Annotated in this window: 42 protein-coding genes and 5 pseudogenes (1 of these 47 only partly in view); 34 read left to right on the forward strand and 13 right to left on the reverse strand. The window is 59.8% G+C overall.

Translation table 11 applies throughout. From position 1 onward, the window contains the following. Window positions 1–119 precede the first annotated feature (119 nt). Window positions 120–3,059 carry a bifunctional [glutamate--ammonia ligase]-adenylyl-L-tyrosine phosphorylase/[glutamate--ammonia-ligase] adenylyltransferase gene (gene glnE / locus AACY18_RS16060; protein WP_339465367.1) on the reverse strand — a complete coding sequence of 980 codons (2,940 nt, stop codon included), beginning with the start codon at window positions 3,057–3,059 and terminating at the stop codon, window positions 120–122. A 384-nt stretch (window positions 3,060–3,443) separates the two neighbouring features. Between glnE and aceE the strand changes: the two genes are divergently transcribed. The 5 genes from aceE (at window position 3,444) to msrA (ending at window position 13,514) form a co-directional block, all read left to right on the forward strand. After that, window positions 3,444–6,089, forward strand: coding sequence for a pyruvate dehydrogenase (acetyl-transferring), homodimeric type (gene aceE / locus AACY18_RS16065; RefSeq protein ID WP_339432267.1), 2,646 nt, complete (start codon window positions 3,444–3,446; stop codon window positions 6,087–6,089). A gap of 11 nt (window positions 6,090–6,100) precedes the next feature. Beyond that, a complete protein-coding gene (aceF, locus tag AACY18_RS16070) occupies window positions 6,101–8,074 on the forward strand; it encodes a dihydrolipoyllysine-residue acetyltransferase (RefSeq protein WP_339465368.1) in 1,974 nt (657 codons plus the stop codon). A gap of 281 nt (window positions 8,075–8,355) precedes the next feature. After that, a complete protein-coding gene (locus tag AACY18_RS16075; protein ID WP_339432265.1) occupies window positions 8,356–9,753 on the forward strand; it encodes an alkaline phosphatase D family protein in 1,398 nt (465 codons plus the stop codon). Window positions 9,754–10,006: 253 nt separating this feature from the next. Continuing rightward, window positions 10,007–12,703, forward strand: coding sequence for a putative bifunctional diguanylate cyclase/phosphodiesterase (locus AACY18_RS16080; protein ID WP_339432264.1), 2,697 nt, complete (start codon window positions 10,007–10,009; stop codon window positions 12,701–12,703). A gap of 145 nt (window positions 12,704–12,848) precedes the next feature. Next, window positions 12,849–13,514 (forward strand): peptide-methionine (S)-S-oxide reductase MsrA, encoded by a 666-nt coding sequence (gene msrA / locus AACY18_RS16085; RefSeq protein ID WP_339432263.1) that lies wholly within the window; start codon window positions 12,849–12,851, stop codon window positions 13,512–13,514. 130 nt (window positions 13,515–13,644) lie between these two features. Here the strand turns inward: msrA and AACY18_RS16090 are convergent, their stop codons facing one another. After that, window positions 13,645–14,484 carry a 23S rRNA (adenine(2030)-N(6))-methyltransferase RlmJ gene (locus AACY18_RS16090; RefSeq protein ID WP_339465369.1) on the reverse strand — a complete coding sequence of 280 codons (840 nt, stop codon included), beginning with the start codon at window positions 14,482–14,484 and terminating at the stop codon, window positions 13,645–13,647. Window positions 14,485–14,783: 299 nt separating this feature from the next. On the opposite strand from AACY18_RS16090, the gene AACY18_RS16095 reads away from it, so the two are divergent. Beyond that, window positions 14,784–15,017, forward strand: a complete 234-nt coding sequence (locus tag AACY18_RS16095) for a hypothetical protein (RefSeq protein WP_339432261.1) — start codon at window positions 14,784–14,786, stop codon at window positions 15,015–15,017. Between the two features lie 60 nt (window positions 15,018–15,077). Here AACY18_RS16095 and AACY18_RS16100 read toward each other — a convergent pair. After that, window positions 15,078–15,257 (reverse strand): annotated as a pseudogene (locus AACY18_RS16100) (hypothetical protein); the annotation flags it as partial. 128 nt (window positions 15,258–15,385) lie between these two features. Here AACY18_RS16100 and AACY18_RS16105 point away from each other — a divergent pair. Genes AACY18_RS16105 through AACY18_RS16115 form a run of 3 tightly spaced genes read left to right on the forward strand, consistent with a single transcriptional unit; the run spans window position 15,386 to window position 16,955 of the window. After that, window positions 15,386–15,970 carry a PAAR domain-containing protein gene (locus AACY18_RS16105; RefSeq protein ID WP_339432260.1) on the forward strand — a complete coding sequence of 195 codons (585 nt, stop codon included), beginning with the start codon at window positions 15,386–15,388 and terminating at the stop codon, window positions 15,968–15,970. Continuing rightward, complete coding sequence (locus AACY18_RS16110) at window positions 15,970–16,542, forward strand: type VI secretion system amidase effector protein Tae4 (RefSeq protein WP_339432259.1); 573 nt, start codon at window positions 15,970–15,972, stop codon at window positions 16,540–16,542. The genes AACY18_RS16105 and AACY18_RS16110 overlap by 1 nt, the downstream gene beginning before the upstream one ends. Next, window positions 16,539–16,955 carry a hypothetical protein gene (locus tag AACY18_RS16115; protein WP_267798225.1) on the forward strand — a complete coding sequence of 139 codons (417 nt, stop codon included), beginning with the start codon at window positions 16,539–16,541 and terminating at the stop codon, window positions 16,953–16,955. Before AACY18_RS16110 ends, AACY18_RS16115 begins: the two co-directional genes overlap by 4 nt. An 8-nt stretch (window positions 16,956–16,963) precedes the next feature. Here AACY18_RS16115 and AACY18_RS16120 read toward each other — a convergent pair whose 3' ends face one another. The 5 genes and pseudogenes from AACY18_RS16120 to putP form a co-directional block, all read right to left on the reverse strand. Then, window positions 16,964–17,263 carry a hypothetical protein gene (locus tag AACY18_RS16120; RefSeq protein ID WP_339465370.1) on the reverse strand — a complete coding sequence of 100 codons (300 nt, stop codon included), beginning with the start codon at window positions 17,261–17,263 and terminating at the stop codon, window positions 16,964–16,966. Window positions 17,264–17,595: 332 nt separating this feature from the next. Next, a complete protein-coding gene (locus AACY18_RS16125; protein ID WP_339432257.1) occupies window positions 17,596–18,318 on the reverse strand; it encodes a DUF4123 domain-containing protein in 723 nt (240 codons plus the stop codon). A 126-nt stretch (window positions 18,319–18,444) separates the two neighbouring features. Continuing rightward, a complete protein-coding gene (locus AACY18_RS16130) occupies window positions 18,445–18,834 on the reverse strand; it encodes a hypothetical protein (protein WP_339432256.1) in 390 nt (129 codons plus the stop codon). A gap of 1,037 nt (window positions 18,835–19,871) precedes the next feature. Next, a pseudogene (locus AACY18_RS16135) lies at window positions 19,872–21,875 on the reverse strand (type VI secretion system Vgr family protein); the annotation flags it as partial. A 250-nt stretch (window positions 21,876–22,125) separates the two neighbouring features. After that, on the reverse strand, window positions 22,126–23,610 hold the full coding sequence (gene putP / locus AACY18_RS16140; protein WP_339432255.1) for a sodium/proline symporter PutP: 1,485 nt from the start codon (window positions 23,608–23,610) through the stop codon (window positions 22,126–22,128). Between the two features lie 455 nt (window positions 23,611–24,065). Between putP and putA the strand changes: the two genes are divergently transcribed. The 3 genes from putA (at window position 24,066) to AACY18_RS16155 (ending at window position 30,958) form a co-directional block, all read left to right on the forward strand. Continuing rightward, window positions 24,066–28,019 (forward strand): trifunctional transcriptional regulator/proline dehydrogenase/L-glutamate gamma-semialdehyde dehydrogenase, encoded by a 3,954-nt coding sequence (putA, locus tag AACY18_RS16145; RefSeq protein ID WP_339465371.1) that lies wholly within the window; start codon window positions 24,066–24,068, stop codon window positions 28,017–28,019. Window positions 28,020–28,265: 246 nt separating this feature from the next. Beyond that, window positions 28,266–30,068 carry an acyl-CoA dehydrogenase gene (locus AACY18_RS16150; protein ID WP_339432253.1) on the forward strand — a complete coding sequence of 601 codons (1,803 nt, stop codon included), beginning with the start codon at window positions 28,266–28,268 and terminating at the stop codon, window positions 30,066–30,068. A 176-nt stretch (window positions 30,069–30,244) separates the two neighbouring features. Beyond that, window positions 30,245–30,958: a hypothetical protein gene (locus AACY18_RS16155; RefSeq protein WP_339432252.1), complete on the forward strand. Its 714-nt coding sequence runs from the start codon at window positions 30,245–30,247 to the stop codon at window positions 30,956–30,958. A 69-nt stretch (window positions 30,959–31,027) separates the two neighbouring features. On the opposite strand, the gene AACY18_RS28095 is transcribed toward AACY18_RS16155, so the two are convergent. The 4 genes and pseudogenes from AACY18_RS28095 to AACY18_RS16170 all read right to left on the reverse strand — a co-directional run bounded on the left by AACY18_RS28095 (window position 31,028) and on the right by AACY18_RS16170 (window position 33,594). Beyond that, window positions 31,028–31,873 (reverse strand): methyl-accepting chemotaxis protein, encoded by an 846-nt coding sequence (locus AACY18_RS28095; RefSeq protein WP_445261958.1) that lies wholly within the window; start codon window positions 31,871–31,873, stop codon window positions 31,028–31,030. A gap of 21 nt (window positions 31,874–31,894) precedes the next feature. Continuing rightward, a pseudogene (locus AACY18_RS28100) lies at window positions 31,895–33,010 on the reverse strand (cache domain-containing protein); the annotation flags it as partial. A gap of 54 nt (window positions 33,011–33,064) precedes the next feature. Continuing rightward, window positions 33,065–33,367, reverse strand: a complete 303-nt coding sequence (locus AACY18_RS16165; protein WP_339432250.1) for a cell division protein ZapA — start codon at window positions 33,365–33,367, stop codon at window positions 33,065–33,067. Beyond that, window positions 33,364–33,594, reverse strand: a complete 231-nt coding sequence (locus AACY18_RS16170; RefSeq protein ID WP_339432249.1) for a hypothetical protein — start codon at window positions 33,592–33,594, stop codon at window positions 33,364–33,366. The genes AACY18_RS16165 and AACY18_RS16170 overlap by 4 nt, the downstream gene beginning before the upstream one ends. A 343-nt stretch (window positions 33,595–33,937) precedes the next feature. On the opposite strand from AACY18_RS16170, the pseudogene AACY18_RS28105 reads away from it, so the two are divergent. From AACY18_RS28105 to trxC, 6 genes and pseudogenes are all read left to right on the forward strand, one after another. Continuing rightward, window positions 33,938–34,594: pseudogene (locus AACY18_RS28105) on the forward strand (MCP four helix bundle domain-containing protein); the annotation flags it as partial. A 303-nt stretch (window positions 34,595–34,897) separates the two neighbouring features. Beyond that, a pseudogene (locus AACY18_RS28110) lies at window positions 34,898–35,497 on the forward strand (methyl-accepting chemotaxis protein); the annotation flags it as partial. A 257-nt stretch (window positions 35,498–35,754) separates the two neighbouring features. Continuing rightward, complete coding sequence (locus tag AACY18_RS16180; protein WP_339432247.1) at window positions 35,755–37,497, forward strand: potassium/proton antiporter; 1,743 nt, start codon at window positions 35,755–35,757, stop codon at window positions 37,495–37,497. Window positions 37,498–37,531: 34 nt separating this feature from the next. After that, window positions 37,532–40,885: a mechanosensitive channel MscK gene (gene mscK, locus AACY18_RS16185; RefSeq protein WP_339432246.1), complete on the forward strand. Its 3,354-nt coding sequence runs from the start codon at window positions 37,532–37,534 to the stop codon at window positions 40,883–40,885. 48 nt (window positions 40,886–40,933) lie between these two features. Then, the gene (gene selO, locus AACY18_RS16190; protein WP_339465376.1) at window positions 40,934–42,397 is read left to right on the forward strand and encodes a protein adenylyltransferase SelO; all 1,464 of its coding nucleotides are present in this window, start codon (window positions 40,934–40,936) and stop codon (window positions 42,395–42,397) included. Window positions 42,398–42,477: 80 nt separating this feature from the next. Then, the gene (trxC, locus tag AACY18_RS16195; protein WP_339465377.1) at window positions 42,478–42,912 is read left to right on the forward strand and encodes a thioredoxin TrxC; all 435 of its coding nucleotides are present in this window, start codon (window positions 42,478–42,480) and stop codon (window positions 42,910–42,912) included. 131 nt (window positions 42,913–43,043) lie between these two features. Here trxC and AACY18_RS16200 read toward each other — a convergent pair whose 3' ends face one another. Continuing rightward, window positions 43,044–43,814, reverse strand: coding sequence for a ParA family protein (locus AACY18_RS16200; RefSeq protein ID WP_339465378.1), 771 nt, complete (start codon window positions 43,812–43,814; stop codon window positions 43,044–43,046). A 384-nt stretch (window positions 43,815–44,198) separates the two neighbouring features. Between AACY18_RS16200 and AACY18_RS16205 the strand changes: the two genes are divergently transcribed. The 16 genes in view from AACY18_RS16205 to AACY18_RS16280 are tightly spaced (at most 9 nt apart) and all read left to right on the forward strand, a layout consistent with a single transcriptional unit that may run on beyond the window. Beyond that, complete coding sequence (locus AACY18_RS16205) at window positions 44,199–44,918, forward strand: beta-ketoacyl synthase chain length factor (protein ID WP_339465379.1); 720 nt, start codon at window positions 44,199–44,201, stop codon at window positions 44,916–44,918. Next, window positions 44,894–45,709, forward strand: a complete 816-nt coding sequence (locus AACY18_RS16210; RefSeq protein ID WP_339432241.1) for a lysophospholipid acyltransferase family protein — start codon at window positions 44,894–44,896, stop codon at window positions 45,707–45,709. The genes AACY18_RS16205 and AACY18_RS16210 overlap by 25 nt, the downstream gene beginning before the upstream one ends. Continuing rightward, window positions 45,684–45,944 (forward strand): phosphopantetheine-binding protein, encoded by a 261-nt coding sequence (locus AACY18_RS16215; RefSeq protein WP_339432240.1) that lies wholly within the window; start codon window positions 45,684–45,686, stop codon window positions 45,942–45,944. The genes AACY18_RS16210 and AACY18_RS16215 overlap by 26 nt, the downstream gene beginning before the upstream one ends. A 9-nt stretch (window positions 45,945–45,953) precedes the next feature. Beyond that, window positions 45,954–46,208, forward strand: coding sequence for an acyl carrier protein (locus tag AACY18_RS16220; protein WP_064388843.1), 255 nt, complete (start codon window positions 45,954–45,956; stop codon window positions 46,206–46,208). After that, entirely contained in the window at window positions 46,205–46,750 is a 546-nt protein-coding gene (locus AACY18_RS16225) for a hypothetical protein (protein WP_339432239.1), read from the forward strand. The genes AACY18_RS16220 and AACY18_RS16225 overlap by 4 nt, the downstream gene beginning before the upstream one ends. Continuing rightward, the gene (locus tag AACY18_RS16230) at window positions 46,747–48,426 is read left to right on the forward strand and encodes an AMP-binding protein (protein ID WP_339432238.1); all 1,680 of its coding nucleotides are present in this window, start codon (window positions 46,747–46,749) and stop codon (window positions 48,424–48,426) included. The genes AACY18_RS16225 and AACY18_RS16230 overlap by 4 nt, the downstream gene beginning before the upstream one ends. After that, window positions 48,419–49,153, forward strand: a complete 735-nt coding sequence (locus AACY18_RS16235; RefSeq protein ID WP_339432237.1) for a glycosyltransferase family 2 protein — start codon at window positions 48,419–48,421, stop codon at window positions 49,151–49,153. Before AACY18_RS16230 ends, AACY18_RS16235 begins: the two co-directional genes overlap by 8 nt. After that, window positions 49,150–50,097 (forward strand): LpxL/LpxP family acyltransferase, encoded by a 948-nt coding sequence (locus AACY18_RS16240; protein WP_339465381.1) that lies wholly within the window; start codon window positions 49,150–49,152, stop codon window positions 50,095–50,097. The genes AACY18_RS16235 and AACY18_RS16240 overlap by 4 nt, the downstream gene beginning before the upstream one ends. After that, entirely contained in the window at window positions 50,078–51,622 is a 1,545-nt protein-coding gene (locus AACY18_RS16245) for an HAL/PAL/TAL family ammonia-lyase (RefSeq protein WP_221731283.1), read from the forward strand. Before AACY18_RS16240 ends, AACY18_RS16245 begins: the two co-directional genes overlap by 20 nt. Continuing rightward, window positions 51,615–52,040: an acyl-CoA thioesterase gene (locus tag AACY18_RS16250; protein WP_339432234.1), complete on the forward strand. Its 426-nt coding sequence runs from the start codon at window positions 51,615–51,617 to the stop codon at window positions 52,038–52,040. Before AACY18_RS16245 ends, AACY18_RS16250 begins: the two co-directional genes overlap by 8 nt. Further along, window positions 52,037–52,639 carry an outer membrane lipoprotein carrier protein LolA gene (locus tag AACY18_RS16255; RefSeq protein WP_339465383.1) on the forward strand — a complete coding sequence of 201 codons (603 nt, stop codon included), beginning with the start codon at window positions 52,037–52,039 and terminating at the stop codon, window positions 52,637–52,639. The genes AACY18_RS16250 and AACY18_RS16255 overlap by 4 nt, the downstream gene beginning before the upstream one ends. Continuing rightward, window positions 52,623–54,986 carry an MMPL family transporter gene (locus AACY18_RS16260; protein ID WP_339465384.1) on the forward strand — a complete coding sequence of 788 codons (2,364 nt, stop codon included), beginning with the start codon at window positions 52,623–52,625 and terminating at the stop codon, window positions 54,984–54,986. Before AACY18_RS16255 ends, AACY18_RS16260 begins: the two co-directional genes overlap by 17 nt. Beyond that, complete coding sequence (locus AACY18_RS16265; protein ID WP_339432231.1) at window positions 54,973–56,220, forward strand: NAD(P)/FAD-dependent oxidoreductase; 1,248 nt, start codon at window positions 54,973–54,975, stop codon at window positions 56,218–56,220. Before AACY18_RS16260 ends, AACY18_RS16265 begins: the two co-directional genes overlap by 14 nt. Continuing rightward, window positions 56,217–56,942: a class I SAM-dependent methyltransferase gene (locus tag AACY18_RS16270; protein ID WP_339432230.1), complete on the forward strand. Its 726-nt coding sequence runs from the start codon at window positions 56,217–56,219 to the stop codon at window positions 56,940–56,942. Before AACY18_RS16265 ends, AACY18_RS16270 begins: the two co-directional genes overlap by 4 nt. Next, window positions 56,942–57,532: a hypothetical protein gene (locus AACY18_RS16275; protein ID WP_339465385.1), complete on the forward strand. Its 591-nt coding sequence runs from the start codon at window positions 56,942–56,944 to the stop codon at window positions 57,530–57,532. The genes AACY18_RS16270 and AACY18_RS16275 overlap by 1 nt, the downstream gene beginning before the upstream one ends. Beyond that, on the forward strand, window positions 57,529–57,671 hold the 5' end (the start) of the coding sequence (locus AACY18_RS16280) for a beta-ketoacyl-[acyl-carrier-protein] synthase family protein (RefSeq protein WP_339432228.1). 1,054 nt of this gene lie beyond the right edge of the window; 143 of the gene's 1,197 nt are visible here — the first part of the coding sequence; it begins with the start codon at window positions 57,529–57,531; its stop codon lies beyond the right edge, outside the window. Before AACY18_RS16275 ends, AACY18_RS16280 begins: the two co-directional genes overlap by 4 nt.

The raw sequence follows: 57,671 nt of genomic DNA on the forward strand, positions 1-57,671 counted from the left end.
GCGAGCAGGCTCGCTCCTACAGGGTTTTGCATCTGTTCACATATCTGCGACTCACCGCAGATCACTGTGGGAGCGGGCTCGCTCCCACTTCTGAATCTCATTACCTTCATTGGCGCACTTCAGCTTAGCCCCAACTCGCGCCAGATCCGCACTACCTGCCGACGCTCATCGGCAAACTGGTCACCCGGGATCACCCCGGCATCCTTCTGCAACGCCAGCCGGTGGGCGGCGGAGCGGTAGGCTTTATACGCCTCACGCAACAGGCTGGCCTCTTCGGCAGGCATCAGCCCTTCGTGCTCCAGCTCTTCCAGAATGCGGATGTTATCGGTCCAGCGCAGCAATGGCGGATGGCTTTGCGACCACGCCAGGGCCGCGTATTGCACCATAAATTCAATATCGACGATACCTCCGGCGTCCTGCTTGAGGTCGAACGGCGCCGTGGCCTCGAAGGCATTTGCCGCTGTACCGGCCGCAGTGCTCTTGCTGCCGAGGTTGTCGCGCATCTTCGCACGCATTTCGCTGACTTCCTGTTGCAGCTTCGCCAGATCCCGCGCTTTGCCCAACACTTGAGCGCGGACTTTCTCGAAGGCCTGACCGACATCCTGGCTGCCGACCAACACCCGAGCGCGCACCAAAGCCTGATGCTCCCACGTCCATGCTTCATTTTCCTGATAGCGGGCAAACGCGCCGAGCGAACTGACCAACAGCCCGGACGCACCGGACGGACGCAGACGCATATCCACTTCATAGAGCTGGCCGGAGTTGGTCTGCGCCGTCAGCAAGTGAATGATCCGCTGGCCGAGCCGGGTGAAGAACTGCGCCCCATCGATCGGTTTCGGGCCATCGGTTTCCGCCTGCGGATCGCCGTCATGGATGAACACCAGATCCAGATCGGAACCATGCCCCAACTCCAGACCGCCGACTTTGCCATAACCGACAATGATGAAGCCGGGATCACACAAGGTGCCGTCGGTGCGCAGCGGCGTGCCGTATTTGGCGATCGTTTGACGCCAGGCCAGGGCCAGCACTTGTTCGAGAATGGCCTCGGCCAACCAGGTCAGGTAATCGCTGACTTTCATCAGCGGCAAACTGCCGGCGATTTCCGAAGCCGCGACGCGCAAGCGGTGCGCCAGTTTGAAGTGGCGCAGGGCTTCCATTTGTTGCTCTAGGTCGTCTTCGGGAATGCGCGTCAGACGCTCGCGCAACTCAGCGGCCAATTCCGGTGCCAGCGGCGGCTTGAACAGTCGACCTTCGTTGAGCAACTCGTCGAGCAGCAGCGGGAAGCGGGTGATCTGCTCGGCAATCCACGGGCTCGCCGCACACAGCGTCAGCAAACGGCGCAGCGCACCAGGGTTTTCGGTCAGCAACACTAAATAAGCCGAACGCCGGGCAACCGCTTCCACCAGTGGCAGCACACGTTCAAGCACCAGATCCGGGTTGTCATGCTCGACCGCTTGGGCGAGCAAACGCGGGATAAACGCATCGAGACGCTCACGCCCCAATCGCTGCATCGCGCGCAATTGCGGACTGCCGCGCAGACTCGCCAGTGCCTTCAGCGCTTTGCTCGCATCGCCAAACCCACCCTCTTGCAACTGACGGCACGCCGCCTCTTCGTCCTGCGCCTCTTCCCACAGCGGCAGCCATTCACCGCCCACCACCACTTCGCTTTCGGCGCCCTCTTCCTCATCGGGATCGGCGATCACCTGCGCAAAGTGCCAGGCCACGCGGCCGCGCCAGAACATCAGTTTTTCGTGGAAAGACGCCCAGTCAGCAAACCCGAGCATGAAAGCAATTCGCGCCTGATCCTGAGCGCCGTCCGGCAGCATCTGGGTCTGGCGGTCGGCAATCGCCTGAATCGCGTGCTCGGTGTAACGCAAGAATTCGTAACCTTCGCGCAACTCGCTGATCACCGCTGGCGGCAAGTACCCCTGCCCTTCCAGCGTGCTCAGCACCTTTAATAGAGGACGCTGTTGCAGACTCAGATCGCGGCCACCGTGAATCAGTTGAAAGGCCTGGGCGATGAACTCGACCTCGCGGATGCCACCCGAGCCCAGTTTGATGTTGTCGGCCATGCCTTTGCGCCGCACTTCCTGCTGAATCAACTGCTTCATGGTGCGCAGTGCTTCGATCGCCGAGAAGTCCAGATAACGCCGGTAAACGAACGGCCGCAGCATGTCGAGCAACTGCTCACCGGCCACTTGATCACCGGCCACCACCCGCGCCTTGATCATCGCGTAGCGTTCCCAGTCGCGGCCCTGATCCTGGTAATACTGCTCCAGTGCATTGAAGCTCAGCACCAGCGCGCCGGACGAACCGTAAGGGCGCAGGCGCATGTCGACACGGAACACGAAGCCATCGACGGTCATCGGATCGAGGGCCTTGATCAGACGCTGACCGAGGCGGATGAAAAATTCCTGGTTATCCAGCGCGCGCTTCACGCCGACGGTTTCGCCGCCCTCGGGGTAGGCGAAGATCAGGTCGATGTCCGAGGACAGGTTAAGCTCGACCGCGCCGAGCTTGCCCATGCCGAGGATGACCATTTGCTGCGGCTCGCCGCTGCGACGCCCGGTCGGCGTGCCAAATTGCTGGCAATGGCGGCTGTACAGCCATTGATAAGCTTGGTCGATGCTGGCGTCGGCCATGTCCGAGAGGTCGCGACAGGTCTGCACCAGGCTGGCCTGCCGGGTCAGGTCACGCCAGATGATCCGCACCTGATGGCGCGCACGCTGACGGCGCAATACGCGCCCGAGTTCATCTTCGGTCTGCGCAGCATTTACGGCAGTGGCAATCTGCGCACACAGTTCACCGGGGGCATAGGAGCGCTCGAGTTCGCCGGATTGCACCAGCGACAGCAACATCAAAGGGTCACGAACGCTCTGTTCAATGACGAACTCGCTGGCCGCGGTGACGCGGGCGAATTGCGCCCAGCGCTCCGGCGTCCAGGTCGAGAAGCCGTGATCGTCTTCCAGCGAAGCGACGGCCGTACGGAACGACTGCTCGGATCGGCTGACCAACGGCAGGAGAATGGCGGGCAGTTCGGCAAGCACGGGCAGGGTCATGGTCTATCCTTGATCGGCGTGGAAATGGCCGCTTGTAGTGAATGATGAAAACCCGCTACGCGAAGGACTGTCGAACAAAAGTTAGAAATAGCTGATATTTCTTTTTCTTTGGCAGCCAACATCAAACTTTCACCTTTTCTGGATGGTAATCGACCAACCTTAACGATTATTCTCACAACGCAGTCAGAGGCCACAAGCCTTTCATCTGTAGTTTTACTACTCGTCTATACATCCGAAAGGCTGAAATGCCGGAAGATTTGTAGTAAAACTACACGCCGCCGGAACAACCTGTCGGCAATCCAAGAATTTTAAATCGTCTGCCCACAAGGCCAGTCGCAAACTCAGGCAACCGATTCTGGAAGCCTTTCCGCCCTGGAGCAAGCCATGCAAGACCTCGATCCCGTCGAAACCCAGGAATGGCTGGACGCCCTGGAATCGGTTCTCGACAAAGAAGGCGAAGACCGTGCTCACTATCTGATGACCCGTATGGGTGAACTCGCGACCCGCAGCGGCTCGCAGCTCCCTTACGCCATCACCACGCCTTACCGCAACACCATCCCGGTAACCCACGAAGCACGCATGCCTGGCGACCTGTTCATGGAACGCCGCATTCGCTCGTTGGTACGCTGGAACGCGATGGCCATGGTAATGCGTACGAACCTGAAAGATTCTGACCTGGGTGGTCACATCTCCAGCTTCGCTTCCAGCGCGACCCTGTATGACATCGGCTTCAACTATTTCTTCCAGGCCCCGACCGACGAACACGGCGGCGACCTGATCTACTTCCAGGGCCACACCTCGCCAGGCGTATATGCCCGTGCGTTCATGGAAGGCCGCATCACCGAAGACCAGATGAACAACTTCCGCCAGGAAGTCGACGGTCAGGGCCTGTCGTCCTACCCGCACCCTTGGCTGATGCCTGACTTCTGGCAGTTCCCGACCGTATCGATGGGTCTGGGCCCGATCCAGGCGATCTACCAGGCACGCTTCATGAAGTACCTGGAACATCGCGGTTTCATCCAGCCGGGCAAACAGAAAGTCTGGTGCTTCCTGGGCGACGGCGAGTGCGACGAGCCCGAATCCCTGGGCGCGATCTCCCTGGCCGGCCGCGAGAAACTGGACAACCTGATCTTCGTCATCAACTGCAACCTGCAGCGCCTGGACGGCCCGGTTCGCGGCAACGGCAAGATCATCCAGGAACTCGAAGGCGTGTTCCGCGGTGCTCAGTGGAACGTGACCAAAGTCATCTGGGGCCGTTTCTGGGACCCACTGCTGGCCAAAGACGTCGACGGCATCCTGCAACGTCGCATGGACGAAGTCATTGACGGCGAGTACCAGAACTACAAAGCCAAAGACGGCGCGTTCGTCCGTGAACACTTCTTCAACACGCCAGAACTCAAGGCGATGGTTGCAGACCTGTCCGACGACGAGATCTGGAAACTCAACCGTGGCGGCCACGACCCGTACAAGGTCTACGCGGCGTACCACGAAGCGGTCAACCACAAAGAACAACCGACCGTCATCCTGGCCAAGACCATCAAGGGTTATGGCACCGGTGCCGGCGAAGCGAAAAACACCGCGCACAACACCAAGAAAGTCGATGTCGAAAGCCTGAAGCTGTTCCGCGACCGCTTCGACATTCCGGTCAAGGACGAAGAGCTGGAGAACCTGCCGTTCTTCAAGCCAGAGCCAAACAGCGCCGAAGCCCGTTACCTGAGCGAGCGTCGCACTGCACTGGGCGGTTTCGTGCCTCAGCGCCGCGCAAAGAGCTTCAGCGTACCGACGCCGGACCTGGACACCCTCAAGGCCATCCTCGACGGTTCCGGCGACCGCGAAATTTCCACCACCATGGCGTTCGTGCGGATCCTCGCGCAACTGGTCAAGGACAAGGAAATCGGCCCGCGCATCGTACCGATCATCCCGGACGAAGCCCGTACCTTCGGTATGGAAGGCATGTTCCGTCAACTGGGCATCTACTCGTCCGTTGGCCAGCTCTACGAGCCAGTCGATAAAGACCAGGTGATGTTCTACAAGGAAGACCAGAAAGGTCAGATCCTTGAGGAAGGCATCAACGAAGCGGGCGCCATGAGTTCCTTCATCGCCGCCGGTACTTCGTACTCCAGCCACAACCAGCCGATGCTGCCGTTCTACATCTTCTACTCGATGTTCGGCTTCCAGCGTATTGGCGATCTGGCCTGGGCCGCTGGCGACAGCCGTACCCGTGGCTTCCTGATCGGCGGCACCGCCGGCCGTACTACCCTGAACGGTGAAGGTCTGCAGCACGAAGACGGTCACAGCCACCTGCTGGCTGCCACCATCCCGAACTGCCGCACCTACGATCCGACCTACGGCTACGAGCTGGCGGTGATCATTCAGGACGGCATGAAGAAGATGACCGAAGAGCAACAGGACATCTTCTACTACATCACCGTGATGAACGAGTCGTACCAGCAGCCAGCCATGCCGGCCGGTGCCGAAGAAGGCATCAAGAAAGGCATGTACCTGCTTGAAGAAGACACCCGCGAAGCAGCCCACCACGTACAGCTGATGGGCTCCGGCACCATCCTGCGTGAAGTGCGTGAAGCGGCGAAGATCCTGCGTGAAGAGTTCAACATCGGCGCTGACGTATGGAGCGTCACCAGCTTCAACGAACTGCGTCGCGACGGCCTGGCCGTAGAGCGCAGCAACCGTCTGAAACCTGGCCAGAAGCCTAAGCAGAGCTACGTCGAAGAATGCCTGAGCGGCCGTAAAGGTCCGGTCATTGCATCCACCGACTACATGAAGCTGTTCGCCGAGCAGATCCGTCAGTGGGTACCGTCCAAGGAATTCAAAGTCCTGGGCACCGACGGTTTCGGCCGCAGCGACAGCCGCAAGAAACTGCGTCATTTCTTCGAAGTCGACCGTCATTTCGTGGTGCTGGCAGCCCTGGAAGCACTGGCTGACCGTGGCGATATCGAACCTAAGGTCGTGGCTGAAGCCATCACCAAGTTCGGCATCGACCCGGAAAAACGCAACCCACTGGACTGCTGAGGAGAAACCCTGTGAGCGAACTCATTCGCGTACCTGACATCGGCAGCGGTGAAGGTGAAGTAATTGAACTGTTTGTGAAGGTCGGCGACCGCATCGAAGCCGACCAGAGCATCCTGACTCTGGAATCGGACAAGGCCAGCATGGAAGTGCCGGCCCCGAAGGCCGGCGTCATCAAAAGCCTGAAAGTGAAGCTGGGCGACCGCCTGAAAGAAGGCGACGAACTGCTTGAGCTGGAAGTCGAGGGCGCTGCGCAAGCGGCCCCTGCGCCTGCCGCCGCGCCTGCCGCCAAAGCCGAAGAAAAACCGGCCGCCGCACCTGCTGCTGCCGCACCAGCCGCGGCCCCGGCTGCCGCTTCGGTTCAGCAAGTGCACGTGCCGGACATCGGCTCGTCGGGCAAGGCCCAGATCATCGAGATTCAGGTCAAGGTCGGCGACACCGTCGAGGCTGATCAATCGCTGATCACTCTGGAGTCCGACAAGGCGAGCATGGAAATCCCGTCGCCTGCTGCGGGCGTGGTCAAGGCCATCAGCGTCAAGCTCAACGACGAAGTCGGCACGGGCGACCTGATTCTGGACCTGGAAGTGGCAGGTGCTGCGGCACCGGCTGCAGCCGCTCCGGCTCAGGCTGCTGCGCCAGCCGCTGCTGCTGCACCTGCTCCTGCGGCAGCCCCGGCAGCCCCAGTGGCCGACAGCGTTCAGGACATCCATGTCCCGGACATCGGTTCGGCCGGCAAGGCCAAGATCATCGAAGTGTTGGTCAAGGCTGGTGACACCGTCGAGGCTGATCAATCGCTGATCACCCTGGAATCCGACAAGGCGAGCATGGAAATTCCATCGCCTGCCGCTGGCGTGGTGGAAAGCGTTTCCATCAAGCTGGACGACGAAGTCGGCACCGGCGACCTGATCCTCAAGCTGAAAGTCAAAGGCGCGGCCCCTGCGGCTGCCCCGGCTCCAGCCGCTGCTGCGCCAAATGCTCCAGCGCCTGCCGCTGCTGCTCCGGCAGTCGCTGCACCTGCTGCCGCCGCGCCGGTTGCGGCGCCGGTTGCGGCGCCGGCCAAACCGGGCGCCAAAGTGCACGCCGGCCCTGCCGTGCGTCAACTGGCCCGTGAGTTCGGTGTTGAACTTAATGCGGTCGGCGCCAGCGGCCCACACGGTCGCATCCTCAAGGAAGACGTTCAGGTTTACGTCAAAGCGATGATGCAGAAGGCCAAGGAAGCACCGGCCGCTGCTGCTGGCGCAACCGGTGGCGCGGGCATCCCGCCGATTCCGGTCGTCGACTTCAGCCGTTTCGGCGAAATCGAAGAAGTGCCGATGACTCGCCTGATGCAGATCGGCGCGTCGAGCCTGCACCGCAGCTGGCTGAACATCCCGCACGTGACCCAGTTCGATTCGGCTGATATCACCGAGCTGGAAGCGTTCCGCGTTGCCCAGAAAGCCGTTGCAGAGAAGGCTGGCGTCAAGCTGACCATCCTGCCGCTGCTGCTCAAGTCGTGCGCGCACATGCTCAAGGAACTGCCGGATTTCAACAGTTCGCTGGCGCCAAGCGGCAAAGCGATCATCCGCAAGAAATACGTGAACATCGGCTTCGCCGTCGACACCCCGGATGGCCTGCTGGTACCGGTCATCAAGAACGTCGACCAGAAGAGCCTGTTGCAACTGGCAGCCGAAGCCGCTGCGCTGGCCGCCAAAGCCCGCGACAAGAAGCTCACCGCTGACGACATGCAAGGCGCCTGCTTCACCATTTCCAGCCTCGGCCACATTGGCGGCACCGGCTTCACGCCGATCGTCAACGCGCCGGAAGTGGCGATTCTCGGTGTTTCCAAGGCAACCATCCAGCCAGTCTGGGACGGCAAAGCCTTCCAGCCGAAACTGATGCTGCCACTGTCGCTGTCCTACGATCACCGAGTGATCAACGGCGCCGCCGCTGCACGCTTCACCCAGCGTCTGGGCAGCCTGCTGGCGGACATCCGCACCATCCTGCTGTAATCCCAAGCGGCCCTCCGGCAATGGAGGGCCGCTTGCGTTTCACGTTTTCGAGCGCCACACGCTCGTACCTCAACCCCGTCAGTTTGACGGGGCTTTTTTTTGTCTCGCGAAAACCAAGCTGCGGTTTTTTCCCACAGGTTGTACTGACATCAGCTACGACCACCGTCCACTTCGCGACGATATTTTTATTCCCTACATAACTAGTCTTGACACAGCAAAGTTAACTAAAAATTCTTGCCTTAGTTATTCCCAATCAAACGTTAATTCGAATGGATTCGAACATGTTCAAACCGACTATTGGCCCACTCATAGGTCACATCACAACTAACCATGCGCGAATTCTTATTCGCGGCGATTATCAAAGCAATGCAGCAGTATTTGCTGCAATCCGTTACCGCAGTTCCGGATCACAACACTGGTCAAAAGGTACGTTCGCCAAGTTAAGCGCGCTACGCGACATGACGGAAGTACTGACACTCAACAACTTGAGCACTGATACCGAGTATGAGTACCAGGCAGTATGGTTCAGCCCGATGAATCCCGTGCATACCGTTCACAGTGTGGCGGAGTTGCCGCTGCAGTGGCCGAGGGAGATTTACCGGTTTCGCACCCGCTCCAGCAAAGCCTTGCAACCTCGTGCATACATCGTCGGCTCATGCCGCTACCTGCGCATGACGGCAGGTATCGCGTCGCTGCCCCATTTAGGCGACCGGATCTTTGCATCTATCAACCAGTTGATCGAAGGCGCACAGCCGCCGATCAGTGCAACACTCATGACCGGAGATCAAATCTATGTCGATGACCTGAACCTGATTGCACCGGATCGGGAATATAAAGATATTCTTGCAAAGTACCGCGCAGCGTTTTCACAACCCAACATACAACGACTGATGTCAACGACGTCGACCTACATGATTCTTGATGATCATGAAATCGAAGACAACTGGCCGGCAAACGCCGGTAAATCCGATCATGAGTTGTATCGCAATGCCATGGCCGCGTATGAGTTGTATCAAGTCAGTCACAGCCCGGCACACGCACTGACAACGAGTGGTCAAGTTGATCGTTCAACGCTTAAGCACTATTGGTACCAATTCAGTGACGGCGATATCGAGTGGTTTGTGACCGACAGTCGCACTCGCCGCAACTTGTCAGCCAGTGACCGACGCATTCTCGATGAGGCGCAAGAGCAAGCATTGCTTAAATGGCTGATCAACAGCCCGGCACGGGTCAAGTTCGTGGTCACCAGCGTCATGTTTTACCCGGATCGCAAGTTTCACGGCGATGACGCCTGGAAAGCCTTTCCGGAACAGCGTCTGCGCCTGCTCGAAACCATCCGCACCCGACAGATCAAAAATGTCGTGTTCGTTTCTGGCGACGTACACGGCTCGCTGACGTCGCGCCTGACACACAGCCAGGATCCGGACTTTGAAGTCCACACCATCGTTTCCTCGCCGCTGTGCAACAGCAAACTCTTGCCGTACGCCAAGGCGTCCACCTTCATCCTTGATCAGCCGTTGGTGCGCACGGCGGCGGGCGACTATGTGCATGAATTGACCAGCGAGGTGGTCGGCGAGGACAACTTCGCCCACCTGGTGGTCGAGACTGATCAAATCTTGGTCAATTACCACGATCAGAACGGGAAAAAGCTGCAAACCATCAGCCTGAAATTGCGCTGAAACGCAAAAAATCGCAGTCTTCGGCGGCGCCTGCATAGGTTGCACCCCCCCGCTGGCACTGCCGCAAGCTGCGATCTTTGGCTCTTTTATCGCCCCCACTGCAGAAATGCTCCGAGCAGCCGACACATTCTTATAGCACTTGGCCTTCATCACTCTTGTCAGTCAGTGCCGCAATGATGCAACCTTGCCGCAGGCAACAGTAAAGAGGGCGAGAGCCCGGCGCGTTCAGCATATTTCCAAGCGAGTTTCCTTCATGAAGAGCCAACCCGATGCCGCCAGCCGTACGGCGGCCGAGGTAGTGACGCAGTTGCCTGTGCCCTCGCGGCTCGGCATGCTGCGTTTCGAGCGCTTGAATGAAGCCAGCTGGGCGATGCTGTTTCTTGATCCCAACTGCGAACGCCAGTTCGGTCAACCGGCCGTCGAGCTCTGCGCGCTGGTCGGCTCGCCTTACGCCAGCCTGATGGAACCCGAAGCGCGTTATCAACTGCACGACGCGATCCAGCAGCAGCTCAGCGTGGGCCCGTACTATCTGGTGCGCTATACGTTGCACACCATGGCAGGCATGTTGAGTATCCTCGAACTCGGCGAGGCGTATAAACAGCACAACCGCCATCTGCTGCGCGGCTATCTGCTGGCGGTTGACAAGGTCTTTGACGATGCGCAAGCACTGCCCTCCGTTGACCTCGAAACCCAGAATTCCCGACTGCAAATCGCCCTTGAACTGAACCAGCGCGCCCAGCAGGAACAACTGCAACACCTCGAACGCGTGCGTGCCCAGCAAGATTTGATTCTGCTGCTCGCCCGTCAGCGCTACAGCACGCACAACTCGCTGCAAGAAGCCGCCGAACTGATCACTCGCAGTGCCTGCGACATCTACGAAATCGACTGCGCCAGCCTGTGGAACCTCGACGGCCAGCAACTGGTGCCGATCTCGGCTTACCACCGCGCAACGCAGGAGTACATCCTGCCCGACGTGATCGACGTGAGCAGCTTCCCCGACTATATGGAGGCGCTGCACAGTAGCCGCGCCATTGACGCCCACAACGCGATGCGTGACCCGCGTACCCGCGAAATGGCCGAGGCCCTGCGCCCGCGTGACGTCAATGCCATGCTCGACGCCAGCATCCGCGTCGACGGCCACGTAGTCGGCGTGTTGTGCCTGGAACAGACCGGCGTCACCCGCGCCTGGCAGTCCGATGAAATCGCCTTTGCCGGCGAACTGGCCGACCAGTTCGCACAAGTGATCAACAACCACAATCGCCGCACCGCCACCAGCGCCCTGCATCTGTTCCAGCGTGCGGTCGAGCAAAGTGCCAACGCGTTTTTGCTGGTCAACTGCGACGGCGTGGTCGAGTACGTCAACCCCAGCTTCACCGCCATCACCCAGTACACCACCGAGGAAGTCCACGGCCAGCGCCTGTCGGAACTGCCGGCCCTGGAAAACCTCAGCGAACTGCTGTTCGACGCGCCCTCGGCGCTGGCCAAGAGCAACAGTTGGCAGGGCGAATTCAAGAGCCGCCGCAAAAACCTCGAACCGTACTGGGGCCAGTTGTCGATCTCCAAGGTGTACGGCGACAACCGTGAGCTGACGCATTACATCGGCATCTACGAAGACATCACCCAGACCAAACTGGCGCAACAACGCATCGAGCGTTTGGCGTACACCGACAACCTGACCAACCTCGGCAACCGGCCTGCATTTATCCGTAATCTGGACGAACGCTTCGCCCGGGATAGCGATACCCCGATCAGCCTGCTGCTGGTGGACATCGACAATTTCAAACGGATCAACGACAGCCTCGGCCATCAGACCGGCGACAAACTGTTGATCAGCCTCGCCCGCCGTCTGCGCAACAGCCTGAGCCCGAGCGGCAGCCTCGCCCGTTTCGCCAGTAACGAATTCGCTGTGTTGCTCGACAACACCGACCTTGAGGCCGGACAACAGATCGCCAGCCAGTTGCTGATGACCCTCGACAAACCGATGTTCGTCGACAACCAACTGATCAGCGTCACCGGCTCCGTAGGCCTGGCCTGCGCGCCGCTGCACGGCCGTGATCCACAAACCCTGATGCGTAACGCCGGTTTGGCCCTGCACAAGGCCAAGGCCAACGGCAAACATCAGGTGCAAGTCTTTACCGAAGCGCTGAATGCCGAGGCCAGTTACAAACTGTTCGTTGAGAACAACCTGCGCCGCGCCCTGACCCAGAATGAACTGGATGTGTTCTACCAGCCAAAACTATGCCTGCGCAGCGGTCGCCTGCTGGGCATGGAAGCACTTTTGCGCTGGAATCATCCGGAACGCGGGATGATTCGCCCGGACCAGTTCATCAGCGTCGCCGAAGAAACCGGTCTGATCATTCCGATCGGTAAGTGGATCGCCCGTCAGGCCTGCCGCATGAGCAAAGCCCTGACCGCCGCCGGGATGGGCAATCTGCAAGTGGCGATCAACCTGTCGCCCAAGCAATTCTCCGATCCGGACCTGGTCTCCTCCATCGCCAACATCCTCAAGGAAGAAGCGTTGCCGGCCAATCTGCTCGAACTGGAACTGACCGAAGGCCTGCTGCTCGAAGCCACCGAAGACACGCACCTGCAGCTCGATCAGCTCAAGCGCCTGGGCCTGACCCTGGCCATGGACGACTTCGGCACCGGTTATTCATCGCTCAGCTACCTGAAAAAATTCCCGATCGACGTCATCAAGATCGATCGCAGTTTCATCCACGAAATCCCCGACAACCAGGACGACATGGAAATCACCTCCGCGGTGATCGCCATGGCCCACAACCTGAAACTCAAAGTCGTGGCCGAAGGTATCGAGACTGCCGAGCAACTGGCGTTCCTGCGTCGTCATCGCTGCGATGTCGGCCAAGGCTACCTGTTCGATCGGCCAATCCCGGGCGCCGAGCTGATCCAGGCCCTCAAACGCTACCCACGCGGCCCGCTCTGCCTCTGAGCACCACAGATCTCCCCTGTCGATGAATTTCCCCTGTGGAATCGTCGCACCGTCGCTCCCACATTTGAATAGTGCGAAATCGGGCATCATTGGGCACACTGGCGGTCTGATTTTTTACATCCCATCCTGACTGAGAGGAACGATCATGGTTCTGCGCTCGGAAATTCTGGTGAACAAAAACGTGCTCCCCACTAAAGATCAAGCTCTGCCCGGCCGCGAAACTGCGATGACCCTGCCGGAAAAACACTTCGTCTTCGAAGAAACCCCGCTGCTTGGCCCGTTTTTCCAGGACGTCGATTTTGCGATTTTCGGTCTGGGCTGTTTTTGGGGCGCCGAACGCCGCTTCTGGCAGCGTGAAGGCGTGGTCAGCACCGTGGTCGGTTACGCCGGCGGTTTCACACCGAACCCGACTTACGAAGAAGTCTGCTCAGGCCTGACCGGCCATGCTGAAGTGGTGCTGGTGGTGTATGACAAAGCGCAAGTCAGCTACGAAGCACTGCTCGCGATGTTCTGGGAACTGCATAACCCGACACAAGGCATGCGCCAGGGTAACGATATCGGCACCCAGTACCGCTCGGTGATCTACGCGACCACACCTGAACAACTGGACGCGGCGCTGAAGAGCAAAGCGACCTACCAGGCCGAGTTGTCGAAGGCGGGCCTGGGTGAGATCAGCACCGAGATCGAGCAGGCACCAACCGTGTACTTCGCCGAGGCGTATCACCAGCAGTATCTGGCGAAGAACCCTGAGGGTTATTGCGGGATTGGCGGCACCGGCGTGTGCATGCCACCGAGCCTGGCGGGTAACTGACCCTTTAAAGCAAAAGATCGCAGCCTTCGGCAGCCCCTACAGGAGATCAAAGGTCGTACGCACATTGCGTGGACGACGCCGAACTGGGTAGGAGTTGCCGAAGGCTGCGATCTTTTAATCTTGCCGTTGATCAACTCTCGGCAATCAACCAGTCCATCTGCCACCCGCCCCGGGTCTGCCCCAGCTTCTTCGACAACCACGGCAGCAGCTCACGTAATTCTTCCTCCAGCCCCCACGGCGGATTGGCGATCGCCATGCCCGAACCGTTCAGGCTGTTCGGCGTGTCCAGCGGATGCACCAGCAGTTCTACGCGCAACAACTTCGGCGCACCGGTGCCAGCCAAGTCCTGATAGAAACGGCGCAATGCACGCTGATCCTTCACCGGATACCAGATCGCCGCCACGGTTTGGCGCATCCGGCCAATCGCCTCTTTCAACGACGCTGCGCAACGCTGCATCTCGTCGAGCTGTTCGAACGGCGGGTCAATCAACATCACCGCGCGCTTTTCCTGCACCGGCAACATCGCCCGCGCCACATGCCAGCCCTCGCCCAGATGCACTTTTACCCGGCGATCACCGGCCATATTGTCCTTGAGCAGCACGCCGTCTTCCGGGTGTTTCTCGTTGAGCATCACCCGGTCCTGCGGCCGGGTCAGGCGCCGCGCCAGCTCCGGCGAACCCGGGTAGTAGCGCAACTGGCCATCTGGGTTCATCTCGTGCAGCACCTTCATGTAGTCGGCGGTCAGCGCCGGCAGATCCGGCTGATCCCATAAGCGCGCGATGCCTTCCAGGTACTCACCGGTACGGTTGGCCTGATCGCCCTGCAAGTCATACAGACCGATGCCGGCGTGCGTGTCGAGATAGGCAAACGGCTGCTCCTTGCGCGACATCAAGGCGATGATGCGGGTCAAGGTCAGGTGTTTGAACACATCGGCGTGATTGCCGGCATGGAAGGCGTGACGATAATTCATGGCTGCTCCTGCGAAGGGCGCAAAGTTTACCTTTTACCGGGCGGCAAGTCAGGGGTTGGCAGCCGAGAGGGCCTCAACGTCAAAAGATCGCAGCCTTCGACACTACAGATGATCCCGAGCAGTCTGTATCAAGGCTGCGATTTTTCGTGGAGAGTACGACCGACTCAGACAAACGGTCATTATTCCGTCAACTACCTGTCAGGTCTGACAGTAGCGCCGCCAGCAATGCTGACTGATAGTTCCCAAGGCACGAATGAATCGATTGCCGAGTATTTTTTATTGATGGAAGGAGGCTGGAAATGGCAAAGGATATTGTAGTTACACCGGGCAAGGGCACCGTCAGCGGAACCTATACCGTAGATCCGAACGGAGTTTATCCAACGTATTCTGTGTCTGTTCAGCCCGATGACAACAGCGGAGAGCTTAGCGTAACAACTCCAGCCAACCCGAATCTGAAAAAGGGCGATAAGGTCAGCTTTACCGTATCTGACGGCCCGGCGGGAAGACTCCTGGGGAATGTGGAAAAGATCTAACAGCAAAAATAACCATGCCAACAAACATGCTTGCAAATGCGATCTTTTGATCTCGCGGTATCAGGAAGGCGTGGCGCCCAAGCGTCGACCGATGACGCCGAGCAAATCACAGCCGTCGCGCAAGGGAATGGCGCAGAGTTTGGCGAAGTCGCTAAGGATGAGGGAATCGCATTCGATCGAGCCGCGCATGCACAGGTTTTCCAGCACCTGGACGACCGTGCGTATGCGGTAGTTGGCGGCGACCGTCCACGCCACATCGCGACAAAAGCAACATAAAGAAACATCTTCCTACTGAATTCACGTCGTTCCAATCGCAGAGGGAATGCGAAGATCCGTCTCACTTAAAACCTGTAAAGAGGGAAATTTACATGGGTAGAAAGGTGATCGGAATCGGTGCTCCAACTTCAACAGGAGGCTCGGTACTGGAAGGAAACGTCGGAATTAACATTGATTACGCCGTGAGCACTTCGTCCATCGGCCACATAGCCAGTTGCCCTGTATGCCCTCCTGGCAAAGGCCCCATCGTCGCTGTCGGACCAAGAACAGTCACTCTACCTGCAGGGCCGGTTGCGCTAGAGGGCGATTATGTAGCGTGTGGTTGTCCACCGAAATCCAACACTGTTCTCTCTGGTCAATCATCCGTCTTTGGCGGCGGCGAACACAGCGCTGCGAGCTTCTCAGCCATCATCCCTTTGATACCCAAACCAAAGAGTATTCAACGCATTACGCTTTCATATGGGGAGAGCCAGATTCCGGTCGACTCGGTTTCTCGCTTCTACACCGACCTGAATATTCATGTAAAAACTTCGGGTTACTCACCCGGCGAGATCGTTAGTGTGACGATCACGGGTGCAGCAGAAAAAACTCTGTCCGGCACCGTGGGGGCGAAAGGTATAGCGATTATTCCAAACGCTTTTCAAGGTGAAGTCTTCGACATGGAAGGTGAGGTCTAATGGCTCAGCTCAATATCAGCTCAGGTGGCGTAAACACTAACATCGTCGTAAAGCGTCCAAAATTCAGCACTCTGTGGACTGCTTACGCAGAAGTTGGCCTGAAAAGCTCGATTGATGTTTATGCGCTTGTTGGGGGTAACGTTGAGGCAGCCCGAGCAGAAAAGCCTGACGCTTACGCGAACGCTTGCGCACTGAGGATAAGCAGGGGATTTAATTATGGTGGATACAAAATCCCGAAAGGAACGATCATTCCGAGCAAGTCCATTTATCGTCTGGCCGGCGCAGACCAACTCCCCTACATCATGAAAGTCGCAGATTTTTTGACGTTCCTGAAACACAACTGGGGCGCTCCGGATCGCGAGCTAAAAATGAGTGAGGCGGATTTCATCAATGGCAAGAAAGGCGTGATTATCATGGAGATCACCGGATGGCTCGATGCTACAGGTCATGCGACTTTGTGGAATGGCAGCACAACCGGAGACAACAGTGACTACCATCGTCCAGATAGCCACACTTACGACCGGGCAGGCGTAACGCTGGAAAAGATCAACTTTTGGGAGTTAAAGGGATGAAGTTCCAGCTAATCATCGCATTCAGCATTTTGGGTGCATCTGGCAATGCCCTGGCAAGCGAAGTAGACGTGAACAGTGCGAGGACATCACTGAAAAATTACGGTCTCGCCAACTGCATATCGAATCAGTTCAAAAATCAGTCCGACATCAAGTCGGATATCGGACTAGCTATTGGCGCCTACTCCGCAATGGGTAAAGGGCAACACGCAATATCGCAGAATGAAGATACGCTTGAAGTCATCCATGACCCTTATGCGGAAACCGAAAAATTCATGACTGACGCATATGCGAAGGCTTCTTCTACCAGCAAGCAATCGGGCAAAAATGTTGTGTTTTATTCTTGCCTCGAAATTTACAACTCACCTGCCTTCGAAGCATTTATCAAGTCGCAGGATGCGTATATCTCAGACTGATTACGCGCTCAGCGTTGCCTCAACGTCAAAAGATCGCAGCCTTCGCGCAACGGGATCACGCAGAGCTGGGCGAAGTCGCTGAGGATCATCGAGTCGCACTCGATCGAGCCGCGCATGCACAGGTTTTCCAGCACCTGGACGACGGTTCGGATGCGGTGGTTGGCAGCGTCCATCAGGATGTCGGAGGGGACGTGGGTGTCGATGAACAGGGTGGGCATGTCGCTGCAGTTGCCGGTGAGGGCCATGAAGCGGTTGTCGGGATGGGGGATGATTTTTTCGTAGGGTGGATCGGGGTGCATGTTCGTCATTTTGTTATCTCCATGATTGATAAACGTTAGCCGCCAACGCACCTTCCTACAGGTTTGGGTGGCAGCTGTGCGCAAGAGTAGGAACCGAGCAATCATGGACCTCGGTCACGCCGAAGCGTGTCCCACGCACAGCCGCCGTGAACGATCTTATGGACTTGAATCAAGTGCCGCAAAAATCCAACGAGCTGTAACGTCATGAAAGCGAGGGTTCCTACACCCTGTCACCACTCTCGCAGTGACAACGAAAAGACTATCCCTGCAACCCGCCGCCCACCAGTTCATGAAAAACGCCGCAACTCGAAGGAAACGTCCGAAGCCTTCGCCCGGAAATGTCACTCCAGCTCTGCCAGCAAATACGCCAACAACGCCGATTGCGACGATTCTTCCGACATTGAAACCTGAAAAAACCGCCTGACCTTGCAACGCAAAACCGCCTCGGGAAACGCCTCGAACAATGCGGGATGCTCCTCGCTCAGCCATTGCACCGCGTTGCCTACGCGGACTTCATCCCCCGCCGAAGCCAACACCGAGTCAGGCACCGTCCACCAAGGAAACACACGCCCCGAAACCTGCGCCCGCCCCCCGATTTCCAAGGCCTGACCATTGATCAGTCCGCGTGAAATCATCGGCAAAAGCTGCGCCGCATCCACTGCATCGGACTTCAAGATCGGCAACAAAAACCGCCCATCCCAAAACCGAAAAAACACCGTTTTACCACTCGGCATCAGCACCTGAGTCAGGCTGCGAAAATGCTCGACCACCACTTCCAGGCTCGCCGAAGACACCGCCAACCAGCCCCAATCAAGAGACTCAGTAGTCGCCACCCAATCGAGAAACTCACTGTCCACAGCGACAATTCCCACGAAGGGCATCACCGCATCCCACTCAGCGTAAATAGTGTCCGCCCAAATCGGACTTGGCGCTTGTGCGGTAGTTGAATCGCTCCAGATCTTGAATGGCTCGCCATCGCTGGCGCTGCTGAGAACTGCAAACAATTGTTCATCGGCCATTAGCGGCTGACGCTGTAACCAATGGTGGGGAATTAGTTTATTCATTCAAGGGCCTATGCAGCTCTCGACAATATCGAGAATGCTGTTATCTACAAAAACAAATGGCTGAGTTAAAAACCAGCGTAAAGAGACAACCTGAATAACAAAAACAGATTGATTATCGAAAAGTGGTTAACTCAACCAACCATTAACCTTCCCCAACACCACACCGATTATTGCAATGGCGGTTAACACCAACATCATCCAATTGGAAAACAAAATTATCCGCCGCAAGCCTACTGGCAAGGCTTCGTAATCTTTGGCGTCCAGCTCTCCATTACGTATGGATTTACGCGAAAAGATCATGAGCGTGCCCACACTACTAATAAATAGAAATCGGCCAATCGGCTCCCACCCCAAGGTGCGTTTTCTAGAAATAACAGCCGGTGAATTGCTCAAACACTCAAAGATATCCCGCGCAAAAAAATAAGCGACAAACAGCAAAATCAAGGACGACAGAAAAATAAGTGCAATCAATACCAGACCACTTAACAGGAAGAGTATTTCAATATCAGATCTCAATTCTGTACTTCATAGACAACATCTGCCCCTTGCTCGCCCCACTCCCCGAAAGTATTGCCCAGCACAGCGGTACCCAAACCAGTCAACACAAGACCGCAGGCGATTCCACCTGCCCCCAAAGTGCTGAGTCCGATGGCGGCGCACACCGGGCCAGCTATTGCAGCTCCTGCGGCTCCGCCCATGACAATTCCACCAAATTTCCCACTTTCGGTGAACCGCACTCTCCTGCAAGCCTCTTCAGTACCCTCTCGACAAGTCTCCTTGACCTTGATTCCCGATGCTGTGGCCTGTAGCCCAACTCCGATCCAGCCCCCCACCTTTATTACCTTGCTCGCCTTACTTACCCCCTCAATATGCGTCGCATACCCCGGAATTCCGGCTGAAGAACCCACCTTGCTCCAGTGATGGACAAGGCTGCGACTGGAAATGCCCAGCGCTTTCCTAAGGTTGGGGTGATCGGGCAAACCGACCATTTTTCGCATTAAGGTGCTGAGGCTGTTATCCAGTTGCGTCATCAACTGTTTTCGCTTTTCAAAGAAATCAGCACCTTTAAGCTTGCCGTGCTTATCGAAGGTTTTCTTATGCAGTGACTCCAATTCATCCAACGTGCCGGCGAGATTTTTAAGGTGATTACTGAACATCGCGGCTCCAATCCCGACACTCGTAGAGCCCTGCGATAAAAACGACTCAATCTCCCCATGATGTCGAGCCATAAACTCGGCCTCCGAGTCACTCATTGGCGCCAACGCCGTATCAACTTTCTGCGCCGCCTCCATCAGCAACGCCTCTTCCCGAGTGCATTGCGTATTACGCGGATCGCTCAGCACGATCAGTTGGCCGGGTTTGGCGTATTGGGTGAGTTGCGGATTGAGGCTACGAAATTTCTCCAGCACGGCCGGGTCCGGCTGCGGGAACAGTGTAGATTCCAGTGCAGACCGAGACATTCCCTGTTCAACAATATGAAAGCCCGGCTCAGCGCCCGAAGGCGCCGGCCGGGCTGAGGACTTTGGGGATTGGGTCAATGCATTTGGCGTCGGGCAGACACCGTCCTTGCAACGCTCACATTCCTCGCAGAATGGCGCATCACCCTTCAGACTCATGATTTGCGCCGGAGTCAGCATTGCCGCCGGCGCCGCCGCCAATGTATCCGGCAACCCCGGCACACTCGGCGCCGCGCTCATCGCCGCCATTGGCGCCCCACCCACAACAATCGGCACGCTGCTGAAGATCCCGCCGGGGCCGATGTTGATCCACTGCCCGCCCGCCTGAATCGTCGCGCTCGCGCCGCCGTCGATCACCACTTGCTGGCCGGCGCTGACGTGGAATTGCGCGCTGGCGCTGGTCGCCTGATTGCTCACGCGGATATGCCGATCGCCGACAACCGTCAGATGATCGTCCTGCCTCACTTCGGCCTTGCGCTGGCCGTGGGTGATGCGTTGTTCGTCGGCCTTCAATTCATGTTTGGCGGTGCCGGTGACGACGATGCTGCGCTGGTTGTCGACCTGCACCTGTTGATCGTGCAGCACATGCTGCGTCCAGTTGCGCTGGGCGCGCAGGTAGATCTCCTCGGCGCCTTTTTTATCCTCGATGCGCAGTTCGTTGTAGCCCCCGCCACCGGGGCTGCTCTGGCTGCGGAAGATGCTGCGGGTTTTCTCGGCCGGCAGTTCCAGCGGCACTGGGGTTGCAGCGTTGGGCAGGCAGCCCATGACCAACGGTTTATCGGCATCGGCGTCGATGAAACCGACCAGCACTTCCATGCCGACTCTTGGGATCAGCACGCTGCCGTAGCCGTCATGCGCCCACCCCGTGGCGACCCGCAGCCAGCAACTGGAATGTTCGTTGAACTCGCCGTCACGGTCCCAGGCCAGTTGCACCTTGACCCGACCGTATTCGTCGCAATGTATTTCGCTGTCCTGAGGCCCGGTGACGACGGCGGGTTGATACCCGCGCACCTGCGGCTTCGCCCCCAAGGCTGGGCGAAAGAACGCGTCCCACGGTGTGGCGAGAAAGGTATTACGGTACCCCTGGAACTCTTCCCCATCACCGGTCACCGATTCCTCCAGCACTTGCGGCTGTCGGCCACGGTGTTCAATGGCTGTCAGCAACCAGAGATCGTTCCAGTCCTGACGCGGATGCTCGGTGAGTTGCAGGAAATGTCCGCTAACCAGTGCCGACTCATCGCTGATGCCTTCGGCCTGACGGTAATCGGCGGCATGGCGCTCAAGTGCCCGCTGAACCAGGTGTTTACCGGTTTCACGATTATCGAATTGTCCGGGAAAGTGATAGTCCTCCAGCACCGGGCGCTGCTCACCGTCGATGCGGCTTTCCAGTTGCAGGCGCGGCTTTTCAAAGTTGTAGTCGCGCCGGGTGACTACGCTGGTGCGGGTTTGCACGCGAACGTTGAAACGCTTGATCGCTGGCGCTCCGCCCGCCATGCCACTGCCCGGCAAATACAGATTCGGTCGGGCCAATCGCGGGAACACGGTTTGATCATCGCCGAACACCAGCAAGTGGCCTTCGGGACTGTGCTGAAAGTGGTAATGAATACCGACTTCAGCACACAGACGCTGGATGAACGCCAGATCGCTCTCGGCGTATTGCACGCAATATTCACGCTGCGGGTAGTCGCTGCCGAGGTGAAACTCAAAGGCATCGCGCAGGATCGCGTGATCCTTGAGGATCTGCGCCACGATCTGCGGCACGCTCTGATGCTGGAATATCCGCTGATTGATCCGCTGCCCAAGGTATGTCAGACGCGGGACAAGGCTTACGTGATAGCGCGTCAGACGTTTCCCGGAGTCGCCCTGCCCGACCTGATAAATCTGACCATGGACGCCGGAACCGTCTGCATCAAAGCTCAGAAACGCCTGACAGTGCAGCAGGCTTTCCAGGTCCAGATCCGGCCGCTCGCTGACCAGTTCCAGCTCAAAACGAAAGGATTGGCTGATGGCCTCCTTGCCCGTGAACTCAAGAACCTTGAGGTCATGCTGGGCGCCTTCGAGGGTCAACGTGAAACGCGGTTGATTGGCAGGCGCGAACATCCAATGTCTCTCTGCAGAATGAGGGCGGGCGATTCTGCATGAGGGGCTAGGGGTGTGGACTGGGTGACGGAAAAATCAGATTTACCCTACCTTTTTTGTCGAAAAAGCCTTCGAATATCGGCGCATCCGACTACAGACTCATCCCTCAAACACTGGGTTATCCAATGGTCTTGAGAAATTGCAGGCACAAAAAAACGGCCCGCCTCTTGTAGGAGTCGGGCCGTTTTCTGTGAGCCTCAGCTCAGTGCAATCACTTGTTCAGGTGGAAATCTTTTTCCGCCGCTTCGAAGCGCTGCACCATGCCTTTGGTTGGCTCGCCCAGTTTGCTGACGATGTAGATCGCCAGGCTGGCGAAGATGAAGCCCGGGATGATTTCGTACAGACCCATCAGCTCGAAATGCTTCCAGACCACCACGGTGATCGCGCCGACCAGGATACCGGCCAGTGCGCCGTCACGGGTCATGCCTTTCCAGATCACCGAGATCAGTACAACCGGACCAAACGCGGCACCGAAACCGGCCCAGGCGTAGGACACCAGACCCAGTACACGGTTATCCGGATTGGACGCCAGACCGATAGCGATCAGTGCGACCAGCAGCACCATGGTGCGACCGACCCAGACCAGTTCCTTCTGCGAAGCGGATTTGCGCAAGAAGGTTTTGTAGAAGTCTTCAGTCAAAGAACTGGAGCACACCAGCAACTGGCAGCTCAGGGTACTCATCACTGCCGCCAGGATCGCCGACAACAGGACACCGGCAACCCATGGGTTGAACAGGATTTTGGTCAGTTCGATGAACACACGCTCAGGGTTCTCGGTGACGGCGCCCGCCACTTCCGGGTGCGCCGAGAAGTAAGCGATACCGAAGAAGCCAACCGCCACGGTGCCGGCCAGGCACAGGATCATCCAGGTCATGGAGATGCGGCGAGCCTTGGCAATCGATTTCACCGAATCAGCGGCCATGAAACGCGCGAGGATGTGAGGCTGACCGAAGTAGCCCAGACCCCAGCCCATCAACGAGATGATGCCGATGAAAGTGGTGCCCTTGAGCATGTCGAAGTTGCTTGGGTCCTTGGCTTCGATGGCCAGGAACGTGGTGTCGACGCCACCGGTCGCCAGCAGCACGATGATCGGCGTGAGGATCAGAGCGAAGATCATCAGCGTGGCTTGCACGGTGTCAGTCCAGCTCACCGCGAGGAAACCGCCAATAAAGGTGTAGGCAATCGTCGCCGCAGCACCGGCCCACAGCGCCGTCTCGTAGGACATGCCGAAGGTGCTTTCGAACAGACGGGCGCCGGCCACGATGCCGGAAGCACAGTAGATGGTGAAGAACACCAGAATCACGATCGCCGAGATGATCCGCAGCAGGCCGCTTTTGTCTTCGAAACGGCTGGCGAAGTAGTCCGGCAGGGTCAAGGCATCGCCGTTGTGCTCGGTCTGCACACGCAGACGGCCGGCGACGAACAGCCAGTTCAGGTAGGCACCGATCACCAGACCGATGGCGATCCAGCCTTCAGACAGACCGGACATGTAGATGGCGCCCGGCAGGCCCATCAGCAACCAGCCACTCATGTCGGAAGCACCGGCAGACAGAGCCGTTACGACACTGCCCAGGCTGCGGCCGCCAAGAATATAGTCAGAAAGGTTGTTGGTGGAGCGATAGGCCATCAAGCCGATCAGCACCATTGCTGCGATGTAGATCACGAACGTGATCAGGGTTGGATTGCTTACGCTCATTGAGTTACGCCCTGGCTTTGTTTTTATGTAGCAGCGGTGGTGAATCGTGCACAAACGACTAAGTTTGGCAGACGATTCCGTATCCCGCGCATTTAGGACTGATGTTTCCCCAGGAAAGCCACCAGCCGGTACACCGGGTATCCCGGTTGCACCTTGGGCGCGAATGCTATGCAACAAATCAAATAAGGTGCAACCAGTTTCGACCGAATAAGTTGCACCTAGTCGGATTTATCGACAATCGCCCCGTTTTTGCTCCCTTTTGTGGCAGTCATGGCGCTTGGCTAGAAGCAAAAGCACCAAGCAGGGGCAGCCCTTTCGTGCCAGAAACCAATTCCTGACGAACTGCCTGTTTTTCCGACAAAAAAGGGTTGCACCCGGTTGCACCTCTTTCAACGCGCGGCTAATCTTGCCGCCAGCTGATGCCACGCAACTGTGGCAACCATGAGGATAAAAATATGGCTACCACCACCCTTGGGGTCAAACTCGATGACCCAACCCGCGAGCGCCTGAAGGCGGCCGCAACCTCGATTGATCGCACGCCGCACTGGCTGATCAAGCAGGCAATTTTCAATTACCTGGAAAAACTCGAGGGTGGTGCAACCCTGACCGAGCTGAACGGCCTGAGCGCCAAGGACGCCGATGACGCGGGCGAAGTCCACACCGATCACGCCCACCAGTGCTTCCTCGAATTCGCTGAAAGCATCCTGCCGCAATCGGTACTGCGTGCTTCGATCACCGCCGCTTACCGTCGCCCTGAGCCGGAAGTGGTGCCGATGCTGATCGAGCAGGCACGCCTGCCGGCAACGATGGCCGAGGCCACCAATAAGCTCGCCGCGACCATCGCGGAAAAACTGCGTAACCAGAAGAGTGCCGGCGGTCGTGCAGGCATTGTTCAGGGCCTGCTGCAGGAATTCTCCCTGTCCTCCCAGGAAGGCGTGGCGCTGATGTGCCTGGCCGAAGCGCTGCTGCGCATCCCGGACAAAGGCACTCGCGACGCGTTGATCCGCGACAAGATCAGCACCGGCAACTGGCATCCGCATCTGGGCAACAGCCCTTCGCTGTTCGTCAACGCGGCCACTTGGGGCCTGCTGCTGACCGGCAAGCTGGTGTCCACGCACAACGAAGCCGGCCTGACGTCGTCCCTGAGCCGCATCATCGGCAAGAGCGGCGAGCCGATGATCCGCAAGGGCGTCGACATGGCCATGCGCCTGATGGGCGAGCAGTTCGTGACCGGCGAAACCATCGCCGAAGCCTTGGCCAACGCGAGCAAGTTCGAAGCCAAGGGCTTCCGTTATTCCTACGACATGCTCGGTGAAGCCGCACTCACCGAACACGACGCGCAGAAGTACCTTGCGTCGTACGAACAAGCCATTCACTCGATCGGCAAAGCCTCCCACGGTCGTGGGATTTATGAAGGCCCGGGCATTTCCATCAAGCTGTCGGCACTGCACCCGCGTTACAGCCGTGCGCAGTACGAGCGCGTGATGGAAGAGTTGTACCCACGCCTGCTGTCGCTGACCCTGCTGGCCAAGCAATACGACATCGGCCTGAACATCGACGCCGAAGAAGCCGACCGTCTGGAACTGTCGCTGGATCTGCTCGAGCGCCTGTGCTTCGAGCCGCAACTGACGGGCTGGAACGGCATTGGTTTCGTGATCCAGGCGTATCAGAAGCGTTGCCCGTACGTGATTGATTACGTGATCGACCTGGCGCGCCGCAGCCGTCACCGCCTGATGATCCGCCTGGTGAAAGGCGCGTACTGGGACAGCGAAATCAAGCGTGCCCAGGTCGAAGGCCTGGAAGGCTATCCGGTCTACACCCGCAAGGTGTACACCGACGTTTCCTACATCGCCTGCGCACGCAAACTGCTGTCGGTGCCGGAAGTCATCTACCCGCAGTTCGCCACGCACAACGCCCACACCCTGTCGGCCATTTACCACATTGCCGGTCAGAACTATTACCCGGGGCAGTACGAGTTCCAGTGCCTGCACGGCATGGGCGAACCGCTCTACGAGCAGGTTGTCGGCAAAGTTTCCGACGGCAAGCTGAACCGTCCGTGCCGCGTGTACGCGCCGGTCGGTACCCACGAAACGCTGCTCGCTTATCTGGTCCGTCGTCTGCTGGAAAACGGCGCGAACACTTCGTTCGTCAACCGCATCGCCGACCAGTCGATCTCGATTCAGGAGCTGGTGGCCGATCCAGTGGCTCAGATCGAGCAAATGGCAACCGTGGAAGGTGGTTTCGGCCTGCCGCATCCGCGCATTCCACTGCCGCGTGACTTGTATGGCGCCGAGCGCGCCAACTCCAGCGGCATCGACATGGCCAACGAACATCGTCTGGCGTCGCTGTCCTGCGCCCTGCTCGCGACCGCGCACAACGACTGGAAAGCGGCGCCGATGCTCGGCTGCGCTTCCAGCAACGAAACGCCGGCAGCGGTGCTGAACCCGTCGGATCACCGCGATGTGGTCGGTCATGTGCAGGAATCCACCGTCGAAGACGTCGACAACGCGATTCAATGCGCCCTGAACGCTGCGCCGATCTGGCAGGCTACCCCGCCCGCCGAACGCGCCGCGATTCTGGAACGTGCCGCTGACCTGATGGAAGGCGAGATTCAGCCGCTGATGGGCCTGCTGGCCCGTGAAGCCGGCAAGACCTTCGCCAACGCCATCGCCGAAGTCCGTGAAGCGGTCGACTTCCTGCGTTATTACGCGGTGCAGGCGCGCAACGATTTCAGCAACGACGCCCACCGTCCACTGGGCCCGGTGGTGTGCATCAGCCCTTGGAACTTCCCGCTGGCGATCTTCAGCGGTCAGGTCGCTGCGGCACTGGCTGCGGGTAACCCGGTCTTGGCCAAACCTGCGGAGCAAACCCCGCTGGTCGCCGCGCAAGCCGTGCGTTTGCTGCTCGAAGCCGGTATTCCGGAAGGCGTGCTGCAACTGCTGCCGGGCCGCGGTGAAACCGTCGGTGCCGGTCTGGTCGGTGACGAGCGCGTCAAAGGCGTGATGTTCACCGGCTCCACCGAAGTGGCGCGCCTGCTGCAACGCAACATCGCTGGCCGTCTCGACAGCCAGGGCCGCCCGATTCCGCTGATCGCTGAAACCGGCGGCCAGAACGCGATGATCGTCGACTCCTCGGCACTGACCGAACAAGTCGTCATTGATGTGGTGTCCTCGGCCTTCGACAGCGCCGGTCAGCGTTGCTCGGCACTGCGCGTGCTGTGCTTGCAGGAAGATTCCGCCGATCGCGTCATCGAAATGCTCAAAGGCGCGATGGCCGAGGCTCGACTCGGCAACCCTGAGCGCCTGTCCGTGGACATCGGCCCGGTGATCGACGCCGAAGCCAAGGCTGGCATCGACAAGCACATCCAGGGCATGCGCGACAAAGGTCGTAACGTTTACCAGGTGGCGATCGCCGACACCGAAGAAGTCAAACGCGGCACCTTCGTCATGCCGACCTTGATCGAACTGGAAAGCTTCGACGAACTGCAGCGCGAGATCTTCGGTCCGGTGCTGCACGTGGTTCGCTATAAGCGTAAAGAGATCGACCAGTTGATCGGTCAGATCAACGCTTCCGGCTACGGCCTGACCCTCGGCGTGCACACCCGCATCGACGAGACCATCGCCAAGGTGATCGACAACGTCAACGCCGGTAACGTCTACGTCAACCGCAACATTGTCGGTGCCGTGGTCGGCGTGCAGCCGTTCGGCGGCGAAGGCTTGTCGGGTACCGGTCCGAAGGCTGGTGGCCCGCTGTATCTGTACCGCTTGCTGTCGACGCGTCCTACCGACGCCATCGAGCAATCCTTCGCTCGCGGTGATGCAGTCGTCGCGCCGGACGTTCGTTTGCGCGACGCCATGAGCAAGCCGCTGGCCGCCCTTAAAACCTGGGCTGAAAGCAACAAGTACGCGCAACTGAGCACGCTGTGCGCGCAGTACGCCGCGCAATCGCAGAGCGGCATCACCCGCGTTCTCGCGGGCCCGACCGGCGAGAAGAACAGCTACGCGATCCTGCCACGCGAGCACGTGCTGTGCCTGGCGGACGTCGAAGGCGATCTGCTGACGCAACTGGCGGCGGTATTGGCGGTGGGCGGTTCGGCGGTTTGGCCGGAATCCGACATCAGCAAGGCGTTGTACGCACGTCTGCCCAAGGAGATTCAGGCGCGAATCAACCGGGTTGCTGACTGGAACAAGGACGAGGTGGTGTTTGATGCGGTTCTGCATCACGGCCATTCCGATCAGTTGCGCGGCGTTTGCCAGCAAATCGCCAAGCGCGCCGGCGCGATTGTCGGGGTTCAGGGCTTGTCCCAGGGCGAGACCAACATTGCGCTGGAGCGTCTGGTGATTGAACGGGCGTTGAGCGTCAACACGGCGGCGGCGGGTGGTAACGCCAGCCTGATGACGATCGGTTAACACGCTGTCACTCCAGGCAACCGCAATGCTTGCCTGGAATGTCATTCCCCTGTGGGAGCGGGCTTGCTCGCGGATGCGGAGGATCAGTCGACATCAATGTTGCCTGACCCACCGCATTCGTGAGCAAGCCCGCTCCCACATTTGATTAGTGTTGCCCTCATTCCTGCATCACTGCCATCAATCATCCTGTTCAGCCTTTATTCCCCAGCCTAGACTCGGCCCAACCCCAATTTCAGGTAGGCCGCCATGTCCGAGTCGCTGCTCAGTTCCCGCAATCTGGCTTTCGAACTGTACGAAGTCCTCGATGCCGAGGGCCTGACCCGGCGCGAGCGTTTTGCCGAGCACAACCGCGAGACCTTCGATGCCGCCATCGGTACGGCGCGCAACATCGCCGAGAAATACTTCGCGCCGCACAACCGCAAGGGCGACGAGAACGAACCGCGCTACGAGAACGGCCAGGCGATTCTGATTCCCGAGGTGAAACCGGCGGTGGATGCCTTCCTTGAAGCGGGTTTCCTCAACGCCGCGCGCAGTTTCGATGCCGGTGGCATGCAACTGCCGACCCTGCTTTCCCAAGCCTGCTTTGCGCACTTCCAGTCGGCCAACGCGGCTTCGACTTCGTACCCGTTCCTGACCATGGGCGCGGCGAATCTGATCGAGAGCTTCGGCACCGAAGAACAGAAACAGCGCTTCCTGCAGCCAATGATCGACGGCCGTTTCTTCGGCACCATGGCCCTCACCGAGCCGCATGCGGGCTCATCGCTGTCGGATATTCGTACCCGTGCCGAACCTTCGTCCGACGGCACTTATCGCCTCAAGGGCAACAAGATCTTCATTTCTGGCGGCGACCACCCGCTGTCGGAAAACATCGTGCACATGGTGCTGGCCAAACTGCCGGACGCACCGGCGGGCGTGAAAGGCATCTCGCTGTTTATCGTGCCCAAGTTTCTGGTCAACGATGATGGCAGCCTGGGTAAACGCAACGACGTATTGCTGGCCGGGCTGTTTCACAAGATGGGCTGGCGCGGCACGACGTCCACCGCGCTGAACTTCGGCGATAACGGGGAGTGTGTCGGCTATCTGGTGGGCAAACCGCATCACGGTTTGAGTTACATGTTCCAGATGATGAACGAAGCGCGGATCGGCGTCGGCATGGGCGCAGTGATGCTCGGATACGCCGGCTATCTCTACTCGCTGGAGTACGCGCGCGAACGCCCGCAAGGTCGCGTCCCGGACAGCAAAGACCCGACCACGGCGCCGGTGGCGATCATTCAGCACGCCGATGTCAGACGCATGCTGTTGACGCAAAAATCCTACGTTGAGGGGGCTTTTGACCTCGGCCTGTACGCCGCGCGGTTGTTCGATGACACCACAACACTGGAAACCGAAACCGAGCGCAAACAGGCCCATGAGCTACTGGATTTGCTGACGCCGATCGTCAAATCCTGGCCGTCGGAGTTCTGCCTGAAGGCCAATGAACTGGCGATCCAGATCCTCGGCGGTCACGGTTACACCCGCGAATATCCGGTGGAGCAGTACTACCGCGACAACCGTTTGAACCCGATCCACGAAGGCACCCACGGCATTCAGTCGCTGGACTTGCTCGGGCGCAAACTGGCGCAGAACGGTGGCGCAGGGCTCAAGCAATTGATCCGGTTGATCGCCGACACCGCCGAACGCGCCACCGCGTACGAATCGTTAACCGCATTGCGTGAGCCGCTGGAGAAACTGGTCGCGCGCCTGCAAGTGGTGACCATTGGCTTGCTGACCGATCTGGCGCAAGGCAAGGTCAACAGCAGCCTGGCGAACTCGGCGCTGTACCTGAAAGTGTTCGGGCACACGGTGATTGGCTGGCGCTGGCTGGAGCAGGCGATTCGCGCCGAGGAAGGCCTGGCCAAAGGTCAGGCGGCGGATGCTGATTTTTATAAGGGCAAGTTACAGGCGGCGCGGTATTTCCTGACGTGGGAAGTGCCGGGCTGCCACCATGAGCTGACGTTGCTCGAGGCGCGGGATGAAACGTGTCTGGGCATGCAGGACGCCTGGTTCTGAATCATCGCCCATGCGATGTCCCAAACACACTTCAACGCTCTTCACACCTGTCAGGTTTTACAGGTGTGAAGAGCGGGAACTGGAGATAGGCTGTTTTCGCCCGACATGTAGTTTGCAGTTGCCCGGCAGGTACGGACACCAACGTCCGCTTCCCTTACCTCATCCGAGTAAACACCATGAGCGAACATGTTCTCGTAGACCAAACCGTCAAACTCTCAGGTCTTGTGACACTGGACTATTGCGTCCTTGCCGCTATCTCCCAAGCGCCTGCGCGCAGCGGTACGGTGTGGACGAACAAGGATTCTAGCGAGTCCATTGTCATCAGCAAAAACCATCACCGCCTCTCGGATGAAAAGTCGCAGATCAGTCTCACGACCTCGCCCGACAATGGCGCGCCGAGCGTTGAAACGACGGCGGCAGGAATGTTTGAGATCATTTGTGCTGAAGACCGGTACGAAACCACCAACCGGGTTTCTTACAAAGACTACACCCGGCTCAGTGCCAACCAATGGCGGTCGGTGGTCTATGGCGGTGCGGGGCTGAACGATGAAACGGCCGTCACCGAAATCGATCCTTATGTGAATCTCACTGAAGACCAGTTTCTACTTTCCGCCAGAATCAATGATGTTGTGAAAGATCCCCAGGCAGTGCGAATCACCGGAAAACGTTACACCCTCAGAGGCGAGCGGTATCAAGTTACCGTCATCGCTCCGAACAACAGCTATGTCAGCGTGACGGACTTCAGCAAGGACGACATGTTCAGGACCCTGGCGGTGGGTGATAGCTATGTCGTCAATCAAGCCATGCGGACAGTCAAAGAGAAACGCGTTTTCTACATGGAGACTATTGGTGGCATCGACTTTTACGGACGGGAAATTCTTCTGGCGTGAAACAACTGATCCAAGGTCACGCCGACGCGCCATACCAGGCGCGCCGGTCCTTTTGAAAAAAGGCTGAACTCAGCTCAACTTGAACCCACCCATCTGCCGCGCCAGATCATCCGCCAGCTTCTGCAGCATCTGACAATCCTCACGACACGCCCGAACCTCCCCCGCCGTGGCCCGGGCCAGATCGGAAATGCCCTGTACGTTTCGGTTGATCTCTTCGGTCACCGCCGATTGCTCTTCCGTCGCTGTCGCCACCTGATGGTTCATGTCGCTGATGCGCTCGACCTGACCGGTAATCGCGGTCAGCGAGGCCCCGGTACGCTGGCTCGACTCAACCCCGGTGCCGGTCGCGGCCTGCCCGGTGCGCATCGATGACACGGCGTTTTCTGCGCCCTGCTTGAGGTTGCCGATCATCTGCTGAATCTCGTCGGTGGATGCCTGCGTGCGGCGTGCCAAGGTACGCACTTCGTCCGCCACCACCGCAAAACCACGCCCCATGTCCCCGGCGCGCGCCGCTTCAATGGCGGCGTTGAGCGCCAGCAGGTTGGTCTGTTCGGAGACCCCGCGAATCACCGCCAGCACCGAGTCGATCGACGCCACTTGATGCGCCAGTTCTCCCACAGCGCCCGCTGCCACACCGATCTCGTCAGACATGCTTTCTATATGCCGGATGGAGCCGCCGACCACTTCTCGCGCTTGCATGGCTTCATCGCGCGCCGTTTGCGAGGCGAGCGCTGCGTTGCCAGCGTTTTGCGCGATTTCCTGTACGGTCAGGCCCATTTCATGGACGGCGGTGGCGACCATGTCGGTCATCTCCTGCTGACGACCAGAGCGCTCGGCGGTGTTATCCACAACCTTGGCTACTTGGCCGACGGCGGTGCGCAAACGCTCACTGGTGGCCAGCACTTCGCCAATCATCCCGCGCTGACTGTCGAGGAAGCGGTTGAAACCGCGAGCAAGATCGCCCAGCTCATCGGCGCGACTGGAATCTAACCGGTGGGTCAAATCTCCACCACCGCTACCGATGGCTACCAGCGCGGCTGTTACCTGACGAATCGGTCGCACCAAGCCCTGGGCCAACCACACCACCAGCGCCAGGCACACCAGCGCTACCGCCAGCCCGATGCCGCCACTGAGCCACATCGCCCGCCGGGCTTCAGCGTAGATCTGCGACTGCGGCACTTCGGCCACCAACGTCCAGCCCAGATCGCGCAAAGGCAGGCTGAACGCAAGGAAGTCCTCGCCATCACGCTGGAAGCTGCTGCTGACCGCATTTTTTTGACCGAGGACTGATTGCGCCGCCGCCGCACCGATCTGCTCCGCGAGGGTGCGTTTGCCACTGAACTGCGCCTCGGGATGGACCTGGATCAAACCGTCGGAACGCACGAGATAGACCTTGCCGTGCTCGCCGAAGCTGAAGTTGTGGATCAGCTCCGACAGCTCTTTCATGCTCAGTCCAAGTCCGGCGACGCCGACCACTTTGCCAGCCTGCTCGACCTTCAAATCGATGAACAGTGCCAGCTCTCCGGTGGCGCCATCGTTGTCGATATTCAGGGTGCGCGGCTGAGTGCTGTCGAGGAAGGAATAGAACCAGGCATCGGCCGGTTTGGCGCGACTGAGGGTGCGATCCAGGCCTTTTTCGGTGATGTAATGATTGGAGTCGGTGCCGATGATCAAAGCGGTAAATGCCTTGTGTTCGGCGCGGATGCCCTCCAGATACTGCGCGAAGGCCGCTGTTTTGCTGCTGTCTTCGCCATTGGCCAGCCAGTCGCGGACCATGGAATTGCTGGCGATGTCTTTAGCGGCGGTGAGGGGCTGAACGAGGATACGTTCGATGTCGTTGCGCGTCGCTTCGATGCTCGACGGCAACGCTTGTTCGACCAGATAGCTCTGGGCGAGGCGGTTGACAACCAGGGTATAAATGCCAACCACGATCAGGATACTGACCAGCAGGGCGGTGCCCATGCTGAGAATCAGCTGCCATTGAATACTGCGTCGCCACAACTGCATGGAGCACCCCCAAAGAATAAGTGGCCGAAACAATGCAACAGCCATGCCGATTGTATACAACTAAACCGACAATCTATTCTTTGGTTGTGCGCAACGCCATCAGCCCTGATTGATGGTCTTGGCGATGGTGTCGACCGTGGCGCTGACTTGCTCTTGGTAACGGTCGAGTTCTTCCTGGTGCTGCTTCTTCATTTCAATCTGCTGCGAGCACAGATTCATTGCCGCCAGCACCAGCAAACGATCACCGATCAGGGTCGGGTATTTGCGTTTGGTGTCTTCCAGCGCAGCCTTGAGCATCATGGCCGCGTCCAGCAGGGTCTGTTCTTCCCCGGCCGGTGCCTTGATCGAATAGTCCTCCCCAAGAATGGAGATGACTTTTACCCCTGCTGTCTGGTGGTTCATGCGCTGACGGGACCTGCGTTGACGCGATCAACCAGTGCCTGGATGCGCGCTGCGGTGGCGCCGTGCTTCTCTTCCTGCTCCATCAGGTTCAGTTGCAGGCTCTCGTTTTCATCCTTGGCCTGGGCCAGTTCCGTAGCCAGGGTCTGGTTGGTTTGCGCAAGGGTCTGGTTCTGTTGCACCAGTTCGCTGACGAGCTGTTCCAATTGACTGAGGGATGCTTCCAACATTTTGATCTTCCAAGCGTTTTTCAAAGGGCGCGTACGATAAAGAAAAGTCACCACAGATGCCAGGGTTAAACCGGCGCAAAGCCTTGATTTTCCTGGTGGGCGACCGTTCCTGCGAGTTTAAAAGACTGTGATCTGCCGATCTGGTTCCTGCACTTCGTCGCCAGAGGGGCTGTGCGACAAATACGCACACCGGTTCAAGACTTTAGTCGCATGACCGATAAGTCATCCATACAGCAGTTTCAGCCCGCATGGATGCGGCCCTTTTCGGTATCCGCACATGTCCCTTCGCAATATGAATATCGCCCCTCGGGCCTTCACCGGTTTTGCCTTGATCGGCGGCCTGATGCTGATCCTGGGCGTGTTCGCCCTGAACCAGATGAGCAAAATCCGCGGCGCCGCCGAGGACATCACCTCCAACAGCGTGCCAAGCATCAAGAACCTCGATGAGTTCACACAACTGACGCTGCGTCTGCGCGTGCTCTCGTACCGTTTGCTGGTGAACCGCGAACCGGACGTTCAGCAGAAGACCATGGAGTTGCTGGACACGCGCAACGCGCAGATCCGCAAGGCCCAGGCAGCTTACGAGCCGTTGATCGGCAGCGCTCAGGAGCGTGCGACCTATGATCAATACGTGCAGTTGCAGGGGCAATACCGCCAGATCGAAGAGCGGATGAAAAACCTGTCGCGCAACAATCAGGTGGATGAGTTGCGCAACTTGCTCAACACCGAGTTGCTGAACAACTCCGAAGCGATGAACACCGCCCTTAACACGTTGATGCAGATCAACGACAAACAGGTGCGCGACACCAACGAGCAAGCGGCCGAGCAGTACGCTACAGCGTTCGACCTGGTGGTCGCCCTGCTGGTAATCGCTACCGGTCTGACCTTGCTGTTCGCCTGGTTGCTGACCACCAGCATCACCAAGCCCATTGCCAAGGTTCTGGAAGCGGCGCAAACCATCGCCGAAGGCAACCTGACCCAGCCGATCCACGTTGACGGCTCCGACGAAGCCGGGCGCCTGCTGGCGGCCATGGCCAAGATGCAGTCCAAGCTGCGCGACACCCTGCAGCGGATTTCCGGTTCGGCCACGCAGTTGGCCTCCGCCGCTGAAGAGCTCAACAGTGTCACCGACGAAAGCGCCCGTGGCCTGACTCAGCAGAACAATGAAATCGAACAGGCCGCCACCGCGGTCAACGAGATGACCAGCGCGGTTGAAGAAGTTGCCCGCAACGCGGTCAGCACCTCGGAAGCCTCGAAGAACGCCACTACCTCGGCCGGCGACGGTCGTGACCTGGTGCAGGAAACCGTCAGCGCCATCGAACGCATGAGCGCCGACGTGCAGAGCACCGCGACGTTGATCGGCGACCTGGCCAACGAATCCCGCGACATCGGCAAAGTGCTGGACGTGATCCGTGGTCTGGCTGACCAGACCAACCTGCTGGCCCTGAACGCGGCGATTGAAGCGGCGCGTGCCGGTGAGGCGGGGCGTGGTTTTGCGGTAGTGGCTGATGAAGTTCGCGCCCTGGCCCATCGCACTCAGCAGTCGACCAGCGAAATCGAACGCATGATCGCCAGCATTCAAAGCGGTACCGAACACGCCGTGGACTCGATGCGTAACAGCACTGAACGCGCCGAATCGACCCTGAACATTGCCCGTGGTGCCGGAATGTCGCTGGACACCATCAACACCGCCATCGTCGAGATCAACGAGCGCAACCTGGTGATCGCCAGCGCCGCCGAAGAACAGGCGCAAGTGGCACGGGAAGTGGATCGCAACCTGGTGAACATCCGCGATCTGTCGGTGCAATCGGCCACCGGGGCGAATCAGACCAGTGCGGCGAGCAACGAGCTGTCGCGATTGGCGCTGGATCTGAACAACATGGTTGGGCGCTTCAGCCTCTAACGGCAAGATCGGCGCCAATGGCCGTCACTGCACTGATCGTTCCCACGCTCTGCGCGGGAACGCAGCCCGGGACGCTCCGCGCCCCAACGCGCACGCAGAGCGGCCATTGAGGCATCCCCACGCGGAGCGTGGGAACGATCTGGCATCCTCGGTGTAAAAACCTTTTTGACAGCATCACATTTCAACAGGTTAGAATCGCTGGCACGCAGACTGCATGGTCAGTTTGTGCCCGTCTTCACGCTTCTGGAGTACTGCCTTTGAATGCGACGACCATCAACAGCCTGTTCTTGATCGGCGCGTTGCTGGTAGGTGCGAGCATTCTCGTCAGCTCACTTTCATCCCGTCTCGGCATCCCGATTCTGGTCATTATTCTCGCGGTCGGCATGACCGCCGGGGTGGATGGCGCCGGGATCATTTTCGATAACTACCCGACGGCCTATCTGGTCGGCAACCTCGCACTGGCGGTGATCCTGCTCGACGGTGGCTTGCGCACGCGGGTTTCAAGTTTCCGCGTGGCGTTATGGCCGGCGCTGTCACTGGCCACGGTCGGGGTGCTGATCACCACCGGGCTGACCGGCATGGCGGCCGCATGGCTGTTCGATCTGAACCTGATCCAGGGCTTGCTGATCGGCGCCATCGTCGGCTCAACCGACGCCGCCGCCGTGTTCTCGCTGCTCGGCGGCAAAGGCCTGAACGAACGGGTGTCGGCCAGCCTGGAAATCGAATCCGGCAGCAACGACCCGATGGCGGTGTTTCTCACCGTGACCCTGATCGACATGCTCGCCAGCGGCCAGACGGGCTTGCACTGGAGCCTGCTGACCCACCTGATCCGCGAATTCGGCATCGGTGGCGTGATCGGTCTGGGCGGTGGCTGGCTGATGCTGCAACTGGTCAACCGGATCAACCTCGCCGCCGGCTTGTATCCGATTCTGGTGATCGCCGGTGGTCTGGCGGTGTTCGCCCTGACCAACGCGCTGCACGGCAGTGGCTTCCTCGCGGTTTACCTGTGCGGCCTGGTGCTCGGTAACCGTCCGGTGCGCAGTCGCCACGGCATCCTGCACATGCTCGACGGCATGGCGTGGCTGGCACAGATCGGTATGTTCCTGGTACTGGGTTTGCTGGTGACGCCGCACGATTTGCTGCCGATTGCCCTGCCCGCGCTGGGCTTGGCGCTGTGGATGATTCTGTTCGCGCGGCCGCTGTCAGTGATCGTGGGTCTGCTGCCGTTCAAGGCGTTCCATGGCCGCGAAAAAGCGTTCATTTCCTGGGTTGGTCTGCGCGGTGCGGTGCCGATCATTCTGGCGGTGTTCCCGCTGATGGCCGGGCTGCCCCATGCGCAGTTGTACTTCAACCTCGCGTTTTTCATCGTGCTGGTGTCGCTGCTGGTGCAGGGCACGAGCCTGCCGTGGGTCGCCAAATGGCTCAAGGTCACGGTGCCGCCCGAGCCCGCGCCGATCTCTCGGTCCGCGCTGGAAGTGCATATCACCAGTGAGTGGGAGCTGTTCGTTTATAAGCTCGGTGCGGAGAAATGGTGCATCGGTTCGCCCCTGCGTGAACTGAAAATGCCCGAAGGCACGCGTATTGCCGCCCTTTTCCGTGGTCAGCAACTGCTCCATCCGTCGGGTAGTACGGTGCTGGAGGTCGATGATTTGCTCTGTGTTATCGGCCATGAACACAACTTGCCGGCCCTCGGAAAACTCTTCAGTCAGGCACCGCAACGCGGCCTCGACCTGCGTTTCTTCGGCGACTTCGTGCTCGAAGGAGACGCCCAGCTTAAAGCGGTTGCAGCCCTCTACGGCTTGCCGGCCGAGGGCATCGATCCCGACATGACCCTGGGTGCCTTCATTGCCCACAAGGTCGGCGGCGCGCCCATCGTGGGCGACCAGGTGGAGTGGAACAACACCCACTGGACCGTCGCGGTCATGGACGGGAACAAGATTGGCAAAGTGGGCGTCAGATTCCCCGAAGGAAGTCGCCCGGGCCCCGGACTCTTCCTCTAAACTGCGCCCACTATCACTTGCTTGACCGGTCTCTATGCCTACCCTGCGCTCCTTGTTTATCGCGGCCCTGCTGGGCCTGAGTCTTACTGTCGGCCCGCTTTACGCCGCCGAACCGCCGTCCAGCGACGCCGTGCAGGCCAGCCTGGATAAACTCGCCGACAGCAAACTGCCGGATGCCGATAAAAAGACCCTGCAAACCGTTCTGCAGAACACGCTCAACCAGCTCAACAACAAAAGTGATTACGAACAGAAACTGATCGACCTCAAGCAACAACTCGCGACCGCGCCAAAACAGACCATCGAAAACGCCCGTGAACTGACGCGCCTCAAGGCCAGTAGCGTGGTGCCGGTGGCGCAGCGTTTCCCCAAGGAGTCGATTCAGCAACTGGAACAGATCCTCACCGATCGCTCCACCCAGCAGAGCGATCTGCAAAAAGCCCTGGCCGACGCCAACAGCCTGATCATCACTGCGCAGACTCGTCCCGAGCGCGCCCAGGCGGAAATCTCAGCCAGCCAGACGCGCATTCAGCAGATCAACAACATCCTCAAGTCCGGCAAGGACAGCGGTAAAACCATCAGCGGCGAGCAACGCGACCAATTGAACGCTGAGTTGGCGGCGCTGAACGCGCTGATCCCGCTGCGCCGTCAGGAACTGGCCGGCAACAGCCAGTTGCAGGATCTGGGCAATTCCCGGCACGACCTGCTCTCGGAGAAATCCGACCGCCTCGACCACGAGATTCAGGAACTGCAAACCCTGATCAACCAGAAACGTCTGGCGCAGTCTCAGGAAACCGTCACCCAGCAGTCGATCGAAGCGCAGAAGGCCGGTGGCAGCAGCCTGCTCGCCAGCGAAAGCACGGCCAACCTGAAGCTCTCGGACTACTTGCTCAAAAGCACCGACCGCCTCAACGAGGTCACCCAGCAGAATCTGCAAACCAAACAGCAACTCGACACCCTTACCCAAAGCGATTCGGCTCTGGACGAGCAGATCAACGTGCTCAAGGGCAGCCTGTTGCTGTCGAAGATTCTCTACAAGCAGAAACAGGCGCTGCCGCGTTTGAAGGTCGACCGCGATCTGGCGGACCAGATTGCCGACATTCGCCTGTATCAGTTCGAAGTCAGCCAACAGCGTGAGCTGCTGAGCAATCCGTCGACCTACGTCGATAACCTGCTGTCCACCCAGCCGCCGGAACAAGTCACCCCGCAACTGCGCAAAAGCCTGCTGGATCTGGCCAACACCCGCGCCGACTTGCTGGAGCGCCTGAACCGTGAACTGAGCGCGGTGCTCAACGAATCGATCACCCTGCAACTCAATCAGAAGCAACTGCTGAGCACCGCGCAAAGCCTGCGCGCGACCCTCGACGAGCAGATGTTCTGGATCCCGAGCAACAAACCGCTGGATCTGGAATGGATGCGCGGCGTGCCGGAGCGCCTCAAGCGTCAGGTCGACACCCTGCCGTGGGCTTCCAGCCTGAGCGAACTGGCCGACGGCCTGACCCAGCGACCGTTGCTGTTCCTGCCGCTGGCGCTGCTGATCGGCGCGCTGCTGTTGCGCCGCAAAAACCTGTATGCGCGCCTGAACAAGGTTCACCAGGACATCGGTCACTTCAAACGCGACAGCCAGTGGCATACCCCGCAGGCGATTCTGATCAATATTCTGCTGGCGATGCCGGTGGCGCTCGGTCTAGCACTGTGCGGTCTGGCCTTGCAGATCGATGCACGCGGACAGAACACCAACATGGGCGCGGCGTTGATACAAATGGGGCAGGCGTGGCTGGTGTTCTACACCGCTTACCGGATTCTTGCGCCGGGCGGCGTGGCGGAGCTGCACTTTCGCTGGGAAAAACCGCAGGTCGAATTCCTTCAAGGCTGGGTACGGCGACTGGGGCTGGTGGTCCTGGCGCTGGTGGCGGTGGTCGCCGTGGCCGAATTGCAACCGGCAGCATTGGCCGACGACGTACTCGGCATGCCGGTGGTGTTGATTTGCTACGCCCTGATGGCATGGCTGCTCAGTCGTCTGCTGATCAGCAGCCCGGCCCACGAAAACACCTCGCTGTTTCGCAAAGCCCTCGGCGTGATGTTCACCCTGCTGCCGATCGCCCTGTTCACCGCCGTGTGCTTCGGCTACTACTACACCGCCCTGAAACTCAGTGATCGCCTGATCAACACCCTCTATCTGCTGATGTTCTGGCTGGTGATCGAAGCCACCTTCGTCCGTGGCCTGGCGGTTGCAGCAAGGCGTCTGGCTTACCAGCGCGCCTTGGCCAAACGCCAGGCCGCAAAAGAAGCCGGCGAAGGCGAAGCGGTGATCGAAGAGCCGACCCTGGACATCGAAAAGGTCAACGAACAGTCGCTGCGCCTGATCCGTCTGGCGCTGCTGGGCGGTTTCATCGCCGCGCTGTACTGGGTCTGGTCGGACCTGATCTCGGTGTTCTCGTACCTGGACAACATCACCCTCTACGAATACACCAGCGGCACCGGCTCGAACATGAGCATGGTGCCGATCAGCATCGGCGACATGCTCGGCGCACTGATCATCATCGGCATCACTTTCGCGCTGGCGCGCAACCTGCCGGGCCTGCTTGAAGTGTTCGTGCTGTCGAAACTCAATCTGGCCCAGGGCAGCGCCTACGCGACGACGACGCTGCTGTCGTATGTGATCGCGGGTGTCGGCTTCGTCTCGACCCTGTCGACCCTCGGCGTGAGCTGGGACAAGTTGCAGTGGCTGGTGGCGGCGCTGTCGGTCGGCCTCGGTTTCGGCATGCAGGAGATCTTCGCCAACTTCATCTCCGGCATCATGATCCTGTTCGAACGACCGGTCCGGATCGGCGACACCATCACCATCGGCAACCTGTCGGGCACGGTGAGCAAAATCCGCATCCGCGCCACGACCATCACCGACTTCGACCGCAAGGACATCATTGTCCCGAACAAGACGTTCATCACCGGGCAACTGATCAACTGGTCGCTGACCGACACCATTACCCGGGTCACACTCAAGCTGGGGGTGGATTACGGTTCGGACCTGGACCTGGTCAAGGAACTGCTCCTCAAGGCCGCCCGGGAAAACCCGCGAGTGCTCAAAGAACCCGAGCCGCACGTGTACTTCCTCAACTTCGGTGAAAGCACCCTCGACCATGAACTGCGCATGCATGTGCGCGATCTCGGTGACCGCAACCCGGTGATCGATGAGGTCAACCGCTTCATCAACCGCGAGTTCAAGACGCATCACATCAACATCTCGTTCCGCCAGATGGAGATTTACCTGAAGAATCTCCAGGGCCAGGAATACAAGCTGGTGCCGGCCGAGCCGGAAACCAAAACCGCCTTGCCGGGTGTCGGCGGGGAAAAACCACTGCAAGAGCCGCCGCCGGCCAAACTCGACTAACCGGTCTAATCCCAGCAGAATGCTCGGACATTCTGCTGGAGCCGGCCCTTGAAAGCCCTCGACGAACTGACCTTCGACAATCGCTTCGCCCGCCTGGGCGATGCGTTCTCAGCCCACGTGCTGCCTGAGCCGATCGACAATCCGCGTCTGGTCGTCGCCAGTGCCGCGGCCATGGCATTGCTGGACCTCGACCCGGCAACGGCTGAAACCGAGGAATTCGCCCAATTGTTTGGCGGCCACAAACTGTGGGCCGACGCTGAACCTCGGGCGATGATCTATTCCGGGCATCAGTTCGGCGGCTATACGCCGCAACTGGGCGATGGGCGCGGTTTGCTGTTGGGCGAGGTCTGCAACGCGGCGGGCGAACACTGGGACCTGCACCTCAAGGGCGCCGGGCAGACGCCGTTTTCGCGCATGGGCGATGGCCGTGCGGTACTGCGTTCGTCGATCCGTGAGTTCCTCGCTTCCGAAGCGCTGTACGCATTGAACATTCCTTCGTCGCGGGCAGCCTGCGTGATCGGTTCCGACACACCGGTCTGGCGCGAAAAGCAGGAGCGCGCGGCGATGGTGCTGCGTCTGGCGCCGAGCCACATCCGCTTTGGCCACTTCGAATATTTCTACTACACCAAGCGCCCCGAGCAGCAGAAGCAACTCGGCGAGCACGTACTGGCGATGCATTTCCCCGAATGCCTGGAACAACCGGAACCGTATCTGGCGATGTTCCGCGAAATCGTCGAGCGCAACGCCGAACTGATCGCCCAATGGCAGGCCTACGGCTTCTGCCACGGCGTGATGAACACCGACAACATGTCGATCCTTGGCATCACCTTCGACTTCGGCCCGTTCGCCTTCCTTGATGATTTCGACGCCAACTTCATCTGCAACCACTCCGACGATCAGGGCCGCTACTCGTTCAGCAATCAAGTGCCCGTCGGCCAGTGGAACCTCAGCGCACTGGCTCAGGCGCTGACGCCGTTCATCAGCGTCGAAGCCCTGCGCGAAACCCTGGGCCTGTACCTGCCGCTGTTTCAAGCGCATTACCTGGACCTGATGCGCCGTCGACTCGGTTTCACCACCGCTGAAGATGACGATCAATTGCTGCTGGAAAACCTGCTGCAACTGATGCAGAACAGCGGCGTCGATTACACGCTGTTCTTCCGCCATTTGGGTGAAACCTCACCGGAACAGGCCCTCGCCCGCTTGCGTGACGACTTCGTCGATATCAAGGGTTTCGATGCCTGGGGCGAGCGTTACGTGGCGCGGGTTGCCCGCGAAGGCACGCGTGATCAGGAACAGCGCCGGGCGCGGATGCACGCGGTGAATCCGCTGTACATCCTGCGCAATTATCTGGCGCAGAAAGCCATCGATGCGGCTGAGCAAGGGGATTACTCAGAGGTGCGCCGTTTGCATGCGGTGCTGAGCAAGCCGTTCGAGGAGCAGCCGGGGATGGAGAGTTATGCAGAGCGGCCGCCGGAGTGGGGCAAGCATTTGGAGATCAGTTGTTCTTCTTAAAGGGCTGGACTCCATCTTGATAAGCGATTCGTGCGTCTCCAGATAAGGCGTACGCATCGTAAACCTTCTCCGAGCCGAACATGACCAACCCACTCCTGATCCCCTGCCCCTCCTGCAACGGCCTTAACCGCATCCCCGCCGAGCGCCTCGCCGACCAGCCGAAGTGCGGCCGCTGCAAATCCGCGGTGCTGTTGAGCAAACCGTTCGAACTCAAGCAAGGCGACTACGCCAGCCAGATCAAGGGCGATCTGCCGCTATTGGTTGACGTATGGGCCGACTGGTGCGGGCCGTGCAAGTCGTTTGCGCCGGTGTTCGAGCAGGCGGCGGCGCAGTTGGCGGGCAAGTGCCGGCTGGCCAAGCTTGATAGCGAGGCGAATCAGCAGTTGTCGGCGCAGTTGGGGATTCGCTCGATTCCGAGTCTGATTCTGTTCAGGAACGGCCGGGAAGTGGCGCGTCAGAGTGGCGCGTTTGCGCTGCCGCAGTTGATGAGCTGGCTGCGCAGCCAAGGGATCTGACACACCCCAACACCCCATGTGGGAGCGGGCTTGCTCGCGAAGGCGTCGGATCCGTCAACTAAAGTATTGAATGTGACGGCCCTTTCGCGAGCAAGCTCGCCCGTACCAGGGACTAAGTGTGTCTCAGAACCTCAGGCGTCTTCGAGCAGGTTGTGCAGTTCAGCAAATTGCTGGGTCAGCTTGTGTCGCGGATCGAGGTGGATCAGCGGTGTGCTGGCCTGATGCGACTCGCGCATGCGCACCGAACTGCTCAGATACACCGGCAGCACCGGCAATCCTTCTGCGATCAGTTCATCAAGCATCTGCTGCGGCAGACTCGCCCGGGCCTGGAACTGATTGACCACGATGCCCTCGACTTCCAGCCCTTCGTTGTGGTCTTCCTTCAACTCCTGGATTTCCGCGAGCAAGCCGTACAGGGCCTGACGCGAGAAGCTGTCGCAATCGAAGGGAATCAGTACGCGATCTGCGGCAATCAGCGCCGATACCGCATAAAAATTCAGCGCCGGCGGCGTATCGAGGTAGATCCGGTCGTAATCTTCCGACAGCTCATCGAGCAACTTACGCAGTTTGTTGATCTTGTGTTTGGCTTCGAGCTTGGGCTGCAAGTCCGCGAGTTCGGCGGTCGCGGTGATGATGTGCAGGTTGTCGAACGGCGTTTCGTAGATATCCGCCTGATTCTTTTTCGAGAAGGGCCCCGAGGACAGGGTCTGCTTGAAGAAATCGGCAATACCCATCGGGATGTCGTTGCCAGTGAGCCCCGTCAGATACTGAGTGGAGTTGGCCTGGGCATCGAGATCCACCAACAGCGTGCGATAACCCTCGCTGGCGCTGACCGCCGCCAGATTGCAGGCAATGCTGGATTTGCCTACACCACCTTTCTGATTGAACACCACGCGCCGCATGACAAAACCTCCGTGTATCAAAGAATGACCGAGTGTAGATGCGGGCGACCGTGCTTCGCTACCTTCACCGACACGGACTACAAGGTCATACATCAATATCCGGCGACAGGCAGCGTAAAAACCGCCATCAAACACCAACATGTCCGACAGACAGACTGCATTCAATGTGAATAATGGCCAAGTGACAGTTTTGTCGCAAACCACTCGGTACATTTCATTGCACAAAATGTAACCAGCATTTGCTACACACTCCTTGCACCGGGATAATGCGCGCCACCCGGCGCCAAGCGCCACGCCACCTCCAGCGCAGTCGGTTCATCTGCGCCGCGGCTTTGGCGACTCAAAATGCGTCAACAGAAGCCCGCAGGGGCGGGATGAGCGTCCGTGATCAACTTCAACATCGCCCAATGGCGCGCGTGGGCCCCGGGGCTCGACAGCGTGGACGCCTGGCAGGCCTGGAGCCGACAACCGGTCGAGCTCCAGAGCAGTGATGCCGCGCCCGATGTATCGTTCTTGCCGGCCATGCAGCGGCGCCGACTCAGTCGCCTCGCCCGAATGGCCTTCAGTGTTGGCTGGCCGCTGGCCGACGGACGGGAACACCTGCCACTGGTGTTCGTCTCCCGCCACGGCGAAACCCCGCGCACCTACGAAATTCTCAGTGATCTTGCCAAAGACGAACCGCTGTCACCGACCCAGTTCAGCCTGTCGGTGCACAACGCGATCATCGGCCTGTGGTCGATCATGCGTGGCGAAACCAGCGAAATGACGGCCCTCGCCGCTGCGGGCGACGGCCTCGAACACGGCATGCTTGAAGCCGCCGCTCTGCTGAACGAAGGCGCCCCGGCGGTGTTGCTGGTGATCACCGAAGAACAGCCGCCCGAAGCCTATTGGCAGTGGATCGACGATGTGCCGTTTCCGTACGCACTCGGTCTGTTGCTGACCCCCGGTACCGACTGGCGGCTGAGCCTGAACAGCACCTCGCAAGCACTGTCCAAAGCACAATGGCCCCACGCACTGAGTCTGTTGCGCACCCTGCTCGGCCAGCAACCCCTTTGCCAGCATGCCTGGAAAAATCGTCTATGGACCTGGCAACGCAACCCATGACCGAGAAAAAACGTGACGCCTATTACTGGCGCCTGCTCGCCACCGCCGCCAGTTTCGCGCTGTTCGGTCTCGGTGGACTGTGCCTGCGCGTACTGGTGTTTCCGCTGCTCGCCTGCCTGCCCGGCGATGCCTTGGCCCACCGCCAGCGTGCGAGGCAGACCGTCAGTCGGCTGTTCTGGTTTTTCGTACGGTTCATGACCCGCTCCGGCGTGCTGACCTACGACATTCAAGGTGCCGAACGTTTGGGCCGACCGGGGCAAATGATCATCGCCAACCACCCGTCGCTGATCGATGTGGTGTTTCTCATCGGCCTCGTGCGTCAAGCCAATTGCGTAGTGAAGAAAAGCCTGTGGGAAAACCCCTTCACCCGGGGTCCGCTGCGCAGCACCGAATACATCAGCAACGACGGCAGCATGGACATGCTCGATGCCGCCGCCGAGTCTCTGCAAAACGGCCAGACCCTGATCATTTTCCCCGAAGGCACGCGCACGCAACCGGGACAGGCACCCGCCTTTCATCGGGGCGCCGCAGCCATTGCCCTGCGGGGTGCGAAGATCCTAACGCCGGTGATCATCACCGTCAGCCCGACCACTTTGACCAAAGCCGAACCCTGGTATCGGATCCCCAGTCGCCGTGTGCACTTCAGTTTTCGTGTCGGCGCCGATATAGACCCACAGACATTCGCAGCGCAAGGGCCTGCACCGCAGGCCTCGCGCAAGCTCAACGATTATTTGCACTCTTACTTTATTAAGGAGCTCGCCCAAGATGAGCGATCTGCATCGGGACATTAAAGAGCTGATCATCGACGCCCTCGGCCTCGAAGACATCAGCGTTGAAGACATTGACGACGATCAGACACTGTTCGGCGAAGGCCTGGGCCTGGACTCCGTCGACGCACTGGAACTGGGCCTGGCGATCCAGAAAAAATACGGCATCAAGATCGATGCTGATGCCAAAGACACCCGTAACCATTTCTCCAACGTGGCGAGCCTTGCGGCATTCGTCACGGCAAAACAGGCAGCTTGAGACCGGACCATGCAAACTCGTGATGACATTTTCAACACCCTGCGCGATGCCCTGGTCGAGCTGTTCGAACTGGACCCGGCCCGTGTGAGCCTGGACTCCAACCTGTATCAGGATCTGGAAATCGACAGCATCGATGCGGTCGATCTGATCGATCACATCAAACGCCAGACCGGCAAGAAAATCGCCGCTGAAGAGTTCAAATCGGTGCGTACCGTGGGTGACGTGGTCGAGGCGGTCTACCGTCTGGTTCAACCGGCCGCATGAGCCGATTGATCGGCCTCGGCCTGTTACTGGCCGGCCTGCTGTACCCCTTTGCGGTGTATTTCGGCATGGAGCACTTCGCCCCGTGGCAGTTCGGACTGCTGCTGGGCAGCCTGTGGCTGGCGCGGGCTCTGACCGGCGAGCGCAAGCCAGGCAGCCTGTGGATGGCCAGCGTGGCCATCGTGTTCTGCCTGCTGCTGGCGGTGTTCGACAGCCCAATGCTGCTGCGCTGGTACCCCGTGCTGATCAGCGGTTTCATGCTGGTGCTGTTCAGCCTGAGCCTGAAATTCGGCCCACCGATGGTCGAACGGCTGGCGCGGCTGCGTGAACCGCAGTTGCCCGCCAACGCGATTCGCTACACCCGCAAGGTCACCGTAGCGTGGAGCATCTTTTTCTTCTGCAACGGTTTGTGCGCCGCCCTCCTCACCCTGTGGGCGCCGCTGAATTGGTGGATGTTGTACACCGGCCTGATTTCCTACGGATTGATCGGCCTGATGTTTGCCATTGAATGGCTGATACGACAACGGGTAAGAGGCCGTACATGAACTGGATAAAACTTGAGCAGTTATTGCTCAAGGCGCTGCCGACGCGGGCGATCAGCCACGCACCTGCACTCGATCACGCGCAACTGCGCGAGCAAGCGCTACGCGTTGCCGCCGGCCTGCAAGCTCAGGGTGTACGGCGCTTGGCCGTGCATCTGGAAGACGCCGCCGATCTGGCCATCGCCCTGTTAGGCGCCTGGCGCGCAGGTGTCCAAGTGTTGCTGCCCTCGGATCTGCAAGCGCAGACCCGTCAGCGCTGGTCAGATGAAGTCGACCTGTGGCTGACCGATCAAAGCGGTGACAGCCATTTAGGGGACTTCGATCAGCCGCCATTGCCCGGCGCGGAACTGGATCTGGATGAGTGCCGCTTGAGCCTGTGTACTTCCGGTTCCAGCGGCGAGCCCAAGCGCATCGACAAATCCCTGCGCCAACTGGCCAATGAAGTCCACGCGCTGGAGCAGCTCTGGGGGGCGGATCTCGGTGAAGCCTGCATCATCGGCAGTGTCGCGACTCAGCACATCTACGGTTTGCTGTTCCGTGTGCTCTGGCCGCTGTGCGCCGGTCGAACGTTCGTGCGCAAGCAACTGGCCTTCTCCGAAGATTTGCAACGCGCCAGCCGCGAGCACTCGACCTTTGCCTGGGTCGCCAGCCCGGCGCTGCTCAAGCGCATGGGTGACAACCTCGACTGGCCGGCCCTGAGCGCAGTGCGCCGGGTATTTTCCTCCGGTGGCGCGCTGCCGGCAGAAGCCGCACAGAGCCTGCATCAACGCCTGCAACAGTGGCCGACGGAAATCCTCGGCAGCTCCGAAACCGGTGGCATCGCCTGGCGTCAGGGCGCAACGCTGTGGCAACCCTTCGCCGACGTCGAACTGACTCAGGACAACGACGGCGCACTGCTGATTGCCTCACCCTATCTGCCCGCCGGGCATGTCGAACACACCGCCGACGCTGCGCGCATCGGCGCCGATGGTCGTTTCGAACTGCTCGGGCGACTGGACCGGATCGTCAAACTGGAAGAAAAACGCATCTCGCTGCCAATGCTCGAGCACGCCCTGATCGCCCATGATTGGGTCGCGGAAGCGCGTCTGGGTGTGGTGCAGGAAAACCGTGCGTCGTTGGGCGCCTTGCTGGTGCTCAGCGAGTCGGGCCTGTTTGCCCTGCGTGAACATGGCCGCCGCAGCCTCACCGAAGCCCTGCGCAAGCACCTCAGCGAGCATTGCGAAGCCCTCGCGCTGCCGCGTCGCTGGCGTCTGCTGCGTCAATTACCGCTGAACAGCCAAGGCAAGCTGCCGCAGGCCGATGTCGAAGCGCTACTGCTGGCGCCCCGGCCGAAAGCCCCCGATGTGCTGGATCAGCTTGAAACCGACGGTGAATGGAGCCTGCAACTCAGTGTTCCACCGGACCTGGCCTATTTCAGCGGCCACTTCCCCAAAGCCCCGGTGTTGCCGGGCGTGGTGCAAGTGGAATGGGCGCTGAACCTCGGCCGCCAACGGCTGAACCTGCGCGGTACGTTTGCCGGCATGGAAGTGTTGAAGTTTCAGCAACTGGTGCGCCCTGGCGATGAAATTCAACTGCACCTGCGCTTCGATCCCGAACGCAACAAGCTGTATTTCGCCTATCGCAACGACACCGCCACCTGCTCCAGCGGCCGGATCTTGCTGGAGACCGCTCATGCATAACCCTTGCGCTGTGATCCCGGTCTACAACCACGAAACCGCGATCACCACCGTGGTCGACGCCCTGCTCGCCCAAGGCCTGCCGTGCATTCTGGTGGACGACGCCAGCACGCAATCCTGCGCGCGCGTACTTGAGGGGCTGGCCGAACGCGACAACGTTTTTCTGGTGCGCCTGACCGCCAATCAGGGCAAGGGCGGCGCGGTGATGACCGGCCTGCGCGAAGCCGCAAGACTGGGTTTCAGCCATGCACTGCAGGTCGATGCCGACGGCCAGCATGACTTGCACGACGTCGCTCGTTTCGTCGAAGAATCCCGAGCGCATCCACACGCGATGATCTGCGGTTATCCGCTGTTCGATGAAAGCGTGCCCAAGGGCCGTTTGTATGCCCGCTACCTGACCCACGTGATGGTGTGGATCAACACGCTGTCGCTGCAGATCCGCGATTCGATGTGCGGTTTTCGGGTGTACCCGCTGGCCTCGACGCTGGCGTTGATCAACTCGGCGAAAGTCGGCAAACGCATGGATTTCGACTCGGACATTCTGGTACGCCTGTCGTGGCGCAATCAGCCGATGCGCTGGCTGCAAACCAGCGTGCATTACCCGTTGGATGGAGTCTCGCACTTCCGTCTGTTCCACGACAACGCACTGATTTCCAGCATGCACACCCGGTTGTTCTTCGGCATGTTGCTGCGCTTTCCGCTGATCCTCTGGCGGCGGTGGCGCGCATGAATACCGAGACCGACAAAAAACACTGGGCCGACCGCGAGGAACGCGGCAGTTTCCTGTTGATGAAATTCACCGCGCTCGCCGCCAAAGTCCTTGGACGTCGGCTGCTGAGCCCATTGCTGTACGGCATCGTCCTGTACTTTTTCCTGTTTGGGCGAGTCGCGCGGCGCAGTGCCTGGCAATACCAGCAACGCCTGGCCGACTGGAGCCAGCGCGAAGACTTGCAGCCGAACCATTGGCAGGTGTTCGGCCAGTTCATGGCCTTCGCCGATTCGATGCTCGACAAGCTCGACGTGTGGAACGGCAAACTCAAAATCGAGCAGATCGAAATCATCGACCCGGCGCTGCTGCGCAATCAGTTGCGCGGCAGTCGCGGGCAACTGCTGGTCGGCGCGCACCTGGGCAATCTCGAAGTGTGCCGCGCACTGGCGGAGATCGGCGAAAAAGTCACCATGAATGTGCTGGTACACACCAAGCACGCCGAGCAGTTCAACCGTTTGCTCGGCGAGGCCGGGGCGACCAATCTGCGCCTGATTCAGGTCAGCGAACTCGACCCGGTGATCATGCTGCAACTGCACGAACGCCTGGAGCGTGGCGAGTGGCTGGCGATTGCCGGCGACCGCGTGCCTTTGCACGGTGGGCGCAGCGTGACCGTCGATTTCCTTGGCCACCCGGCGCCGTTCCCGCAAGGGCCATGGCTGCTGGCCGGTCTGCTCAAATGCCCGGTCAACCTGCTGATGTGCCTCAAACAACCCGACGGCCACTACCGCCTGACCCTCGAACCGTTCGCCGACGCCGTAGTGTGGAAGCGCAGCGAGCGCGAGCAGGTCATTCATCAGTGGGCGACCCGCTATGCGCAGCGCCTGAGTCACTATTGCCTCGAAGCGCCGCAACAATGGTTCAACTTTTACCCTTTCTGGAAGACCGATGACGACGCCAACCCATGAGCCGGTAACCTTCGGCGAACGCCCTTTGCGCATCGAAGACGTGCTGGCCCTGGCCAACCGTCAGGCGCCCGTGCAGTTGCAGAGCGACGCGGTTTACCGTGAACGCATCGCCAAAGGCGCACGGTTCCTCGATTCGCTGCTGGACAAGGAAGGCGTGATCTACGGCGTAACCACCGGTTACGGCGATTCCTGCGTGGTCGCGGTGCCGCTGCATCACGTCGAAGCGTTGCCGCGTCATCTCTACACCTTCCACGGTTGCGGCCTCGGCAAACTGCTCGACGCCCAGGCCACCCGCGCCGTGCTGGCGGCGCGTTTGCAGTCGCTGTGCCACGGTGTTTCCGGGGTGCGGATTGAACTGCTGGAGCGTCTGCACGCCTTCCTCGAATACGACATCCTGCCGCTGATCCCCGAAGAGGGTTCCGTCGGCGCCAGCGGCGACCTGACGCCGCTGTCCTACGTCGCGGCAACGCTGTCCGGCGAGCGCGAAGTGATGTTTCGTGGCGAGCGCCGTCAGGCTGCCGATGTGCATCGCGAACTCGGCTGGACGCCGCTGGTGTTGCGCCCCAAAGAAGCGCTGGCATTGATGAACGGCACCGCTGTGATGACAGGCCTCGCCTGCCTGGCCTACGCCCGCGCCGACTATCTGCTGCAACTGGCCACGCGCATCACCGCGCTCAACGTGGTGGCGCTGCAAGGCAATCCGGAACACTTCGACGAACGCCTGTTCGCCGCCAAGCCGCATCCGGGGCAAATGCAGGTCGCCGCGTGGCTGCGCAAGGATCTGGCCATCGACGCGCCGACTGCGCCGCTGCATCGCTTGCAGGATCGCTATTCGCTGCGCTGCGCCCCGCACGTGCTCGGCGTACTGGCCGACAGCCTGAACTGGCTGCGTTCGTTCATCGAGACCGAACTCAACAGCGCCAACGACAACCCGATCATCGACGCCGAAGCCGAACGTGTCTTGCACGGTGGGCACTTCTACGGCGGGCACATTGCGTTCGCCATGGACAGCCTGAAAAACCTCGTGGCCAACGTGGCCGACCTGCTCGACCGTCAACTGGCGTTGCTGGTGGACGAGCGTTACAACCACGGTTTGCCGAGCAACCTGTCCGGCGCTACGGCTGATCGGGCGATGCTCAACCATGGCTTCAAGGCTGTGCAGATCGGCACCAGCGCCTGGACCGCCGAAGCGTTGAAAAACACCATGCCGGCCAGCGTCTTCTCGCGCTCCACCGAGTGCCACAACCAGGACAAGGTGAGCATGGGCACCATCGCTGCCCGCGACGCGATCCGCGTGCTGGAACTGACCGAACAGGTTGCCGCCGCCACGCTGCTGGCCGCGAACCAAGGCGTGTGGCTGCGAGGTCAGGCCGCAGACGCTCGGCCACTGCCACCCGCACTGGCCGCGATGCACGAGGAACTTGCCCATGACTTCCCGCCGGTCATCGAAGACCGTGCACTGGAAGGCGAACTGCGCCTGTGCCTGCAACGCATCGCCGCGCAACACTGGAGGTTGCATGCGTAGTGCCGGAGTGCTTCACGCCGATACGGAAATCCTCGTACCGTTCTTTGACGTCGATACTCTGCACGTGGTCTGGCACGGCCATTACGTCAAATACCTCGAAGTGGCGCGTTGCGCGCTGCTGGACAAGATCGGCCACAACTACACACACATGGTCGAGTCCGGTTACGCCTGGCCGATCATCGACCTGCAACTGCGCTATGTGCGTGGCGCGGTGTTCGGCCAGAAGCTGAACGTGCGCGCCAGCCTGGTCGAGTGGGAAAACCGTCTGAAGATCAACTACCTGATCACCGACCTGCAAACCGGCGAACGCCTGACCCGCGCCAGCTCGGTGCAGGTCGCGGTCGAGGTCTGCAGTCGCGAGATGCAACTGGCCTCGCCGAAAGTCTTCACCGATGCCGTGGAAAGGATGCTGCGATGAACCTGCTTCTTGGAAGTCTCGGCGCGCTGGCGCTGCTGGCCGTGTCGACGTTGGCCAACGCCTTCGACCTGCAACAGCTCAGCGAGCAACTGGCCAAACCGGACGTAATCCACGGCCAGTTCATTCAGGAAAAACACCTGCGCGCCCTGCCTCAGCCGCTGGTCAGCAAGGGCCGTTTCGTCCTCGCCAAAAACCTTGGCCTGCTCTGGCGACTGAAAACCCCGCTGCAGCAGGACTACCGCATCAGCGCCAAAGGCATTGCCCGGCGTGACGCCAGTGGCTGGCAATGGCTGCCGAACAAAAGCGCCGGGGCCGAACAGAACCGTTTGTTCCTCGCTGTATTGCAAGGTGATAGCAGTGGTCTGCAACGGGATTTCGAACTGGCCCTGAGCGGCGATGCGCAGAAGTGGACACTGACCCTGACCCCGCGCTCGTTATTGCTCAAGCAAGTGTTCAACCAGATCAACATCAACGGCGGCGCACTGGTGCAAACCATCGAACTGCTGGAAACCCAGGGCGACAGCACTGTACTGCGCATGCAGGACAGCACCGCCGACCAACCGCTGAGCGACGCGGAGCAACATGACTTTGCCGAGTGAACGCAAGCTGCCGTGGCTGTTTCTGATCCTGCTGCTGGCGGTGATCGCACTGGCCGGTTGGCAGTGGCGCGACGGTGCGCCGTTGTCGGCCAACCTGATGGAACTGGTGCCGGGCACAAACCCGGACGCCCTCCAATTGCGCGCCGAACAACGCATGCAGGAACCGCTCAACCGCGAAATGCTGGTGCTGGTCGGCCACACTGATCGTCAGAAGGCGTTGGCCATGGCCCAGACCCTGGGCGAGCAGTGGCAAGCCAGCGGACTGTTTGAAACCGTGCAGTGGAACCTGCAAGCAGACCTGCCGGCCCTGCGCAAACAACTGCTGGACGGTCGGCTGGCGATGCTCTCGGCGGATGATCGGCAATTGCTGAGTGAACATCCCGACGCCTTCATCCAGCAACGGGTGCAGGCGCTGTACGACCCCTTTACCGGCTTCAGTCTGGTCCCCAGTCAGGATGACTGGCTGGGCCTGACCGGGCGCATCCAGAACAGCCAGCCCAAGCACGGCGCAGTGCAACTGGACATCGGCAGTGGTGCATTGGTCGCTGATGCCGACGGCAAGAACTGGGTCATGCTGCGCGCGCGCACCACCGGCAACGCCTTCGACATGAACCTGCCGCTGCAAGTCGCCGCCCTGCTGCAAAACAGCCGCGAGCAAGCGGCTGAATCAGGTGTGCAACTGCTGGCCGCCAGCGGTCTGCTGTACGCGGCCAATGGTCAACAGCAAGCCACTCGCGAGATGACCTGGGTCGGCGGCGGTGCCACCCTCGGTATTCTGTTGCTGCTATTGCTCGCCTTCCGCCGATGGCAGGTGTTGCTGGCATTTATGCCGGTGCTGGTCGGCATGTTGTTTGGTGCGGTGACGTGTGTGGCGCTGTTCGGCCACATGCATGTGATGACCCTGGTATTGGGCTCCAGCCTGATTGGCGTTGCGGTGGATTACCCGCTGCACTACCTGTCCAAGAGCTGGAGTTTCAAGCCCTGGCGCAGTTGGCCGGCCTTGCGTCTGACCCTGCCTGGGCTGACATTGAGCCTGATCACCAGCGTCATCGGTTATCTGGCACTGGCGTGGACGCCCTTCCCGGCGCTGACGCAAATTGCCGTGTTCTCCGCCGCCGGATTGCTCGGTGCCTACCTCTCGGCGGTGTGCCTGCTGCCGGCGCTGTTGCGCAATGTCGAACTGCGCCCGGCACAATGGCCACTGCATCTGGCCGAGCGTCTGGTGAATCTGCGAGAACGACTGCTTGAACACATCTGCACACCGGTGCTGTTGGCACTGCTGATCGCCTTCTGCATCGGCGGCCTGGTGCAACTGCAAAGCAAAAACGACATCCGCCAATGGGTCGGCACGCCACAACGCCTGACCGATGAAGCGCAGACCATTGCACGCATCACCGGCTATCAACCGACCAGCCAGTTCTTCCTGATTCGCGCCGCCAATCAGCAGCAATTGCTCGAACGTCAGGCCGCACTGAGCGGGCGCCTGCAACAACTGGTCAACCTCGACAAGCTGCAAGGTTATCTGGCGCTCGATCAACTGGTCAGCCCGCCAGGTCAGCAGCAGACAGTGCGTGATGCGTTGAGCCAACTGGCGCAGCACTGGCAACCACTGCTCGACCTCGGCGTGCCCCTCGCCGCGCTGCAAAACGAGCTGCAACAGCTACAAAATCTACCCGCCAAGGACATCGACGCCGCGCTGGCCGGCCCGCTTGGCGAACCCTATCGCACGCTGTGGCTGGGCCCAACCGAGCACGGCGTTGCGGCAATGACCAGCCTGCAAGGCCTGAACAACCCGGCGCTGTTGCGGGTGCAGACGCAAGACCTGCCGGGCGTTGTCCTGGTGGATCGTCTCGGCAAGCTCAATGATGTTTTCGCCGCGACCCAGGTCAGCGCCGCCGAACTGAAACTCGCCTCCTGCGTGTTGATCGTGCTGGTGCTGATCGTGCCGTTCGGTTTAGGCGGCGCATTGCGCATCGTGGCCCTGCCATTGCTCGCTGCGCTGTGCAGCCTGGCCAGCCTTGGCTGGCTCGGCCAGCCGCTGACCCTGTTCAGTCTGTTCGGCTTGTTGCTGGTCACGGCCATCAGCGTCGATTACGCGATCCTCATGCGTGAGCAGGTTGGCGGCGTGGCGGTCAGCCTGCTCGGCACGTTGCTGGCCGCCGTGACGACGTGGCTGTCGTTCGGTCTGCTGGCGGTGTCGAGTACACCGGCGGTGAGCAACTTCGGTCTGTCAGTGAGCCTCGGACTGGCCTTCAGCTTCATTCTTGCCCCTTGGGCCGGGCGTCATGTCCACACGCCCCTGAATACCACCGCCATCGCGCCCGAGAGTTCACATGCCCATCATTGAAACGCAGCGTCGCCAGGTCGTCATTATCGGCGCTGGCCCCTCCGGCGCCATCGCCGCCGCGCTGCTCAAGCGCAAGGGCCACGATGTGCTGGTGATCGAGCGCCAGCACTTCCCACGCTTTTCCATCGGTGAAAGCCTGCTCAGTCATTGCCTGGATTTCGTCGAAGAGGCTGGCATGCTCGACGCCGTCAACGCCGCTGGCTTCCAGCGCAAGACCGGCGCGGCGTTTGCCTGGGGCGAGCGCTACAGCGCGTTCGATTTCAGTGACACCTTCACCGACGGCAAACCGACGACGTTCCAGGTGCAACGCGCCGATTTCGACAAACTGCTGGCCGACCAAGCGGCGCTGCAAGGTGCTGAAATCCGCTATGGCGATGCCATCGTCGGCGTCGATTTCGACCGGGCGAAACCGCAGCTCGAGGTGCGCCGCGAAGACGGCAGTGAGTACCGCCTCGAGGCGGATTTCGTGCTCGATGCCAGTGGTTACGGGCGCGTGCTGTCACGTTTGCTCGATCTGGAGGCGCCGTCGAATTTCCCGGTGCGCCAAGCGGTGTTCACCCACGTCGAAGACCACATCGACCACCCGGCCTTCGACCGCGAAAAAATTCTCGTCACCACCCACCCGCAACATCGCGATATCTGGTTCTGGACGATCCCGTTCAGCCACGGCCGCTGCTCGGTGGGCGTGGTCGCCGCCGCAGAACATTTCGCCGGTCGCGATGCAGATCTCGATGCCTGCCTGCGCGGTTTCATCGCCGAAACGCCAAGCCTCGCCCGTGTGCTGAACAACGCGGTGTGGGACACCCCGGCGCGAACCCTCGGTGGTTATGCGGCGAATGTGAAAACCCTGCATGGCCCGGGCTTCGCTCTGCTCGGCAACGCCGCGGAATTTCTCGACCCGGTGTTCTCCTCGGGCGTGACCATCGCCATGCGTTCGGCGAGCATGGCCGCCGCCGTGCTGCACCGTCAGTTGCAAGGCGAAACCGTCGATTGGCAGCGCGAGTTCGCCGAGCCGCTCAAACGTGGCGTCGACACCTTCCGCTGCTACGTCGAGGGCTGGTACGCCGGCACCTTTCAGGACGTGATTTTCTATGAAGACAGTCAGGCGGAGATTCGCCGGATGATCTGCTCGATCCTCGCCGGCTACGCCTGGGATGAGCGCAACCCGTTCGTCAGCGAAGCGCGCCGCCGGTTGAAGATGATTTCCGAACTTTGTGCAAAGGACGCCCCATGAGTTACCTGAGCGACAACTATGTCGAAGAAACCCGCTTCGGTTTCTGGTTCCTGCGCAGCCACACCTGGCAGCACCATGTGTTACGTGTAGCGATCAACGATCTACGCAGCCTGTTCAGCGAAACGCTGCCCGCGAACCCGGTGCTGCTGGACGCCGGCTGCGGCCAGGGCAAGTCGTTCCGCCACCTGAGCCAGACCTTCGCCCCGCAACGTTTGATCGGTATCGACGCCGATCCGCACAGCCTTCAATTGAGCGGTGAAGAAGCGGCGCGGCAGGGTTTGGACGTCGAGTTGATCGGCAGTGATTGCGCAACCCTCAACGTGCCGGATGCCAGCGTTGATCTGCTGTTCTGTCACCAGACGTTCCATCACCTGGTCGAACAGGAAAAAGCCCTGGCCGAGTTCTATCGCGTGCTCAAACCGGGTGGCTATCTGCTGTTCGCCGAGTCAACCGAGGCCTACATTGATACGTGGGTGATTCGTTGGCTGTTCCGCCATCCGATGCATGTGCAGAAGAGTGCAGCGCAGTATCTGCAGATGATTCGTGAACAAGGTTTCGAGTTTGGCGAGCGCAATGTTTCGTACCCGTATTTGTGGTGGAGCCGCTCGAAAGATTTTGGCTTGCTGGAACGGTTTGGATTGCGCAAGCCCAAGCCGTTTGGCCAGCGGGAGGAAACGTTGGTGAACGTTGTCGCCCGAAAACCATTAGCAGGGGCTTGCTGATGCAACACCTGACCTGTGGGAGCGGGCTTGCTCGCGAAAGCGGTGGATCAGCTTGCATTGATGCCGGATGTGCCGACGCCTTCGCGAGCAAGCCCGCTCCCACAGGGGTTGTGGTGTGGCTGGTATTGTTGGTAACGGCCCTGTTGAGTGGTTGCGCCAGCCAGGCGCCACTGCCGGCGGGCAACCCTGCTTTGCCACTGCCCCTGCAATTGCACATCGAGCAACTCCAGGACGATCAGCGTCAGGACTGGCTCTTGGTGATCCAGCGCGAGGGCCTCGGCATTCGCTGGTCGATGATGGACCCGCTGGGCATTCCTCAGGCGCGCCAGCAATTGATCGACGGTCATTGGCAGCCCGATGGTCTGCTGCCGCCCAACCCGCAGGCTCGGGAGCTGTTCGCCGCGCTGTTGTTTGCCCTGACCCCGTCCGGCGAACTGCTACGCAATTACCCCGCCGCGCAGCAGCACGACGGGCAACGTTCCCTGGCGCCGCGCTGGAACATTCGTTATTCACAACCGTTGAGCTTCGATGTGAACCTGCCTCAAGGCCCGCACTATCGCGTGTCCCCACTCGGTGAACCGACGCCATGACTGCCTACCTGAATGCCCTCGGCGTGATCTGCGCCCTGGGTCGCGACAAGCAAGAAGTGGCCCGCAAGCTGTTTGCCGGCGATTGCTCGGGCATGTGCAGTGAATCCGGCTGGGTGCCCGAGCGTGTGTTGCCGGTAGC

The organism is Pseudomonas sp. EA_65y_Pfl2_P74 (genome assembly GCF_963970575.1).
Lineage (GTDB): Bacteria > Pseudomonadota > Gammaproteobacteria > Pseudomonadales > Pseudomonadaceae > Aquipseudomonas > Aquipseudomonas baetica_A.

Excerpts from the sequence above, each read along its gene's own strand:
- AACY18_RS16150 (WP_339432253.1), top strand. The coding sequence starts at position 28,266 with ATGTCCGAGTCGCTGCTCAGTTCCCGCAATCTGGCTTTCGAACTGTAC.
- AACY18_RS16230 (WP_339432238.1), top strand. The coding sequence starts at position 46,747 with ATGAACTGGATAAAACTTGAGCAGTTATTGCTCAAGGCGCTGCCGACG.
- AACY18_RS16235 (WP_339432237.1), top strand. The coding sequence starts at position 48,419 with ATGCATAACCCTTGCGCTGTGATCCCGGTCTACAACCACGAAACCGCG.
- AACY18_RS16215 (WP_339432240.1), top strand. The coding sequence starts at position 45,684 with ATGAGCGATCTGCATCGGGACATTAAAGAGCTGATCATCGACGCCCTC.
- AACY18_RS16225 (WP_339432239.1), top strand. The coding sequence starts at position 46,205 with ATGAGCCGATTGATCGGCCTCGGCCTGTTACTGGCCGGCCTGCTGTAC.
- AACY18_RS16220 (WP_064388843.1), top strand. The coding sequence starts at position 45,954 with ATGCAAACTCGTGATGACATTTTCAACACCCTGCGCGATGCCCTGGTC.
- AACY18_RS16090 (WP_339465369.1), bottom strand. The coding sequence starts at position 14,484 with ATGAATTATCGTCACGCCTTCCATGCCGGCAATCACGCCGATGTGTTC.
- AACY18_RS16270 (WP_339432230.1), top strand. The coding sequence starts at position 56,217 with ATGAGTTACCTGAGCGACAACTATGTCGAAGAAACCCGCTTCGGTTTC.
- AACY18_RS16240 (WP_339465381.1), top strand. The coding sequence starts at position 49,150 with ATGAATACCGAGACCGACAAAAAACACTGGGCCGACCGCGAGGAACGC.
- AACY18_RS16165 (WP_339432250.1), bottom strand. The coding sequence starts at position 33,367 with ATGAACCACCAGACAGCAGGGGTAAAAGTCATCTCCATTCTTGGGGAG.
- AACY18_RS16115 (WP_267798225.1), top strand. The coding sequence starts at position 16,539 with ATGAAGTTCCAGCTAATCATCGCATTCAGCATTTTGGGTGCATCTGGC.
- AACY18_RS28095 (WP_445261958.1), bottom strand. The coding sequence starts at position 31,873 with ATGATTGGCGAAGTGCTGGCCACCAGTGAGCGTTTGCGCACCGCCGTC.
- aceE (WP_339432267.1), top strand. The coding sequence starts at position 3,444 with ATGCAAGACCTCGATCCCGTCGAAACCCAGGAATGGCTGGACGCCCTG.
- AACY18_RS16155 (WP_339432252.1), top strand. The coding sequence starts at position 30,245 with ATGAGCGAACATGTTCTCGTAGACCAAACCGTCAAACTCTCAGGTCTT.
- AACY18_RS16095 (WP_339432261.1), top strand. The coding sequence starts at position 14,784 with ATGGCAAAGGATATTGTAGTTACACCGGGCAAGGGCACCGTCAGCGGA.
- AACY18_RS16120 (WP_339465370.1), bottom strand. The coding sequence starts at position 17,263 with ATGACGAACATGCACCCCGATCCACCCTACGAAAAAATCATCCCCCAT.
- AACY18_RS16260 (WP_339465384.1), top strand. The coding sequence starts at position 52,623 with ATGACTTTGCCGAGTGAACGCAAGCTGCCGTGGCTGTTTCTGATCCTG.
- putP (WP_339432255.1), bottom strand. The coding sequence starts at position 23,610 with ATGAGCGTAAGCAATCCAACCCTGATCACGTTCGTGATCTACATCGCA.
- AACY18_RS16275 (WP_339465385.1), top strand. The coding sequence starts at position 56,942 with ATGCAACACCTGACCTGTGGGAGCGGGCTTGCTCGCGAAAGCGGTGGA.
- AACY18_RS16210 (WP_339432241.1), top strand. The coding sequence starts at position 44,894 with ATGGACCTGGCAACGCAACCCATGACCGAGAAAAAACGTGACGCCTAT.
- AACY18_RS16250 (WP_339432234.1), top strand. The coding sequence starts at position 51,615 with ATGCGTAGTGCCGGAGTGCTTCACGCCGATACGGAAATCCTCGTACCG.
- AACY18_RS16075 (WP_339432265.1), top strand. The coding sequence starts at position 8,356 with ATGTTCAAACCGACTATTGGCCCACTCATAGGTCACATCACAACTAAC.
- AACY18_RS16245 (WP_221731283.1), top strand. The coding sequence starts at position 50,078 with ATGACGACGCCAACCCATGAGCCGGTAACCTTCGGCGAACGCCCTTTG.
- trxC (WP_339465377.1), top strand. The coding sequence starts at position 42,478 with ATGACCAACCCACTCCTGATCCCCTGCCCCTCCTGCAACGGCCTTAAC.
- AACY18_RS16255 (WP_339465383.1), top strand. The coding sequence starts at position 52,037 with ATGAACCTGCTTCTTGGAAGTCTCGGCGCGCTGGCGCTGCTGGCCGTG.
- msrA (WP_339432263.1), top strand. The coding sequence starts at position 12,849 with ATGGTTCTGCGCTCGGAAATTCTGGTGAACAAAAACGTGCTCCCCACT.
- mscK (WP_339432246.1), top strand. The coding sequence starts at position 37,532 with ATGCCTACCCTGCGCTCCTTGTTTATCGCGGCCCTGCTGGGCCTGAGT.
- AACY18_RS16265 (WP_339432231.1), top strand. The coding sequence starts at position 54,973 with ATGCCCATCATTGAAACGCAGCGTCGCCAGGTCGTCATTATCGGCGCT.
- AACY18_RS16110 (WP_339432259.1), top strand. The coding sequence starts at position 15,970 with ATGGCTCAGCTCAATATCAGCTCAGGTGGCGTAAACACTAACATCGTC.
- putA (WP_339465371.1), top strand. The coding sequence starts at position 24,066 with ATGGCTACCACCACCCTTGGGGTCAAACTCGATGACCCAACCCGCGAG.
- AACY18_RS16105 (WP_339432260.1), top strand. The coding sequence starts at position 15,386 with ATGGGTAGAAAGGTGATCGGAATCGGTGCTCCAACTTCAACAGGAGGC.
- AACY18_RS16080 (WP_339432264.1), top strand. The coding sequence starts at position 10,007 with ATGAAGAGCCAACCCGATGCCGCCAGCCGTACGGCGGCCGAGGTAGTG.
- AACY18_RS16200 (WP_339465378.1), bottom strand. The coding sequence starts at position 43,814 with ATGCGGCGCGTGGTGTTCAATCAGAAAGGTGGTGTAGGCAAATCCAGC.
- AACY18_RS16125 (WP_339432257.1), bottom strand. The coding sequence starts at position 18,318 with ATGAATAAACTAATTCCCCACCATTGGTTACAGCGTCAGCCGCTAATG.
- AACY18_RS16170 (WP_339432249.1), bottom strand. The coding sequence starts at position 33,594 with ATGTTGGAAGCATCCCTCAGTCAATTGGAACAGCTCGTCAGCGAACTG.
- glnE (WP_339465367.1), bottom strand. The coding sequence starts at position 3,059 with ATGACCCTGCCCGTGCTTGCCGAACTGCCCGCCATTCTCCTGCCGTTG.